Origin of the sequence: Eisenibacter elegans DSM 3317 (assembly GCF_000430505.1) — a bacterium.
In the GTDB taxonomy this organism is placed as follows: domain Bacteria; phylum Bacteroidota; class Bacteroidia; order Cytophagales; family Microscillaceae; genus Eisenibacter; species Eisenibacter elegans.
Window position 1 is genome coordinate 1 of the sequence record NZ_AUMD01000022.1, and the last position, 57,671, is coordinate 57,671.

The window sequence follows — 57,671 nt, forward strand, 5'->3', positions numbered from 1 at the left end:
CCCCGTTTTTTTTGCCCAAAAACCCTAAACCACTGACTGTCAAGAAGAAAATTGTTGAACACAGACCAAAAACCCCAACATAGGATGTGTTCACAGATAATGAATAGGGAGGTGGGATAGAGACTAGTTTTTGATGAACTTATGTGTGTATTGGCGGCCCTCATATTCCACAAAGGCGATATATGTACCTGATGGCCAATAATTTGTAATGACTTCTTTAGATTTAACAAAGCTAAGCACTGCCATTTGTTTGCCTTGCATATTATAAATGATGACTTTGACCGGACTCTGTGTGGGAGCATCAAAGATAATGAAGTTGGCGGCGGGATTGGGAAATAGGCGGATAGGTTGAAAATCTTCCCCGATGCGGATAATATTAGAAAGTAGGGTTTGGCCACAATAAGTTCGTATACGCAATTGGTAATTGCCAGGCTCAGCAGGCACAAACGTAGTCGCTGTTTGTGTATTCATAGGGACACCCTCTCGTAGCCACTCCCACTGAAGGTCTGTAGGCTGTGGGGGTAAATTGGCTTTGAGTAGGTTGTTTTCTAAACGTATTTGTAAACTATCCGCTGCCAAACCGGAAATCACCAAAGCAAAAGATTGATGGTTACGGGCTAGGCCGTTTTGGTCTTGTAGTGTGCCTTTGTGTGCAATCCGCAGAGTGTAGGTAGTGTTTGGGCTTTGGGAAGAGTATACGATTTGCTCGACAACATCCACCCTGTTGTCGCCAGTCTGTGCGTTTTGCTCTGGTGCAGCAGGGTTGAGTACCCAAGGGCTGGCTACAATGCTCCCATTAGCGTTGAGCAGTCGAAGATCAAGGTCATTGACAAGACGTGGTGTGCGGTTGTTGAAAGAAGTCAGGTTTTCGGGTAAGGGAATGGCTGCGGGATCCGTCCAGACTAAGGTAGCGCGTAAGGCCTGTGTGGATGATGTTTGTAATGTTTGGGTATATGTTTGTCCGTTGGCGAGCGTGTCCATTACCAACAAACTGCCTCTTTGTTGGGTGCAGAGGAATGCTAAGGCGGCTTGTGTGTTGAGCTGCCCCCACCCTACACGATAATTAGGTATTGGCTGTGTGCCTATGGGGCTGGCAGTATGGATGGCGAGGGCTTTGAGGGCAGCAGCCGTGAGGGGTTGGTTGTACCATTGCAAATGCGCCTGTTGTACCAATAACAAACTTCCTGTAACGACAGCGGCAGCCATCGAGGTGCCACCTAGCGTTTGATAGGCTTGATCGTCAGCGGCGGCGGCAGAAAGTATATCCGCCCCCGGGGCGATTAGGTCGGGCTTGATACGGCCATCATCAGTAGGGCCAGTACTACTAAAGTCTGCCAGTTGGTTTCCCTTGTTTGCTCCGACAGCCAGCGGATTTTTAGCCGTTACAAAGTCGTGGAGCAGGTCATATTGGTTGCCAGCGCTGCTGCGGTCATTGCCTACAGCCTGTATGGGCAAATAGAAAGGGCGGTTTTCGCAAAGCATGTCCCAGTCGGCAGCAGCCGCATTGTAATAGCCCAAGCGCCAAGCTTGTGTTCCTGTAGGAAAGATTGCACCATAAGCATGACAGGAGATGAGCATTCCTTGAGCGGCGGCCTGAGCCATTTCGGTTAGGTCTTGTTGGGTATTGTAAGCTTCCAACTGGGCTTGGGGAGCCATTCCTTGAGCAGCAGCATTTACACCTTGGCCAATGATAGTTGTTGCTACGTGTACGGCGTGGTTATTGGCGTTAGGAATCCCCCCGGGGAAAGTAGTTTGGTCCCTTACAAAGACACGCTGACGAAGCTCTTGGTGGGTAGTGCGGATGCTGCCCACCTCCCATATCCCCAAGCGTCCTTGCATTTGCTGTCCGTTGAGGGCAATGGGAGTATTAAAAGCACGGACTTGGCTTGTGCCGATTTCGGCGGCGGCGGCGGCATTGCTGCGGTGGACATAATATATGGGATAACCTGCAGGGGTGACATGATGCAGCATTGCCCACTGCCTAGTTTGGACATCATAACGATACGCAGGATACTTGTTTAGGCTGTGGCTTTCATACGTTTGTCGCCAAGTGAGTCGGGTATTTTGGCCGTAAACCGCACCTATTGAGAGTACCCAACATAAACCTGCTTGTACAAACCGATTTAAAACAATTCGCATACCTAAGCTTTTGAAGGCAAGATAATATATTTTGTAGAGTCTGTACCTTGGTGATTGTGAATATTTTGGTTCCTCAGGATATGCCTATGTGGTTTGGAGTCGTGTTTTGTTGGACAAAGCTAGGCTGGTGCAAGCAGCGAACACGAACACAAGAGTACGAAGGATGCTCGAACAAGCGTTGCGGTAGCTCCCTGTGTTTGCGAAGGCGCTAAAGCTGAAAGCTCGCCCTCGTACCCACATATTGTAGGCTGTGTTCCGCAGATTCGAGAGGCCTGAGAGAGGCTCCAAAAAACACAACCTCCTGTGAAATAAGTTCAAGAAAAATGATGCGTACTGTGAAATCAAAATGGCTTTAGTCGAAAAAGCGGCGTTTGCTGGTATTGTTCCACCCGGCCTGACTAGCATAGTTGACATAATGGATCACGACATCGGCTTGGCTAGCATAATTGACAAAAAACACCTTCACATCGGCCTGGCTGGCATAGTCTACAAAAAACCAACGCCCGTCATTACGTCCGGCTTGGCTGGCATATGATACTTTAAACACCTTCAAATCAGCTTGGCTGGCGTAGTTGGCCACAAATACTTTGACATCGGCTTGGCTGGCATAATTGACAGCAAATATTTTCTGGGCGAAGCCCTGTTGTAGACCAACCAAGGTGAGCAATACAATGACTGAACAAATATGTGTGATGATTTTGCGCATAGCAAAACAGGGTTTTGTGAAAAAATCAAACTCGACAGTCTTGTAAACGATGATTCCCTCCCTTGGGTTACCCCTTGTGCTTTAGCGCTTAAGCAAGAATGATTTGTATTTTTCGACAAAAACACCTTGACTGTTTGTTTTTGTGGCAAATGCTTTCCTATATTTAAGCGTCAAAAGACGGTGAATTATTTTTATGTACCCAACCATCGCCAAATATTATTATTGCAACAAGTCACTCGGTTATTACTGGTGGCGTTGGCAGGCGTATGGTTATCTACTCACCGCACGATTTAGTCGCTAAGTTCCATTAGGGCAAATCACTCTCTCCCTCCCCTTTCACGGTCGCAGATAATCAGGATACGCAACAGACTTGTGTAATTCCTGTGTTGTATCGTAACATTCCCCAAGCACACATTGTTAATTTCCTAAATAATCTGGTTGTATGAACTTAGATCTTACCATTAGTCCACTCCGTCAGTGGGTTGATTTCAAGCAAAGCCCCTTGGTTATTGCCGGCCCTTGTAGTGCCGAATCTGAAGAACAATTGATGCAGACTTGTCAGGCGCTTCAACACCTGAAAGTAGATGTATTGCGTGCCGGCATTTGGAAGCCCCGCACCCGTCCGAATAGCTTTGAGGGCTTTGGTGAAAAAGCCTTGCCTTGGTTGCAAACCGTCCGCAAGGAGTTGAAAATGCCGGTAGCGGTAGAAGTAGCTACGCCCCAACACATCGAACTGGCGCTCAAGTACGATGTCGATATCTTATGGTTAGGGGCACGCACCACTGTCAATCCCTTCAATGTGCAAGAGGTGGCCGATGCGCTGCGTGGGGTCGATGTCCCGGTGATGATCAAAAACCCCGTAAACCCTGACTTGGCATTGTGGATAGGAGCCATCGAACGGATTGCACAGGCCGGCATTACCAAGATTGCGGCCATTCATCGTGGGTTTTCATCTTTCCAGAAAACGAAGTACCGCAATGTGCCTATGTGGCAAATTCCGATTGAGCTGAAAACTTACCTTCCCGAAATCCCGCTTATCTGTGACCCCAGCCATATCGGAGGTGCGAGAGACTTGATTGGCCCGCTATCACAGAAGGCGCTCGACCTCAACTATGACGGACTGATGATAGAAACCCACATCAACCCTGATCAAGCTATGAGCGATGCCCAGCAACAGGTAACGCCTACGCGACTAGAAGAGATTTTGTCGGAGTTGAAAATACGTTTGGTGAAGAGTGATAATGCTATTTTTATCAATCAACTCGAAGAACTACGCGCACAGATTGACAACCTTGACCAAGAATTGGTGGAATTGCTAGGGGCACGCCTCGCGCTGGTAGAAAAAGCCGGAGAGTATAAGAAAGAGAATAACGTTACCATTTTCCAAATGGAGCGTTGGGATGAAATTTTCCGCAGCCGCCAACAATGGGCCGAAAAAATGAATCTCAACAAAGATTTTATTGCCGAAATTTATAAGCTCATCCACGTGGAGTCTATCCGCAAGCAAACCGAGGTGATGAGCCGTACCGAAGCTAAGGCTTGAAGGCTGCGCCCCTCCTACCCTATTCCTAACCCTTCGAAGCTTCTGCTTTGAAGGGTTTGTATTGTCATATGCCTCACGAAGGCTGTTTATCTACTGACAAAAGCCCTCACACCGCTACATTTTTCGATAAATCAGCAGGTGTTTTTCGGTGATAAAGTAGGCGTGTTGGCCATATACCAACAAGTGTTTTACTGTATCTGAAGCCAAGGTTGGTTGTAATGCTTCGCTTTCGGGGCGGCCTTGGTATAGGGGTGTTTTGAAAAGCTGTATACCATCAGTATGGTAACGGAAGGCATCGGCATAGGCCGCCACTGGATTGTGGAGCTGGGGGAGGGTTTGTTGGTAGTTGCCTAGATTATCAAAAATAAGCAAGCCCGCCTCGGTATCTTGTAAGTAGAGTCGGTTTTGATACTCTTGCATCGTGTGTACTTGATAACCCTTAGGGTCGAGCAGGCGGTCGAGCGCTACTTGTAGGGTTACTTCTTGGAAGCGGTAGTCATATTTTTTGAGGCTGAAGTCTATCTCATCGAAAAGCCACAGCTGCCCATCGGCGGCTAGTGTGGCAGCGGCAGCTCTTCGGACTTGGCCTTCATCCAAAAAAGCTTGGGCGATAGGGTTCAGAAAGCGGTCGGTGATGATGAAATACTGCAAGTCTTCATAAAAAAGCAATAGATTGAGCGTGTTTTGTGCTGCTATATGCGAAGGCGCAGAGCTGCGCTGGGAGCGAAATTGTTGTAACAGGCGGCCTTGGGTGTCATATTTGAGGACATTGCCTTGGGTATCGGCTAAGAGTAGGCTGCCTTGTTTGTCGAGGCTGGCAGCAGCAATGGGAGCACTGATACTCAGGCTTTTGATTTGTTGCCAAGTAGTGGTTTGACCTTGCAGGGTCGTGAACCCCACAACCAGCCAAACAAAAAAAGTACAGATGCCGAAGATAATCCTACCAAAAAAGTGTATGAGCGTCTCCCTTATTGTGGAACTACTACCAGCAGCAGTCCTGCTTAGCAAGCCACCTGAATATCGTCCCATATTTCTACAAACTCACTGATAATCATTGCAGTGGCTCCCCAAATCATATTGCCACCGATATCGTAAAAAGGCATTAAAAACTCTCGTTGTTTATAGGTAACGTTTTTGTGGCTGCGGGCGCGGTGTTGGTAGATATGAGCCACACTGACTTCGAAAATCTTCGCAACTTCATCAACACTGGGGGCATAATTAGGTTTTTGGGAAATAGCCGCCACCACAGGGTAGACCATAAAGTTGCTAGGTGGAATATAGACTTGGCTCAATTGACCCAGTACTTGGCTGCGCTCGATGCTCACCCCAATTTCCTCAGCCGTTTCGCGTAAGGCTGTGGCAATAAGGTCTTCATCCACCTCCTCTTGCTTGCCTCCAGGGAAGGCCACCTGGCCACTGTGTACGCCCTTGTACTCTGGGCGGACAATGAGGGGAAACTTGAGCGTTTGCAGACTATGGTCGGGGTACAACAACAACAGTACACATCCAATGCGAGGCTCTAGCTCCGGCACAAGCTCTCCTCCATTGGGGAATCGCTCTGGAGGGGCCATTTTTTTGTGGGCATCAATGCCCGGAAGCGGCTGACTAAGGCGTTTTTTGAGTTGAGCACAAATGGCATCAAAGTCCATGCGAAGAGATGTGTGGTGAAAAATTAGCTCCTAACCGTTTTTGAGCGTTGAGTTGGTGTCTGACAAATATACGCAGGAAAATGAATTTGTACAATGATTTTGATTATATCAATACTGGTTAAACAAAATAGTGCAAATTTTATTACTGCTAAAGAAGGCTTTTAATGTTGTAGCGTCTACTACTTTAAAGTCAAGTCTAAAACACGAAAAATCAAGGGTTTGTTTAAGCCCTTGTTGAAGATTTTCTTCATCGATGCCAAAACGCTGCTTTTTGGTTGTTATGCCGTTAAAAATGCTTGCTATAGCCCTCCTACGATTAAAACCGTGGGCTGAACATAAGGTCTACGCTTTTTGCCTAGTATCAGCACAAAAATCAACTGTTTTAAGTGCCGAGCTGAGAATTTATACCAAGATTCACAATATTTGAGGATGCATAGAGTTTGGTTTTCTTGATTCCCAAGGATTTTCAGCAGACACATTTCCCAAACCATTTTTGATTGGAGACAAAAGCCCAAACAGCGTTATCCTGTTTGGGCTTTTTATAAAAATTTGGCAAGGCATTTCGCCTATTTTTCTAAGCGTTTTTGGCTGTTTTTTGGTTTTTAGCCCCAATTTTAGACAAGTCCAATACGATTGGCGAAGCCACAAACACTGAAGAGTATGTACCCACGCTTACACCTACCAAGAGGGCAAACGAGAAGCCTCGCAATACTTCACCACCAAAGAGGAACAAGATGAGGACTACCAACAAGGTAGTGCCGGAGGTCATCAGGGTACGGCTCAAGGTGGCGTTGATGGCAGTGTTGAGGTTTTGTTTGAATTCGACACGGCTCATTTCACCGGCAAACTCACGGATACGGTCAAACACAACCACGGTATCGTTGATGGAGTAGCCGATAACGGTCAACATCGCCGCAATAAACACTTGGTCTACTTCATAAGAAATACCCAAGACGCGTGCGAAAGCAAAGAAAGCAAAGACCACAAAAACGTCGTGGAACAAGGCCACTACTGCACCAAGGCCATACTGCCACTTGCGGAAGCGAATCAGGATATAGAAAAACAACACAGCAAGTGAGAAAATCACGGCCAAACGGGCGGTATCTTTGATGTCTTCGGCAATAGAAGCACCTACTTTAGAAGAACTGATAATTTCGGGGTTTTTGTCCTTGAAAGGAGTAAGCCCTTCGAAGATAGCCGTTTCTACCAATTTATCCCCTTCGTTGCTTTCGTCCTCTACGAGGTAGCTGGTCGTGATTTTGAGTTGATTGTTAGCGCCAAAGGTTTTTACTTCCATACCACCGGTAAGCGACTTGCTAAGCGCTGTGCGGGCTTCAGCCACCAATACAGGCTCGTCGAAGCGTACAACATAAGAGCGTCCACCTTTGAAATCAACCCCTAAGTTGAGACCGCCTTGGGCGATAATCAAGCCTAAACCTGCTACAATAATCACACTAGAGATTACATAGGCTACACGGCGTTTGCTGACGAAATCGAAGTTGGTGTCGCGCAACAAGTTGCGAGAGATGGGCGACTCAAAGCTGAGCTTGCGCGCTACGGCATTGCCCTTGGTAGCCTTTTTCATATAGGCTTCGATGATGAGGCGGGTGATGAAGATTGCACTGAAAAGTGAGCAGGCAATACCAATCATCAGGGTTACGGCAAAACCTTTGACTCCTCCCGTTCCGAAGCTGTATAGGATAACCCCTGTGAGGAAGGTAGTAGCGTTGGCATCAATGATTGAGCTGTAGGCTTTTTCGTAGCCAAGCTTAACGGCCATTGCCAGCGGCTTGTCGCCCCAAAGTTCTTCACGCACACGCTCGTAAATCAGTACGTTGGCATCGACCGACATACCGATGGTCAATACAATACCGGCAATACCGGCTAGGGTCAGTACTGCCCCAAATTGGGCCAAAATACCAATGATAAAGAAGATATTGACCAACAAAGCCAAGACAGCAAAAATACCGGCACGTTGGTAGTATAGCGACATAAACACTACCACTAGGCTAAGGCCAAGCGCCAAAGAGAATACTCCTTGTTGGATAGACTCGCGTCCGAGCGAAGGCCCTACAATAGCTTCTTCTACGATGCGTACAGGCGCAGGCATTTTACCAGCCTTGAGGATGTTGGCCAAGTCATTAGCTTCTTCGAGGGTGAAGTTACCAGAGATAGAAGAGTTGCCACCGGGAATCTCGTTTTGTACCACAGGTGCAGAGTACACATAGTCGTCAAGTACAATGGCAATGCGTCGGCGGATGTTGTTGGCTGTCAGTTTGCGCCATTTCTTGGCTCCCTCTGCGTTCATCTGCATTGAGATATTGGGGCGTGATTTTTCGTCAAAATCTTGGCGCGCATCACGGATTACGTCTCCTTCTAAAGGTGCTTTTCCACCTTTACCTGTTTTGATTGGATACAGCACTAAAATGCCTCCTTCTTTTTCAGTCTTCACAGCCCACAAGAAGCGGACATTGCTGGGGAATATGGCAGCTTTTTGTGCTTGCTCAATCAGACGGTTCGCACGGGCAGTATCTTTTACTTGTACCCCAAGCCCTTCATAAGTAGGGATGAAAATTTGGTTGAAAAGATTGCTCTGCACTTGAAGGCTATCCAATGCTGTTTGGGCTTCATTGGTATCTGTAGCAGCAGTGGCAGCACTATCTGTTTTGGTAGAATCAATACCGGCCAATAGTGCGTCGGCGGCGTTTTTGGTGCTGTCAGTACCTACCAACAAGCCGTCTGCAGCTGTCTTTTCTTCCTTTTTCTCTGCTACTTTGGCAGGTTTCTCCTGAGCTTCTACTTTGGCCAAGTATGACACAAAGCCTTGCAGATATGGGGCAAGCTCTTGCATCTCCCATACTTCCCAAAACTCTAGCTTGGCTACGCCTGAAATCAGTTTGCGCACACGCTCAGGGTTATCTACTCCGGGTAGTTCGATAGAGATACGGCCTGTACCGGGGATACGCTGGATATTGGGGTTGGCTACGCCAAATTTATCAATACGGTTGCGCAAGATGTTGAAAGAGCGGCTGATGGCGTCTTCCAATTCTTCTTCGATTACCTTGCGGATATCGCTTACCGAAGACTTCGAGTTGATGCGGTCGCGGGTAAGCGTATTGGTAAACACACGGGCGATTTGCTTGCCTTCGGGGTCGGCCTCTTGGAAGGCATCAAAGAAAAGCGTTACAAAACGCTTCGAGGTTTGGCGTTGCATCTCTTCCGCTTTTTTCAAAGATTGCAAAAAGAGAGGATTCTGGCTGTTGCCGGCCAATACTTTCAAAATCTCGATAGGCGAAATTTCAAGGGTTACGTGCATCCCACCCTGAAGGTCAAGGCCAAGGGCTAGTTCCTTTTCGCGAACGTCTTTGTAGGTATATTCTATCCCAACAAGGTTGTATACCGGCTCTGTCCACACAGAATCAAGGTAGGCTTGGCGCTTGGCAAAGTCTACTGTACCATTGGCTTCGGTCGCAAACTTGGTTGCATCGCTTTGTACCTTGCGCGACACAAAGGTAAAAGAGAGGTAGAACAAGCACAAAAGGCTTATGACTACGGCTAGCAGGATAATTCCACTTTTGTTTTTCATAAGAGAAGTCTAAAATAAAATATAAATGATGATAGAGATAATATGCGCCACACACAACTATAGGTTGTGTATAACACCTAGCCCTTGTAGTGAACACATTAAGTGCGGATACACCAAGGGGGTAGACCTATACCTATTTGTGGGTTACACCATAGGTATGGACTTGTACTTCGTGACAGCCTAGGCTCGAACACAAAGCACTGTTAGAAAATTTTAGGGAGCGTTGATAGGCCGGATACAATGAAAAATCACCGCCCAAAACTTGGCCGCACAATAGCGAGCCGGATAGCTGACCCACGCCGGGGTGTTATACAGCATTGGGAATACCTGTGGCAAGATAGTGTAATATGCCTGACTGACTTGGAGGGATCCGCTCGCAGGCACTGCCTCTACGGTAGCCTGTACCTTCGTAGGATGCTCCTGTGTGGCATCAGTATCAGTTTTATTATCTGCTTTTGGGCAAGAAGGAACACTGTTTTGGGAGGTATGAAGTGCCAACTGCTCTTGGCTCAACAGCACTTGAGACGCTGCCGGATATGTTGCGAAGCGCATCAGGCAGGCCAATAACCACACCGCACATAAGAGGAGTGTATGGGTACGAAAAATGCTATGTTGACGAGTTTGTTTCATAGATTGAGGCGCAAAATTACCAAATTAGTTTTGTCAAGCAAGCTTTCTGACTAATTTTTGCAAAGTCTCTATTAGCGCGCCACAACCCCGATCCTTCGATTGGGTATCACCCACGGGCTGCCCCGTGGGTTTTAAGTAATATTCAGGCGTATGGCTATCGTTCAAACTGTAGGCGCATTCCTTGGCGGCTTTCGTCGAATTGGCCGTTTTGGTAGGCGATATGCCCCGATACAATCGTATGGGTGATGGTATGACTAAAGGTCTGTCCTACCCACGGCGACCAAGCGCATTTGTAGGCGATTTGGCTTTGGTCAAAGAGATAAGGTTTGGCTGGGTCTACCAATACCAAATCTGCCCAATATCCTTCGCGCAAAAAGCCCCGTTCCGCCAACTGAAAGCACACTGCAGGAGCGTGACACATCTTTTCGACCAACTGGATGAGGCTCAATTTGCCATTGCGGGCGTGTTCGAGCATTTGCAGCAGGCTAGTCTGTACTTGGGGTACTCCGGCAGGAGCCTTGCTATAAGGTTGTTGCTTTTCGTCCCAAGTATGGGGGGCGTGGTCAGTGGCGATGATATCTAAGTGATTGTCTAGCAAACCCTTCCAAAGCCCCTCGCGGTGCTCTGGGGCTTTGATGGCCGGGTTACACTTGATTTGGTTGCCAAGAATTGCATAATCCTCGCTACTGTAGGTCAAATGATGCACACATACTTCTGAAGTAATTCGCTTCTGTGCCAAGGGGGTTTGGTTGTCAAAAAGCCCCACTTCGTCGGCAGTGGAGATGTGTAGGATATGCAGACGTGTGTTGTGTTTACGGGCAAGGTCAATGGCCAATCGGCTGGACAAAATACAGGCTTCTACGTTCCGAATCAAGGGGTGATGTTCGGGGCGGAGCGCATCGCCATAACGTTCTTGAAAAACAGCTGCTTGGGCACGTACAGTAGCCTCGTCTTCGCAGTGGGTAGCGATGAGCATAGGAGCTTGGGCAAAAATCTGCTCCAACACCTGAGCATTGTCTACGAGCATATTGCCGGTAGAAGAGCCCATAAAAATCTTGATACCACACACATTATTGATGTCTGTACGGAGCACCTCTTCCAAATTATCGTTAGATGCTCCCATAAAAAAGGAGTAGTTGGCCAAGGAGGTTTGTGCTCCTATTTGGTATTTTTCTTCAAGCAAACTTTGGGTAAGCGTGTTGGGAACGGTATTGGGCATTTCCATAAAACTAGTCGTGCCACCAGCTACCGCAGCGCGGGCTTCGTGATAGATGTCGGCCTTGGCTGTCAACCCTGGCTCGCGGAAGTGTACTTGGTCATCAATCACACCGGGCAGCAGATACTGCCCTTCGGCGGCAATTTCGGTAACCGCCTGCGAAGGCTGAATATTGGTGGCTATCTTTTCGATACGCCCCTGACGCACCCATAGGTCGGCTGTATATTGTTGCCCCTCATTGATGAGTTGCGCTTCTTTGATAAGGAGGTCTTTCATAAGGTTCTAAAGTTTAGAACACAAAGCTACGCTTTTTCACCCGCATCTATTGAAAGCTCCCGCCACAAAACCTACCGACTAATTCGGTACAGACTTCAGCATTCGCCCACACCAATGGACATTTTTGACTTTCGCCGTTGTTATGCTCATTTTGATAACAAGATGTATGAGATTTGGAGATTCTTGACACATATTTAACCACAAAGGGCGCAAAGTATTTGTAAGTAAGGCCAAGAAGCCCAAATATGAAGCCTTTGTGAACTTGTCGAAAGTCTCTATGTGATTACGCAGCTTGTTGAATCAAAGCCAAATTAGTAGCTGTCCATTGGCTTAAAAGCATTCGCCGAAAATACCTGCTCGTGCGCAAATCTGCTGATTTGCTAAAAAGGCACATCGCCGTCTTCGGGTGGAGGCGGGATAGCCGGAGGGATGTTGTTGGTATTGGAGGGCAGACCATCAGGCTGATTGACCTTGCTGCCCAATACCGTCGGAGAGGAGGAAGGTGTCAGTGTACCTGAGCTGAGGGTACTGCCAAAGCTGACCGGCCCGCCGCCGCTGCGGAAGCCTAGGTTTTCAAATTTGGTAAATTTACCCACAAAGCGCAGCGGGATAGTATCTAAGGAGCCGTTACGGTGTTTGGCCACAATCACCTCGCCGATATCCTTGGTGCTGTTACCGCTTTCGTCTTGGGTGATGTCATAGTATTCGGGACGATAAAGGAAGATGACCATATCTGCATCTTGCTCGATACTGCCCGACTCGCGCAAATCCGAGAGCATCGGGCGTTTGTCGCCACCACGTGTTTCGACAGCACGGCTGAGCTGCGAAAGCGCGATTACGGGCACATTCAGCTCCTTGGCCAGCTGTTTGAGAGATCGGGAAATGTAAGCAATTTCTTGTTCACGGTTACCGGCAGTTTTGGTACCTCCGGCGGTCATTAGCTGGAGGTAGTCTACGATAATCATCTGAATATCGTGTTGGGACTTGAGGCGGCGCGCCTTGGCGCGTAGCTCCAATACCGACAGGGCCGGCGTATCGTCTATAAAAATTTTGGCTTGATTGAGGCGTTGGATGCGCGTATGGAGCTGCTGCCACTCGTGGTTTGCCAAAAGTCCTTTTTTGATTTTATCACTTTCTAGCTCCGCCTCTGCAGAGAGTAAGCGGTTGGTGAGCTGTACAGTAGACATCTCCAGCGAGAAAAAAGCTACCGGGCGCTGAAACTCTACCGCTGCATTGCGGGCGACCGACAGTGAGAAGGCCGTTTTACCCATTGCAGGGCGTGCCGCAAGGATAATCAAGTCAGAGGGTTGCCAGCCTGCCGTCAGGCGGTCAAGCTCGGTAAAGCCTGAGGGCACGCCTGTGAGGCCATCGGCAATGTCTTTACGATTTTCGAGGTCTTCGATGGCCTTGCGCAGCGCCGACTGGATATCGGTATAGCTCTTCTGAACATTGTTCTCGGCAATATCAAAGAGCTGCTGTTGGGCATAATCGAGCAAGTCAAATACGTCGCTGCTGTCTTCAAAAGCATTTTTTTGTACTTCGCTCGATACCTTGATTAGGTCACGTTTGATGGATTGCTCCATCACAATACGGGCGTGAAACTCGATGTTGGAGGCTGAGTTTACGGCGGCTGTCAGGCGGGTGATTTGCGCCACACCCCCTACTACATCCAACTTGCTTTCTTTGCGAAGTTGTTGTACAACGGTGAGCATATCGATGGGTTGTGACTCTTGGAAAAGTGTCAGGATTGCACGATAAATCTCTTGGTGTACGGGTTTGTAGAAACTCTCTACTTGGAGTAGGTCGACTACGACATGTATGGCATCTTTTTCAATCATCAAAGCCCCCAAAATAGCCTCTTCCACCTCATTGGCTTGAGGCGGCAGCTTCCCCAACTGGTTGTTGAGGTAGGCCATATTGGCCGTGTTTTTGGGTTTGATGGTGTTTTTCGGATCGGCCATAAGTATCGTACAATTGAGCAAGGCAATAGTTTACAAAGGTACGGCTTTTAGCGCACTCTACGAAGTGAGTAGGAGCGGTGTCTGTCGAAAGCCACTGCAACCCTCAAAAAATCAAGGGGTTAAAAAAAATACTTTACCCACAAAGTTTGTGAGTAAAGTCTGAGGTACCGTTACGTTCGTTGTGTGTTACAAAGATGAGGCCTCGGAGGGCAGCCTATATGCCCTCTGTTTTTTTATGCCAAGATTTACTTGACTTGAGGGTACAGTAGGTTTGATTTTGTTGATACTCAACCTCGTTTTGGTCAGGTATGACAAAGTTTATCTTCACAATACTTACTTCTTTGTGGTCGCATTGGGTATTTTAACCTTGTCGGTGGGTTTGAGCCCCGACAGCACCTCAACAAACAACCCGTCAGAAATGCCGGTTTTGATTAGGCGGCGCTCAAATACTTGGTTTTTGACCTCTACCTCTACAAAGGTACTGCCCTTCTCAATGATGAGCACATTCTCGCTGATAGCCAGCGTTTTTTCGCGTTTGTCGAGCACAATTTCCGCAGTAGCGCTGTACCCGGCCCGCAGGTAATCGCCTTCTTGGAGCACAAGGCGGGCGCGGATATCAAACTTGATGGCGCCCTCCTCTTGTACACCCTTGGGCGAAATATACTCCAATACAGCCTTAAAAACCTTGCCTTCGATAGCCCCGATGGTCAGCATCAATTCCATCCCTTCTTTGATTTTGCCTACTTCCGATTCGTCTATCTTGCCTTCAAACACCAAGCTCTGCATATCGGCTACAGAGGCGATGGTTGTGCCTTCGTTGAAGTTGCTACGCTCTATCACAGAGCTGCCGGCCTTTACGGGCACATCCAACACCACGCCCGTTACAGTAGAGTATACAGAGTTGAGCGCCCCGCCGGAGCGTTGGATAGCCCCCGTTTGGACTAGCTCAAGGTTTTTGCGGGCGGCGGCCATATTTTCTTGCTGTACTTTGAAGTCAAGCAAAAAACGGTTGTACTCTTGCTCCGAGATGACCTGTTGCTCGAAGAGCTTCTTCTGTCGCGCCAATTCGATTTCGGCATTGCGAAAATTGATTGAAGCGGCCTCCATATTGGTGCGGGCGCTGTTGATGCTGATTTGGTCGCTGTTGATGCCCGTAAGGTTGGGTACTAGGCGGATAGAGGCCACTAGCTGCCCCTCGCGGACGGTCTGCCCAGCCTCGATAAGCAGGTCTTGGATGACTCCCGACACCTGCGGCTTGATTTGAATCTCCCTGCGGGGCACAATCGCTCCTGTGGCGACGGTCTTTTTGATGATGGTCGTATCCTTAGGGCTGACTGTCTGGTAGATTACGGGGTCTTTCTTGGATTTGCCATAAAAATATACGCCCAACCAACCTGATAATAAGATGAAGACAAGGCCGAAGCTGCCAAAAATTACTTTTTTCATAACGATAGTCTGTTTTGCTGTTGTGTTTCTCTATTTTTTATTCGGTTTTTTTGAAATAAGGCGGCACTACTCATCTCTGAGCGCCACAATGGGTTGGATGGCGGCGGCCTTTGCCGCAGGCACAAAGCCCGCCAAGGCTCCCGCCAGAATGAGCACCACGGTGGCCGTCAGGGCTACGCCCATATCTACTTCGGGGTTGGCAAAAAAGCCTAGGTCAGCGCCGCTGCTGCTCAAGGCATAGTTGATCAACTCTACCAAGCCTACTCCTGCCATCAGGCCAATATACCCGGCCACAGTCGTAATGACGACCGACTCTTGGATAATGAGGCTGATGATAGACCAAGGGGTAGCGCCAAGCGCCTTACGGATACCAATCTCCTTGGTGCGCTCCCGCACTACGATGAGCATAATATTGCCCACACCAATCACCCCGGCGATGATGGTAAAAATGCTGACAAACCAACTAAAGCCGCGTATGCCCGTAAATAACCCTTGAATTTGCTGGTACTCAAGCTCTACGTTGGCGCTCCCAAAGGCCTTCACATCGTCGGGGGCTACGTGGTGATGCTGCGCCAGCAAGGTCTTGACTTTCTGTTCGACGACGGCGGCAGGGATGCCTGTTTGTGGTACAAAAGCAAACCAAAAAATTCGATTTCCTTGGTTGTATGCCTGCTGCATCGTGGTCAGGGGCATATAAATGGTCTGCTCCTCGCGCATTTTGTTTTCGCCCTTGGCGCTGCTCTTGAACACTCCCACAACTTTGAAGGAGATGCCCGCAATCTTGATATAGCTCCCTAGAGCCTCCTCTCCAGGTTCGAAGAGTAGTTCGCGCACCCGCTCTCCAATGACGATGACCTTGCGGCGCTCGGCCAAATCGCGGGCATTGATAAAACGTCCTTCGGGAATTTCCATCGCCTGCACCTGAATAAAGTCGGGATGGTCGCCGTAGACTTCAAAAGACGCGGTCTTTTTCATCCGACTGATTTCAAAACTGCCTTGCAACATATTTCGTGGTGCCAACACAGCCACTTCGGGTACTTGGTTGCGGATGGCGGCCACATCGTCGTTGGTAAATCGGATAAAGCGCCCTGCTTTGAAGCCTTGGTACTCTTTACCGGTACGTTGCGACCATAAGAATACCGTATTTTTGGCAATGTTGAAGCTTTGCATTACTCCGTTTTCGAGGCCTTTGCCGGCTCCCATCAGCAAGATGAGCATAAAGATTCCCCAAAACACCCCAAAGGCCGTCAGCGCCGTGCGGAGCTTATGCCTTCGGACGGTGGCGTAGATTTCGTTCCATTTATCGAGGTCAAACATAAAGTGTAGGGGTTAGGCGTGAATATTGGCCACCGCTTCTTTGCCATGGCTTTCGATGACTCCATCACGCAGGCGGATGACGCGCTGCGTTTGGGCGGCAATTTCGTTTTCGTGCGTTACAATCACCACGGTCATTCCCTGTTGGTGTACTTCTTTGAAAATATCCATTACCTCTTGGGTAGTTTGGGAATCGAGTGCGCCGGTAGGCTCATCGGCCAAAATCACCTTGGGCTGACTGATAAGCGCCCTTGCAATGGCGACGCGCTGCTTTTGCCCACCCGACATCTCGCTTGGGACGTGGTGTGCCCAATCGCGCAGCCCCACACGCTCCAAATATTCGAGGGCGAGCTGGTTGCGTTTGCGACGGCTTACTTTCTGGTAATAAAGCGGTAGGGCTACGTTTTCCATCGCATTTTTGAAAGAAAGTAGGTTAAATGATTGGAACACAAAGCCCAAAAACTGATTGCGGTAGTAGGCCGCTTTCTTGGCACTGAGGTTTTTCATCAGGGTTTTGTTGAGGTGGTATTCGCCTTGGTCGTAGTCATCAAGGATGCCCAAGATGTTGAGCATTGTAGATTTGCCCGAGCCCGAAGGCCCCATAATCGAGACAAGTTCCCCTTCTTCGATGGTCATATCGATGCCCTTGAGCACGTGGAAGCTTTGTGCCCCCATTTGGTAGTTTTTGTGAATATTGCGGAATGTAATCATCGGGGTAGTATAGTTTATGTGTAGTGAGTAGGTACTTAAAAAAACGGTTGGTAATGCCTCAATCTGCCCGTAGCGCCTCTATTGGCTTCACATTGGCAGCGTGAAGGGCGGGTACTAGTCCGGCCAAGGCTCCGGCAATGACCAAGAGACTAATCGCTCCCAGCGCGACATCAAGGTTTACCTCGGGGTTGTGGAAAAAGGGCATCTCTGCGCCGGTGCTATCTATAAGCCAGCGCATCAGGTCGATGATGCCTACGCCGGCCAGCATTCCGAAGTAGCCCGAAAGCCCAGTGATGAGAACAGACTCCATCAAGATTAGGCTGACGACCGACCAAGGGGTAGCGCCGATGGCCTTGCGCACACCTATCTCACGGGTGCGCTCCTTCACGACGATGAGCATAATATTGCTCACCCCGACAATCCCGGCCATCAGTGTGCCAATACCGACTATCCATACAAAGGTGCGGATACCCCAAAACAAGCCCTGTAGCTGCTGGTACTGCTCTTCGTTATTGTTGATACCGACAGCCTGTTTGTCGGCCACATCGAAGTTGTGTCGTTGAGCGAGCACTGCCCGTATCTCTTCGGCTACTTGCTCAGAAGCATAGCCCTCGCGGATGCCCACCCCGAGCAGTTCTATCTTGTTATTGGGGTTAAATACACGCTGGTAGGTCGTGTAGGGGATATAGACGCGCTCCTCGCGCCGCCCGTCGCCCCCTTGGAGGGTGAAAATCCCCACCACCTTGAAGTATACCCCCTTGATGTCGATATACTGGCCGATGGCTTCGGTACTGTCTCCAAAAATAACGCTGCGGGTGCGTTCCCCAATCACGGCTACCTTTCGGTATTCGCTCAGGTCTTGGCTGTGCAGGCTGCGTCCTTTGACAAAGCGTTCCCCATTGATTGCAAAAAAGAAGGGGTTGGCACCATAGACCTGAAAGGCTGCGTTGCGGTCTTTGTAGTTGATGGTATATTCCCCCGACAAGCGGTTGCGCACCCCCACATAGGCTACCCCGGGTACATCGCGCTCCAAGGCCACCATATCTTGGCTGCTGAAGTAAATGCTGCGTCCGGGCTTGAGGCCTTTGTAGGGCATAGAGGTACGACCATCCCAAAGCCAAACACTTTTGACGTTTTCGTCTCCAAAATCTTTTTCGATGCCGTTTTGCATTCCTTTGCCGGCACCCATCAACAAGACGAGCATAAAAATACCCCAAGCAACGCCAAGTGCCGTCAGGGCAGTGCGCATTTTGTTTTTGTTAATGGTATAGAGGATTTCCTGCCATTTGTCGAGATCAAACATAGGGTCTTTGAGAAATAAGGGCTGTGAAAAATAATGTATAGTTCAATATCTCTTCAAAGACAGTATCAGACAACTAAAGGTTGCAACAGAAAGCTTAAAGAAAGTGAAAAGTTGTTGGAAGATGCAGAAGCAAGCCCTCTATGCAACCTACAAACCTGCTGTAGGACTTGTGATTGTTCTTTGGCACACAAACACGTAATGGCTTTTCTATAAGTATTTCATCCTTCGGGATACTCAGTAATTGACAGGATTAGCCCCCACTTGTTTGAATTTTGGGAAAACATCACCTTATACACCCAATCAAAATTGATTTGGGAGAGTTAAATGTTGAAAATCAAGTAAATAAAATTCTGTCAATCCTCAAATCAAGTACATCTTGTATAAAAATGGCGGCTGCCTAACCTATGCAGCCGCCGTAGATTCGGCAGGAATCGAACCTGCAATCCCCAGATCCTGAGTCCAGTGTCTTTACCAGTTTGACCACGAATCTGTCAAAAATCTTTCCCGGCAAAACCGCACCCACTTATCACTTCAGCTACCTCTTGCTCTACCACTGAGCTACGCCCCTAGGTGTTTATTGGAAAATAGGTAGAGGCGGGTGGATTCGAACCACCGACCTAAGGCAAAAAGCGTGTGCGCTCCATCGGTAAGATGCTAATACTAAAACTACAGAGCGATAGACTATGGCTGAAACACCCGCCGTACCCCTACAGGGACAGCCAAGTGGTTTTTTAGGCTCAGACTAAGGTTAAGACTAGCTCTGCTCTTCAAGCTATAAGCCCGCAGGGGGCTTACAGCAAGTCCTTGTGGATGAAGTCAAACAGTTGCTTGCCCACATTCACCTTTACTACTTCGACATTGTTGGCCTTGGCGCGGGCTACTTTTACAGCCTCTAGGAGCTGCTCAATGCGCTTGACCATCTCGCTTTTTTGCATTGGTGTAAGCTTGCCGGAATAGTAAGTAGTTTCGTATTTACCCACCTGAAAATCAAGGTTTACCAGCTCTGTCTGTGCCGGATGCTTTTCGGTGGCCTCATATTTTACAATCACCTTGGGGCGTTTGATACTGCGGAACTTGACCTCCTCATCGGTTTTAAAAAAGCCCTGCTGTGTGTCAAAATGCCACTTTCGGGTGGTATCGAGCAGCGGAATATTTTTATAAAGGTCGAGTATTTTGTTGAGCTGCGATTCGAGCGCCAGCAAAGTAGTAGCCGAAAAAGCACCAAACTTCACTCCATTTACTTCCAGCTCAGCCTTAGCTACATTGGCCGCATTGGTTTCTTCTTTCGAGATGGTGGCATCGAGGGCAGTGATGATGCTCTGTTGCGTCTCTTCGAGTTGCTGCTTGACAGTCTTGACCATCTCCTTCGTCTCGTCCGGAATCAGCTCAGAATCTTCTTCCATCGACACATACTTCTTGACCAAGCCGTCGAAATAAGAGTCATTTTTGGTGAATATTTTCTTAGCTTCGCCAACGGCCTCGTTGGCCTTATTGCGGCGGTCTTGCTCTACGGCGAGGAGTTCGTGTAGTTTGTTGGCCATAGAAAAATAGGTTTGGTTAGTGAGCAGTTAGGCCCTTATATACGGAAAGTGGCAGCAGTTGGTTATGGATTCTGGCCGAGTTTTATGAAAGGTGCAATCGGTTTTAGCAACAGGCTGTGATGGGTCATGAATGGATTGAGCACAAGCAAAAAAGTCATCCCAAAAAAATCGGGATGACTTTTACTCACGAGGAGCTTGTACATCAAAAACGTGGTTTTTAGAAGTCCATACCTTCATCCATAGGTCCTCCGCTTCTGCGGCGGCGGTCTTGGTCTCTGCTAGCCTTGCCAAACTGGTAAGAGAAGCTCAAGATGACCCGTTGGGTGTTGCGTTTGAATACCCGTGATTGCTCAAAGGTATCGCCAAAAGTACGGAAGCCAAACTCTAGGGTGTTGAACACATCTGTTACTACTAGGCCAAGGGTTCCTTTCTTTTGCATAATCTTGGTTTGTAGGCCTAGGTCTACAAAATAGCGCTCGATGATTTCGCCTTGTGCGATGGCAAATGGTGAGCTATAGTTACCAATAAACTGTAGTCGGAAGTCCTTGGGCAGGGTGAAATTACTAATCAGTCGGGCGTTCCACGAAAGCGTGCTTTGCACCACATCGATGGCATCTACTCCAGTAGCATTGACTTGGTTTTGGAACAAAGAGTAATTGGCATTCATATCCCACCAATCGGCTACCTGCCAAGTACCGACCATCTCTACCCCGGCGGTGTAGGCTGTTCCGGCGTTGAGAGGGCGGAAAGTAGACACGCCAAATTCGTCTACCGTTACGACGCGCTGAATGGCGTTTTCGCGGAATCGGAAGAAGAGCGAGGGGCTGAAAGTGAATTTCTTGCCTATCCAGTTGTAAGTCAACTCTGTAGAATGAATAATTTCGGGGTCGAGGTCGGGGTTACCCGTACGGATATTGAGTGAGTCCGTAATATCGACAAAGGGGTTGAGCCACCAGAAGCCGGGGCGGTTGATGCGTGTAGCGTGGTTGAGGCGGATGGTTTGTGTTTGGGCAATCTGATATCCGATGCGCAAATTGGGGAAGAAATTGAAATATTCTTTGCGAAAGCGGTTATTGTCTGCGTTGGAAAGCCCCTCTACAAAAGTCTGCTCTGCACGGAGGCCTAGGTTGTAGTCCCATTTTTCACTCAGTCTGCCTTTGAAAATAAGGTAGAGGGCGTGTACCTGTTCGTCATAATTGAACCGGTTGGCTACCACAGGGTCCCACACTTGGTCATTGCGGCGGAAATTATCGATACCGGTATTGGTACGGAGATTTCGGATAATGGCTTTGTATCCTGTTTCGAGTGTATGGTTTTTGGCCAAAGGCTGGGTATAGTCGATTTGCGCCGTAGAGAGCGTATAGGGGTCTTGGTTAAGGGTACGTTGCAAGAATGGGTCTTGATTGAGCTGTGCCCCTTCGGCATCTAATAAAAAGGTAGAGATGTCGGTGTTTTCGGTACGGTCGCGCCCTGTCTGGCTGTATGAAGCGCTTAGTTCACGCCCTTTTTGGGTAAAGCGATGGCGGAAAGTGAAGGCAAACTCATACATTGTGCGGTTGTCAATCTCGCGGTTAGTACGCAGATTTTGCTCTGTCAGCGCTTGGTTGGCATCTAGGAAGCGGCTACGCAGCGACTCGTCGTCGTCTCGGTAGTTGAGTGTATATAGCCCCTCAAAGCCAATCCGTGTGCGAGGGGTGAGGTCGTAATCAATGCCTCCCAAAAAGTTATGGCTATAGTCGGTATTGTTAAACTCATTGCGTTGGCTGATGCCGAAGTTGTTTTCGCCAAAAATGCGGCGGTCGGTAGTAGCGAAACCTAGGCGACGGTCGAAGCGGCCATCGTACCCTACAAATACATTGACCTTGTTGCGTTTCATATTGAGGCGTACAGAGCCGCTGTAGAGGTCTTGTGTGCCAGCACTAAGGTTTACGCTGCCATTATTACCGTCGTTCTTGGCTTTTTTGAGGCGGATATTGATGACCCCACCCTCGCCCTCTGCATCATATTTGGCGCTGGCTGTGGGAGATATTTCGATGGTTTCGACAGCACTGGCAGGGATTTGTGCCAAATTGCTCTGCCCCCCAATGCCTCCGGCCAGGCCGGAGTTGCGGCCATCAATTAGTACGTTGACGCTAGTGCCACGCAAGGTTACATTGCCGTCTGCATCAACGACCACGCCGGGCACATTGCGCAACAAATCAAGCACTGTCCCCCCTGCCTGAGCGATGTTGGCATCGGCACGGATGAGTGTCCCCTCAGCAGTATTGATCATCATTTCTTGGCGGGCTTGTACAACCACCTCTTCTAGGCCTACGCTGCTGCTTTTGGCCTGAATAGCGCCCATATCTACCCAATTGCCGCCCTTATATTCTAAAGGAATCTTGGTTTTTTGATAGCCCATCATATTGACCTCTAGGTAATACTGTCCGGGCTTGAGCTGATCTAGTTGAAACTGCCCCTCGATGTTGCTGACAGCCGACTTGACCATAGCAGAGTCCTTGGCTCCATACAAAACCACTACGGCCATTGGCAAGGGCTCTTGGCTCCCCTCTTCAAACAGTTGTCCTTTGACACCCTGCGCGTATACGCCAATATTGCTTAGCCCCAAAAAGCATAAAAACAATATGATGACAGCAGCCTGCTGTGTTGGTTTCTTTTTTGTGTACTGGTGAAAAATACTAAATTGCATACACTTGTTATTCATTGGGTAAATGGAGTCGTTTTATTGCCACAAAATTATACTGCTTAAACAGGTAAACACGCAAATGGATTTGGGTTTTCGCCCAAAGTAACCTTTGACCCCCTAATACGTTTTAATTTCACAACCAACAACAATGTGTATGAGTATCCAGCCTAAAATGTTACATATCTTGCTCTTTTGCCTATTTATTGGCCTTCAGAGCTATGCGCAGGAGAGCCAGTCAGTACAACTAAAAACGACCAGCGGCCAGTTTATCAAGATAAACGACGACGGCAGCCTGACCAGTACCACTGAGCAGGGAACGAGCGCCACACAGCTTGAAATAGTGTTTATCTATGCAGATAAGAATATGGTCGCGCTCAAAACCTCACTCAATAAATACCTCACTGCCGAAGGTGAGGGGAGGGCTCGCGCACACTTTCAGCTGTCGGCCAATGCGGAGGCAGTCGGAGAGTGGCAGACTTTTGAGTTGATAGACCTCGGCAACAAACAGTTTGCCTTCAAAACACACTATGGCACGTATGTACAGGTAGATAATGCTGGTAAAGTCAGTGCCAAGGGTTTTGATACCCAACAAAATGCAAGGTTTGAGCTTGTGGGTTTTTGAAGTATGAAGTATGGCTTTACACTTTTACTCGGACTTTTTGTGGCTAATTATCAAATGATTGTCAACATTGAATGATGTGAATATGAACAACAAGTAAGACTGGTCATTTACTTTTGCCGTCCGAATTTAGGAGTTTGTTTATCCGCTCTTAATCGACACCCAAATGCAGCTCTTTGGCTGCTACATCATTAAAAATGCTCGTCATAGCCCTCCCACGCTTTTAGTCGTGGGCTAAGCCTATCAAAACAGGTGTTCGTTTTAGCGAAACAATTACTACGTAGCGGTACACCAGAAGGCCTTAACATTCGGGAGGCCAACATACTATTGATGGATTAAATCTTACTCACAAACTGAGTATCGCCCAAAAAGAATGTGATAAAGCCCACTATCAGATTGAGTTGCGACGAGCTTCTGACATCATCTATAACGCCGAATATGAGTCCATTCATCAGGGTGGGTATCAACTACTCAAAATCATTAGAAAATGCCGTCTCCTACTCAAAACCAAGGCAGCCAAGGCGAAACCATAGCCATTGATTTTTTGACTCAAAAAGGTTACCGCCTTTTGTCGCGCAATTACCGCTACCGACGTGCAGAGATAGACCTTATTTTTAGCTATCAAGACAAGCTCTTGGTTTTTGTAGAGGTCAAATGGCGCAAAGACAACGGCTACGACCTGCCCGAAGAAACGCTTTCTGATACTCAAATCCAGAATATCTTCCTTGCTGCCGAACACTATCAAGAGGAGCAACAATGGCAAGGCCCTATCCGTTTTGACATTGTGGCGCTACGAAAGCTCCCCCAGCAGCTCGAAATCATCCATTTTGAGGACGCGCTCATCTAATACTTGTATACCACCACCTGCCCTCAAATGATTTATGAAAGCTTATACCGAAGATGGCCTCAGTATTACTATTGCAGACAAAAACGAAATCAAACGTGGTGGGGAGGGCAAAATCCTGACCATCCCCGAAATGCCCGGCCATGTCGCCAAAATCTACCTCGATCCCAACAACAAGCATATGTCCCAAGCGCAAAAAGATGCGCTCAAGGTCTTGGACGCATCTGTGTTTGTGCGTCCGCAGGCATTGATTTATCCTGCCAAAAAATCTTTGGAGATTTTGGGTTTTGTGATGGAGTACCTCTCCAATGACTTTGTACCCTTGGCAGCCTTATTCAACAAAAACTTCTGCGCCAGCTACCAGATTGACCTTCCCAGAAAGCAAAAAATCGCCGAGCAGATGGTCGCAGCCGTGGCCCTCGCACACCGCAACGACATCACTATCGGCGACCTCAGCGGTCTCAACATCCTCGTTACGCCCGACGGTGAGGTGCGTTTTATCGATGTAGACGCATACGAAACACCCATCCATACCCACTCCGGCCTGCTGCTCGACGAAATCCGCGACTATCTCTACCAAGGCCATGTATCGCAAGAAAGCGACTATTTTGCCTTGGCTGTCATCTTGTTCAATCTGTTTACCTACACCCACCCTTTCAAAGGAGTTCATAAACAATACCGCTCTATTGCGGAGCGGATGCTACACAAGATTCCGGTGTTTGCCCAAGACCCCGAGCTGATTACCCCCAAGTGTTTTATGCCTATTGTTGTGCCAGATTTACAGATGCAGTTTGAGCGCATTTTTGTACAAGGGGAGCGTTTCTTACTGTCCCTCAGCAGCCAACCTGCGGTAGTAGCCGCACCATCGATGGCCACTACGCTAGTGTTGAGCCAAGATCGCCTCGTGATGAAGGAATTGTACACCTTAGCCCCCGGTGAGCGCATCGAAGACGCTTATTTTACCGATACTTTGGGCTACCTCAGCACCAACCAGCGCCGCCTCGTATGGGATACCATAGCGCAGGGAAGCCCTCAACGTCGCCACGAAACCAATGCTGACGAATGGGAGGCGATGTATGTTGGCAAGACTAACTGCCTGGCTCGCCGCCACAACCAGCTTTGGATGCCTCAGAGCGGTGGCAAATGGACTCCCATTACCAATTTCCAACTCCACGAAGGAATGCGTACCTGTATGGTAGACTCCGTCTTGGTTTGTGTGGACGAGGAATACTTGCGCTATGTTTTTGTAGATGAATTGCTCCAAACCAATGTACGGGTAGAGCAAGTACCTGTTTTTGGTAAGGGCTTCACACTCCACCCCGGCGGGGTAATGCAACACGTAGGTGGGGTTTCGTATGTGTTTTATCACTCAGGCAAGACACTCTCCAGCTTCAAAGCCGGAGAACGACTCCAGCAGGTCTTTATCAGCGGTACGGTCGGTATTGCGTCCTTTATCCAAACCCTACAACAAGAAACCAGCTTGCGGCACGAGTATTTCAGTATCAATGGTTTGCAGATGCAACTCAGCGGCCAGACCCTCTCCCACCACAAACAAGTAGCTTTCAAGCCTACTCCTCAGGGAGGGTTGGTGTTTGAGCCTGCTGATGACCAGCTCATCATCCGCAGTGCCCAAGACTTCCAAATACTCCAGACGATGGACTGCCGCCTACTGAGCGACCAAACACGTCTTTTTGCCACCCAAAGCGGTATCATCGCCGTAGAGCCGGAGTTTGTTTATGTGCTCAATACCAAATAACAGACCGTGCACGGCCATTGCCTGTGCCTTGTAGGTAACCAAGAATAATAAACAATAGGTGCTTTTATTGCATTTTTTGGAGAAAATTAGCATATTTGAGCTGACTAACCTACATTCTCCATATTAATACCAACGTTTATGAAGCGTTATGACTACATCATTGTCGGGGCTGGCACGGCAGGCTGCATCTTGGCCAACCGCCTAAGCGAAAACCCCAACACACAGGTGCTTTTACTCGAAGCCGGAGGCAAGGACAAACGTAAGGAAATCCATATTCCGGCGGGCTATGGTAAGCTCAACCGCACCGAAGTAGACTGGGCCTACAGCACCGAGCCTCAGGCTCACGTAGACAACCGCCGGATTTACCTCCCCCGTGGCAAAACCCTCGGCGGCTGCAGCTCTACCAATGCGATGATTTACATCCGAGGCAATGCCCAAGACTACGACGACTGGGCCAAGGCTGGCAACCCCGGCTGGCGCTATGAAGAAGTGCTGCCGTATTTTCTCAAATCAGAGCATAACGAGCAGTTTAGCAATGCCTACCACCAACAGGGCGGTCTACTCAATGTAACACACCAGGCCTACCAAAGTCCTCTTTTGGAGAGTTTCTTACAAGCACATCGCGAGCTAGGCTATCCAGTGGTAGAGGATGTCAATGGAGCAGACCAAGAGGGAGCCACTCGGGCGCAGTTTACAGTCAAAAACGGGCAAAGATTCAGCGCCGCAAGGGCCTTCCTCAAGCCGGCGATGAGCCGCCCCAATCTGACTGTCATCACACACGCCCTGAGCGAGCGGATTGTTTTTGATGGCAAACGCGCCATTGGTATCGTATACCTCGACAAGCGCGGTCAGCGCCAAGAGGTACAGGCTTCGCAAGAAATCCTTCTGGCGGCAGGGAGCTTCAACTCGCCTCAGCTGCTGATGCGCTCTGGTGTAGGCAACCCTGCTGAGCTGCGCCCCCACGGCATTGTCAGTATCCACGACCTTCCTGGTGTTGGCCAAAATCTCCAAGACCACTTGCTGGTCGTCGTCGGCTGTTTGTCTAACCAAAAAAACACGCTTAACTCCGCCGAGACCATCGGCAACCTGTTCAAGTACCTGATTTGGAAACGAGGCCCTTTTGCGGCCAGCCCTCTGGAGTCGGTTTCTTTTCTGAAAAGCAATCCTGAGCTTGCCATCCCCGATATGCAGATGCACTGGGCTCCGGTGCAGGCCGGCACATCGGATTATGACCCCAGCATAGACTTCTATAACCCCGATACCTATCCTAAGATTGACGGCTTTTCTATCTTGCCCACCTTGCTCAAGCCCAAAAGCCGTGGCTATGTGGGTTTGCGCTCAGCTAACCCCTTGGATGCACCGCTGATTCAGCCCAACTTCCTCAGTGCAGAAGAGGATATGGAAACCTTGCTCGCAGCCACCAAAGTTGCGCAACGCCTACTGCTCTCCAATGCATTTGCCCATACCCGAAAAGAGATGCACTATCCGCCACTACCACACAACGACGACAAACTGCGTACACACATCCGCAAAACCCTCGAAACGGTATACCATCCTGTGGGTACTTGTAAGATGGGTACTGACGAAATGGCCGTAGTCGATGCCGAGCTGCGCGTACACGGTTTGGAAGGTCTTCGGGTTGTGGATGCGTCAATTATGCCCGAAATCACCAATGGCAACACCAATGCTCCTGTAATGATGATTGCCGAAAAGGCCGCTGATATGATTCTGGGTAAGGTTTCTAGCCTCAAAACCACTGCTGCCTACGGGAATTAGATAAGGAACCACGCCACTGGGCATTTTCAAGCTCCACAGCTCAAACTGTGGGTTAAGTGTTATTTTACCCCCAAATGAGACCCCAACTTATCTCGGAGCTCCGGCTTCGAGATACTTTTCCAAAAATCTCCGAAAGCCTACTGTTTTATTTCAAAAACCCACGTTGAAGTTTGGAGTGTTGTTCCAACCTAGGGCTGAGCCAGAGATACAACAACCAAGTCAGGCCAGTACCTAGTACAGCGCCGGCATAGGTGTCTTCAAAAAAATGCTGTGCTAGGTATACCCGCGAAATAGACGCTAGCAAGGCTATTACAAATAGCAGCCCTCCTACCCAGGGTTTTTTACTAAAAATAGCCAATAACAAGCATACCGAAAAAGCGGTGGTAGAGTGCCCCGATGGGAAGCTATTGTAGGCGTGGACTTCTACCCCGGGCACATAATGAATCCATTGGTCTGTCCCAAAAAAAGCCTTAGGACGGAGAGCATCCGGAAACACAAAGCGTTTGAGCAACTGAGCTGCCAACGAGTTTAGAGCCAACGCAATCACCAGTATCAGCCCACGCCCATAATGAAACGCTAAAAATATAAGCGCGACAAGGCCATAAAAAATTCCATCACCTATCCAGGTCGCATATTTAAAAAATATATCTAATAGTGGCGTATGTGCTCCATTCAGCCACAAAACCATCTCTCCTTTGAGGGCATTGCCCAGCCATATCCCACCAGAGATGAGGTACACGAGCAAAAATGTAAAAAACAAATAGTTTTGGATGAGCGTTTGGCGGAGGGTTTGAAGCATAATCGATTTGACTTGAGGACAATGTGTGTTACTGTGGCAAAACTACAAAAAAAGCGCTAGGAATAAAGGTCCTAGCGCTTTTCGGAAGCAGCGACACTAGGCCGTCCCATAGTGTTACTGCTTTTTGGTGGATTTAGCTCAGCCCTTCTACCTCGCCATCGACGATGTCGATGTGTAAGGCTTGTGGATTCTTGGGTAACCCCGGCATACGCATGATATCCCCACAAACGGCGACAATAAAGCCTGCCCCACTGTTGATGACGAGGGAGGCTACAGGCAGCTCAAAATCAGTCGCTACGCCCAAAGCTGCGGCATCGGCGGAGAAGGAGTACTGTGTTTTGGCAATGCAGACGGGCAGGTGGTCGAGGCCGAGCTGGCTGATGCGCTTGAGCATCTGCTGGGCTTTGGGGGCAAAGCTGACCGAGCGGGCGCCGTATACTTGCGTGGCTACTTTGTTGATTTTGGTGGCGATGTCGTCGCTATCGGCATAGCTGAAGCGTATGGGGTCAGCGGATTGTTGGGCGATGGTGTCTACCACGGCCTGCGCCAAGGCTTCGGCTCCGGCACCTCCGTGGGTAAAACTGTTGTTGCGGGCAAAGCGTACTCCTTGACGCGCTACGTGTTGCTGTACCATTTGCATCTCGGCTTCTGTGTCGAAGTGGTATTGGTTGAACGCCACTACGACCGACTGCCCGAAAGCCTTCATATTTTGAATGTGTTTGTCGAGGTTGGCCAAGCCTCTTTGTAGGCCTTCGGGGTGAGGCTGCTTAATGTCGGCTTCGGGTACGCCGCCGTGCAGTTTGAGGGCTTGCGAGGTAACCACAATCACCGTGGCCTTGGGGGCGATACCCGCCGTACGGCATTTGATATTGAAGAATTTTTCAGCCCCCAAATCAGCGCCAAAGCCTGCTTCTGTTACTACATAATCGGCATAGCTGAGCGCCATCTTGGTGGCCAGTACAGAGTTGCAGCCGTGGGCGATGTTGGCAAAAGGTCCTCCGTGGACGATGGCGGGAGTGTTTTCGGTAGTCTGCACGAGGTTGGGCTGGAGTGCGTCTTTGAGCAGTACGGTAACAGCGCCGGCAAAGCCAAGGTCGCCCACAAACACCGGGGTATTGTCTGCCCGATAGCCCAAGAGAATGCGGGAGATGCGCGCCTTCAAATCGTCGAGGTCGGTGGCGAGACAAAGGATGGCCATAATCTCCGAAGCGGGCGTGATGTCAAAACCTGTTTCGGTAGGGATGCCGTGTGCACCACCGCCCAAGCCCGTAACGATGTTGCGCAGGGAGCGATCGTTTACATCCAGGACTCGCTTCCAGAGTACTTGTTTGAGCTGCTCGGGTGTACCTCGGTGTTGGTATTGATAATTGTCGAGCAGGGCGGCAATCATATTGTTGGCCGCTGTGATGGCGTGAAAATCTCCGGTGAAGTGTAAGTTGATGTTTTCCATCGGCAGTACCTGTGCATACCCTCCTCCAGCGGCGCCGCCCTTCATTCCGAAGCAAGGGCCTAGTGAAGGCTCACGCAGCGCCACGATGGCTTTTTTGCCCAAGCGAGCCAGTCCCAAGCCCAGGCCTACCGAAGTGGTAGTCTTGCCGATACCAGCCTTGGTAGGTGTAATGGCCGTTACAAGGATAAGATGCGCTTTTTGGGCGGCCTGCGGCCTTAATGCCTCCAGCGGTACTTTGGCCATATAGCGCCCATAGGGGATGAGCGTGTCTTCTCCGAGCCCCAACTGAGCTCCAATGGTTTGGATATTTTGCAGTGGCGTTTCGCGTGCGATTTGAATGTCTGATTTCATATCGAGAGTTTGTATGTATTGTGTTGTAAGTATTGCAGAGCCGCATCTCTACTGAAGGCTCCAAGGTACAATATTTTCGGCAACATCCGTATTTTAAGCCTGCTTCATAACCTTTTTCGCACACGCGGGGTTACACTCCCAGTACTACTAAACCACTCATTATCAGAAATATGTCGAGTATCGAAAAAACCTACCAATGGCTGCTCTCGGAGCATACCAAACACCGAAGCGAGGCAATCATCCTGGTGATTGCCATCGTTAGTTTTTTGCTCCATTTGGCGTTGATTTACCTCTTGGAGTTTGGCATTGTCAAACTATCCCACGTACCAGCACTATTGCGCAGCCCCATAGCCGCTATCTATACTCCGTTTTCGTTTATCTTGGTGTATGAAGTATACTTGTTGGTGTATTACCTGCCCAAATCTATCACGGTGTATATCGGCAAACAATACGAAATCATCACCCTTATCATCATCCGGCGTTTGTTCAAGGATTTGGCGGGGCTGAAGCTCTCCACCGATTGGTTTGCTGTAAAGGAGGATTTACAGTTTACTTATGATTTGCTTACCGCCCTTGTCTTGTTTTATGCTATTTACCTCTTCCACGCTAATATTGCCAGTAAACCTGCTGATATTCAAAAAGTAATCCCTACACCGGTAGCGCGGTTCATCTGGTTCAAGCAGTTGGTTGCCGTTTGTTTAGTACCGGTTTTGGTTGCTATGGCGGTGTATGCCTTTGTCAACTGGGCGATGGGTGTGTGGGTATCAAGCCAAGACCTAGATACTTCGTTCAAGAACCTGAATAGTATCTTCTTCGAAGAGTTTTTTACGCTGCTGATTATTGTGGATGTGCTGTTGTTGCTTTTCTCTTTCTTCTACACCAACACTTTTCATAAGGTAATTCGCAACTCCGGCTTTATCATTTCTACTATTTTGCTGCGGATATCGTTTTCGGTAGAGGGGCTGATAAACAACCTGTTGATTGTCTCGGCGATTCTTTTTGGGTTGCTGATGGTCGTCATTCATAATCAATATGAGCGCCTGCATCAAAAAAACACTGCGCTGATGGATGTTTCTTGAAGGTAACATAATATATATTCCACAGCTGCTAACGGCTAATAAGGAATCATTTTTGCGCATCAAAATCATCATTAGCCATAGTTTAAATAACTTATGAACCACTCCTCCCTCACACTCTGTCTCGTTGAAGCACATACACTCCCAGCGGCTGTTCGCCAAGAGTGGCGTGGTGTAATGGTATACGATATGTATCACTACCAAGCCCATACAGCGTACTGGCTATTAGGGTTGAGTGTTTTTTTGGACTCTTGGTGTTGGTGTTTGTCGGTTGGTCGGAGTATGAGGACATCATGGCCAATAAAATGCGTCTGGGGAGTTTGTTGGTCGTGATGGGGGGGCTGATAGGGTTGGCCGGGCTTTCGTGGTGGGGTTATCGGTACTTTGATACCCCTCAGACAAGCGATAAGGCAACAACACCGCCAAGAAGGACGCACAACAGAGGCTAAGTTGGTATATCTAGACGCGTTTGTGCGGGATGGCCGCCACAAAAGTACGACTACCTACACGGGTTATTATCACCTGAAAGAAGGAACTTGCTTGATTAAAGCGCCTCTACACGGGCCGTACAAAAAATACCGAAACACCACTGGTCAAGGTAGACCCGTCCGCAATACTCCCGCCTACAACAGGAGGCTAGGTACTCTGCGAAGCTACACTGGCGTAAGCAGCTTCAGGACAGCGTTCAGTAGCCCCCGCGCAAGGAGCTACTGATGATGCTCTAAAGGTTCTAATCAAAATGGCTGGAGCTTTGCCCAACTGACATTTTTACTCAGGTGTTGTTGCATTATCTGCCTCCAAACTTCGCTGCAATAGCAGATAGCCAATCACACCGGCAACAAGGGAGGCCAGCAAAATACCTACCTTGGCTTGTAAGATGTATGCTTCATTGCTAAAGGCCAAGGTAGTGATAAACAGCGACATCGTAAAGCCAATAGCTGCCAGAAAAGATGTAGCAACGATACTGACAAAGCTGATTTCTTCGGGCAATACTACAAGTTTGGTCTTGATACCCAAATATACTGCTCCCGAAATCCCAATAACCTTTCCCAACAATAGACCCAAGATAATTCCCAAGGTAACAGGGCTAGCCAAGGTGCTCAGGACATCGCCCGAAAAAGACACTCCCGCATTGGCAAAGGCAAAAATAGGCATTACCACGAACGCTACCAATGGGTGCATCCCGTGTTCGAGCTTTTGGAGAGGAGGAATAACACCCTTGGTAACATACTGAATCTTGTCTAGGTTTTTTTGCTCTTCATAGCTCAATAAGCCTTGATGGGCTTCATCGTCAAATTTTTTGTCAAAGGTGTGCAACAAAAACCTGATTTTGCGCACATACAGTGGCTTAGAAATTTTGACATTAGCCGGAATGGTAAAGGCTGCCAATACGGCTGCAATGGTGGCGTGTACGCCCGAAAGCAGGAAGGCTGTCCACAGGCCAACAATCCCCAAAGCGCCATAAAACACCGCATTGCGTACGCCCAACACATTGCCCAAAATCATAAGGCTAAGGAAAACAGCGCCGATACCAAGGCTGAACAACGAGATTTTGGAAGTATAGAAGAGCGCAATCACGAGTACTGCGCCCAAGTCGTCGATGATGGCCAAGGCAGTCAGGAATACCTTGAGCGAAAGAGGCACTCTATCGCCCAACAAATACAGCACTCCCAGCGCAAAGGCAATATCGGTAGCCATAGGGATACCCCAACCATTGGCTGCTTCGATACTCGCATCTTGGTTGAGTGTCCAGTAAATCAGGGCTGGCAACAAAAACCCACCCAAACCCGCCACTACCGGCAAGATGGCCTTGCGTGGGTCAGCCAGCTCACCGGCAATGATTTCGCGCTTCAGTTCCAAGCCCACCACAAAGAAAAACATCGACATCAGCCCATCGTTAATCCAAAGCTGCAAAGGCTTGTTGATTTCAAAACTACCTATTCCTATCCTGAACTTTGTCTGCCAAAGTTGCTCAAACTCAAGCGACCAAGGTGAGTTAGAGAGTATCAATGCCAGCGCTGCCGAAATAAACAATACGATGCCGCTCGATGTAGATTGGCTCATAAAATTACCTACCGGCTTGAGTACCCATTTCTCTACAGGAGTAGTTTCTAGTTGATTCATTATACTTCAAGAATAGTTTTAAAATTGAAAAATGCACCTTCTCTATCCCAAAGATAGGGCATATAAGGTGGCCTTCAAAATAAAACCAGTCAAAGCCAAAGATTGTTTGGTATTCGCAGCCCCTGTTTTAGACTGCTACCTCGGCCTTGATAGCCGGATGTGGGTCGTAGCTCTCAAGGCTGAAATCGTGGTAGTCGAAGGCGAAAAGGTCTTCAATGTCAGGGTTGAGGCGCATTGTAGGCAAGAGCCTAGGACTGCGGCTCAGTTGGAGCTGGGCTTGGGCTAGGTGATTGGTGTAGAGGTGTGTGTCGCCGCCTGTCCATATAAATTCGCCCGGAGCCAAGCCACAGACCTGCGCCACCATCAGGGTCAGGAGCGCGTAGGAGGCAATGTTGAAGGGCACTCCCAAGAATACATCGGCACTGCGCTGGTAGAGTTGGCAGGAGAGCTTGCCCTCGGCCACATAAAACTGAAACAAGGCGTGGCAGGGGGGCAGCTTCATCGCGCTTACTTCGCCTACATTCCAAGCGCTAACAATCATCCGGCGGGAGTCGGGTGTTTGTTTGATTTGGCGCAAGACCTCGGCAATTTGGTCTATCTTACGCCCATCGGCGGCAGCCCACGAGCGCCACTGCGCCCCATAGACAGGGCCAAGCTCGCCCTGCTCATCGGCCCACTCGTCCCAAATGGATACCCCGTTTTCTTGCAGATAGCGCACATTGGTGTCGCCTTTCAGAAACCAGAGCAGCTCATAAATGATTGATTTGAGGTGTACCCGCTTGGTGGTCAGCAAAGGAAAGCCTAGGCTGAGGTCATGGCGCATTTGGTAGCCAAAGGTGCTGTAGGTACCGATGCCGGTGCGGTCGCCCTTGGGCGTTCCCTTGTCGAGTAGGTGCTGTAAGAGCGCTAGGTATTGGGTTTCGATATTATAAAGCATACGCGTGGGGATAGTCAGTCAAAAGTAATCGCTCCGCAAAAGTAGGGATTGTTGTGGTTTTTGTGGAGAAAATATTGTGGGGATTTTGGGGAAGGTTGTGCCAAACACTTCAGAAACCCCATAGCTCAATCTGTAAGCCAACGCCACAAAAGCGCCATTTTTATATCAAAAAAGCACTCTAGGTTACCCGAAGCGCCATCTTTGGAGCTACTACGTTGAAAGTGGCCGATGGGTCATCAATGATTCTAATGTCTTTCCCACTTCGGACTAGGCAGGGAGATGCCAGATAAAAACAATATCATTCTTTTAGTTTTTTGATATTTTTATTCGTTGATAATGACTTTGTCTGACTGATAGCGGTTTGATTGAGTTTTGTTAATCTTTCGGATTGTGGCAAGCCCATTTTAATAAATTCCGCATTCAGACTCTCTAAATTGGCTAAGACCAAAAGCTGCTCTATAGTGGCATAGTCTCTAATATTTCCATCTGATTCTGGGTTTTCTTCTCGCCATTGTTTAGCGGTCTTTCCAAATAGGGCAACATTCAATACATCGGCTTCGCTAGCATAAATAATACTAGTTTGCTCTTTATTTAATTTTTTTGGAACAATACTTTCTTTGATAGCATCGGTATGAATGCGGTAATTGATTTTAGTCAAGGTTCGGTTGAGATCCCAGTTGAGCTTGAGACGTTCGTTTTCTTCGTCGTTGAGCCGTCTAAACTCTTTGATGAGATAAACCTTAAACTCAGGACTAATCCACATTCCGAATTCAAAAGCAATATCAGCGTGTGCATATGTGCCGCCGTATCTGCCTGCAGTAGCCTTTAACCCTATAGATGAGTATTTTTTAATAGCATATTTTATTATAATGAAACACTGAAAATCGCTAATTTATTTAATAATACTTAATCTTGAAAAGGGTAAAACCGCATAGATATAATCCAAAATATCTACCGGAGCAAAGGTGTTGGCCTTGGCTTGTTTGTCGGGGGTGAAGGTTAGACCGATGCGTGCGGCTAGTTGTTGTACAGTGGCAGGGCTAAGGTTGGGGCGTGGTCGCGTGTCGTCTTCAAAAAGCCCTTGGGCAACAGGAGGGGCAAAAGCGGCCAAACGCCGTTCGAGCTGCTCTGCACGAGAGTGCGAAGGATGCTAGCGCAATCGATGCCCGACCCGAAGGGCAAGCCCAAAAAATCGTCCAACTTTTGTAGTGTTAGGACACCGCCGGGGTTTCGCCGGAAGTGGTCAGTTGGAGCTTGACCAACTGGCTGTAGAGGCCTTCTGGCAGGTCTACCAACTCTTGGTGGCTGCCGGCTTCGGCGATGCGTCCGTCGTTGATGACATAGATGGTATCTACTTGGCGGATGGTCGAGAGGCGGTGGGCGATGATGAGGGTGGTGCGGTTTCGCATCAGGTTTTCGAGGGCCTCTTGCACGAGTTTTTCGGAGGCCGAATCGAGGGCGCTCGTGGCTTCGTCGAGGATGAGGATGGCCGGGTTCTTGAGCAGGGCTCGGGCGATGGCGATGCGTTGGCGTTGGCCACCGGAGAGCTTTACGCCACGCTCCCCTACGAGGGTCTCCAGTCCTTCGGGGAAGGTACTGATAAACTCCCAGGCATTGGCCTGACGGGCGGCAGCGATGATTTCCTCTTCGCTGGCTTCGGGCTTGCCATAGGCGATGTTCTCGCGGATGCTACCGCCAAAGAGGAGTACTTCCTGCGGTACAATGCCGATGTTGTGGCGCAAGTGGCTGATGTCGTATTGGTCGAGGGGGCGGCCATCGACCAGTACCGTCCCTTGGGCGGGGTCATAATAGCGCGAAATGAGCTGCGCAATTGTCGATTTGCCTGCGCCGCTATGCCCTACAAGGGCTATTTTTTTACCGGCTTCTACCCATAGCGACACGCCCTTGAGGACGGTGATGTCGGGACGGGTGGGGTATTGAAACACCACATCGCGCAGCTCTATCTCGCCGCGCAGGGCGGGTTGGGCTTTGGCCGTGTTGACGGCCATAGGCTGCACTTCGGACTGCTCATCGAGGATATCCAGAATGCGCTCCGAAGCCCCTACGGTGCGCTGTACTTGGGCATAAAGCTCACCCATACCACCGACAGCCCCCCCGATAAAGGCGGTATAGATGATAAACGAAGTCAGTTCGCCAACCGTAATCATCTCTTGTGCTACCATCCAAGTGCCATACCACAGCACCAAAACAATAGCCCCAAAGAGGGCAAAAATCACAAACGACACAAAAATACCACGCAGCCGACCTGCTTGTACGGCGCGTAAGAGCACGGTATGGAGGGATTTCTCGTAGCGCCCTAGTTCAAAGCCTTCGTTGGTGAAGGACTTGACGGCTTGGATGGATTGCAGCGTTTCTTCGACTACTACATTGGCTTCGGCCAGTGCGTCTTGGGTCTGTTTGGAGAGCTTGCGGATGTATCGCCCAAAGACCATCGCCGCAATAATGAGCACCGGGAAGGTCGCCACCATCAGCAGGGTCAGGCGGGTAGAAGTCAGCAACAAGACGCTTACCCCTATTACGAGGGTAGCCACCTGTCTGAAAAGCTCGGCCAAGGTAAACGAAAATACATCTTGGAGTTGGCTCACATCGGAAGTAAGGCGGCTGATAAGCTCGCCCACACGGCGCTGCTCAAAAAAGCGCAGGGGCAGGCCAATCATCTTTTCGTACAAGCTCCGGCGGATGTCACGCATGGCACTCTCCGTAACCTTGACAAAAAGCATAATCCTGAAAAAAGAAAACACCGCCTGCAACAACAAAATACCAATCAGCAGCAGCGCTATCTGATTGATAGAGAGATTGATTTTGCCCATTGCCGCATCGAGCAGCTGCCCGGCAAAGTAGGGGAAGGTGAGGGTAGTGAGGGTAGAAAACACCAAGAACACAAGACCCAACGCAAAAGGCCATCGGTAGGGCCACATAAATCGAAATACACGTAGGGCTTTTTGTAAATCCTGGCGGCTGAGTTTGCGGCCCTTGTCAGGATGTTCTTCTGTTTGTTTGGATTGGGTCTGAGGCATAATATCTGTCTAAAAACAAAAAAGCAACGGAACGTTTAGCGTCCTAACTGCCTGTGAGAGAATTTGGTTATGAGAACAGCACGATTACACCGCGCTTTGTGGGGGTATTGACTAAAACCTCACCCGGTCTTTGAGTTGGTCTTTGACTGCATTGGGAGGGTAATTGAGTACCACCACCTTGCCAGCTATCTGCGCCAGCAGGGGTTTGAGTATTTTGTCGGCATTTTGGATGGTCATCTCGGTAATGTTGGCCTGATAGGCCAGCCGGGCTATTTCTTTCTCGGCAGCTTTGAAGGCCTTGTCAATCAGTTGGGCATCATTAAAATAGGTGTTCTTGGTGTCGTAGATTTTGGAGTCCTGATGGTTGATTTTGTAATAACAAAGCTCTGGGGCAGGCATAGTCAAGAAGAGTGTGTCTTGCGTATCGAGCAAGTGCTGGGGCTTTATCTGTGCCAAATCGATACAACCTACGGCCTCCCCGCTGACGATGAGCATCACCTTGCTGTCCGGAAACCAGTTGTACTTGACCTTGTGCTCTACCACATCCTTGAATTTGTACTTCACCAGCTCTACCTTGCCTAGGGCTTCGATTTCTTCCAAAACAGAGCGGTGCGTTGTTACCTCTTCGGTCTTCAATCCGCCAAAAAGTGAGCCTCTGAGTCCTTCCCAGGCCAACCCTCCCACCAATACGGCCACCAATACCAAGGCTACAATGATGATGCTGCGTGTCATAAAATTTCTTTAATTTTGGTCTAACCCTCCGCCTCTGCCAACAGATTGCAAAGGTAGTAAGTTTGAAAGTAAAAACAGCACTGCCTTGGGTTGAGTTTGGGTTAGTGGCTTTAAATTTGGCTCTCCACCCATACTATTAGGTATTTTTGATTTTTGTCGTTGTTGTGCCCGTTGAGCTAGGCTATATCCAATCGACATTTTTCAAATCCTACAATTAAAACTGTGGGCTAAGGCTGTGTCCCCACTGCCATAAATCAAGCCAACTACGCGCTAGGTCATACCCAACCTACACAGGCTGAAGTATACACTACGCCTTACACCTTCTTATAAAAACAGCTAAGGCAAAAAATCTTATGCTTTTTTAACAGATAACCCCTATATTGTGCACGTAACTATCGTCGGATACCCTTATGGAGCATATGATTTATTCGCAGCAAGTTCTCAGAAGCCCCTCGCTTTGGGACAAAATGCTAGGTAAAAAAATCAAGAGCAATGCGGTTATAGAACTAAATAACCTTTTGGCTACCAAAGACTTACTAGACATTAGCCTTGAAGAAGTACAGGCTATTTCGGCCAGTTATGAGGTCAATTTCAGTACCGAATTTCAGGACGAAATCAAGGGTTTCTATCGCCAATACCTCCATAGTTGCCTCGACGACAAGTACCTCTCTCAAGAAGAGTTGCGCGACTTGCGCCACCTCAAGTACATTCTTGGCCTTAATGACAAGACTGTCAACCAAATACACGAAGAACTGGCAGGTCAGATTTATAAAAACGAAGTCGAAAAGCTACTCCAAGACCACCGCATCGACGACCGTGAGCGCGCCTTCATCCAACAACTCCAAAATGACCTCAAGCTCCCCGATGAAATTGCTGAGCGCATCTACAGCACAAGCAGCCGCCAATTGGTAGAACAGTTTATACACGATGCCATCGAAGACAAGCTGCTCTCCCCCGAAGAAGAACAGGAGCTACAAAGCATCGCCCAGAACCTCAATGCCACCATACACCTCAGCAAGGCCAACCGCTCGGCGCTCGAAAAATACAAGCTCTTCTGGCAAATTGAAAATGGCGAAATGCCCGAAATAGACCATCAGTTGCCCCTGCCCAAGAAAGAAAAAGTCTACTTTCAGAGCCGTATCCGCTGGTATGAGGAAAAGAACGTGGGCAACCAAACCATTTTCAACCGCGCAGCCCTACATCTAAAAATCAATAAGGGAGAGTACTGGCGCAATATTGAGCAAAACCCCACCTTCAGCCCCGATGCTGATTGGGAAATGGTAGATGAAGGGATGCTTTACCTGACCAACAAGCGCATTATGTTTGAGGGTAATAGCGAAAAAAGAGTGTTGTTGCTCAGCCGTTTGTTCGATTTTACAGTCTATAACAATGGCCTAACTCTTGACAAAGAACAAGGACACAAGGATGTTTTTGTAGAAATCAGCCACAACGCCGACATTTTCGGGATGTTGTTGGGCAAGTCTATCATTATGCTCTAGCCCTCCTCTTCTTCGGGAGCTGTTTCTTCTAGTGCTATTGTAGGCAGGTGAATGCGGTATCGTACCGCTAAAAGGCGGATTAAAATCACCACGGCAATCGTCAGGCACATATTGAGCGTATTCTCGACTTGGAGCGCATCCAACAACAAAAATAAAACCGCCCCAGCCACACAGGCCGTTGCATATAGTTCTCGATGGAAAATAAGCGGTAAATCATTGCATAGTGTATCGCGCAGTACCCCACCCACTGTGGCCGAAACCATCCCCATAATGATGGCAATAACGGGCGTAACCCCAATCATCAGCGCCTTTTGCATCCCCAAAATAGTAAAAAAGCCAATGCCGATACTGTCAAACAAAAACAAGGTTTTCTTCAGTGGGGCTATGTATTGCTTGTAAATCAAGGTCAACCATACGCCTAGCAAGATTATAGCAAAATACCGGACATCTTCCACCCACACTACCGGATGAATCCCGAGAATGATGTCGCGGGTAGTGCCCCCTCCTACTGCCGTTACAAAGGCCACAAACAAAACACCGAAAGAATCAAGCCGTTGTTTGTTGGCAGCCGAAAGCGTTCCGCTGACCGCAAAAACAAAAGTACCAGCAAGGTCTATAATTTGTAAAAAATTCATATATCAAGATTTTTCTGACATTGACTGGCTTACCAATATGGCTGCCCTAGGCAGATATTGTGGTAATAAAGTTAAAAACTGTTCATATTTACCCCAATCACAACTACTTAGCTCTACATAGCTTTTCTGCTCCTCAGGGAAGGTATGAATAGCCAAATGACTTTCGGCTAACAACCAAATACAGGTATAGCCCTGAGGCTCGAAGTGGTGCTCCATGTGATTCAATACCTGAAAATCAGCCGCCAATAACAGCTTTTCAAACAACGGTTGAAGCGTAGTAGGCGTGGTTTCACTTATCCACCAATGATGATTATAAATAACAGCTTTCATGTATTTTCCAAAATTGAGTCAAGCCAAAACAACAGAAGCTCGACACAGATGTACAAGTTTTGAGGATTTTTTCAAATAAACAAAGATTTTATCTAAAAGCTCTCATCGGCCAACAAAGCTTGGCGCTTTGGTGTTAGGAGAATATCAAGTCAAATTTGGAGTTATGCCCACAAAAGACTAATTTGGTAGCCTATTACACAAAAACTTGTATCCCTCAAAACTCGTATACCAATCCAACAAACTTACACGATAACCTTTTGATAGGAGGGGGTTCTCCCTCTCTCTAACGACAACAAAAAAAACTATGACACACGCTACGCTTACTGACCAATCCATAACGCACAGCACCAAGCAGGACTTATTTGAATCACCTGATTTCTACGACATCGATGACCTGCTCACCGAAGAACACAAGATGATTCGCCAAGCCGTGCGTGATTTTGTGAAAAAAGAAATCTCCCCTATCATCGAAAGCTGCGCACAGCAGGCTATTTTCCCTAAAGACATCGTCCGCAAATTTGGCGACATCGGTGCATTTGGTCCTACTATCCCTACCGAATACAACCCCAACGGCGGGCTAGATTACATCTCTTATGGCCTGATGATGCAAGAAATAGAGCGTGGCGACTCCGGAATGCGTTCTACGGCCTCTGTGCAGGGTTCGTTGGTGATGTTCCCCATCTATCAATATGGTAGCGAGGCGCAACGCCAAAAATATTTGCCCAAGCTCGCCTCGGGTGAATATTTGGGCTGCTTTGGCCTCACTGAGCCAGACCATGGCTCCAACCCCGGCGGGATGACAACCAACTTCCGCGATGCCGGGGACCACTATCTCCTCAATGGTAGCAAGATGTGGATTTCTAACTCCCCCTATGCTGACGTGGCCGTAGTCTGGGCCAAAAACGAAGCAGGGCGCATCCACGGCCTGATTGTAGAACGAGGGATGGAGGGTTTTAGCGCCCCCGAAATACACCAAAAATGGTCGCTGCGTGCCAGTATCACCGGCGAACTGGTTTTTGACAATGTCAAAGTCCCTAAAGAAAATCTACTCCCGGGTATCTCGGGCTTACGTGGGCCGCTTAGCTGCCTCGACAGCGCCCGCTATGGCATTGCTTGGGGCGCACTGGGCGCAGCGATGGACTGCTATGATACCGCCCGGCGTTATGCTGCCGAAAGGGAGCAGTTTGGCAAACCTATCGCCGGCTTCCAGCTGATTCAGAAAAAGCTGGCCGAAATGCTGACCGAAATTACCAAGGCGCAGCTGGTCTGCTGGCGCTTGGGCAAGCTCAAAAACGAAGGTAAAGCTACTACCGCCCAAATCTCCTTGGCCAAACGAAATAATGTCGAAATCGCACTCCACATTGCACGGGAGGCTCGACAAATATTAGGCGGAATGGGCATCACAGGCGAATACCCCATTATGCGCCATATGATGAACTTAGAGTCTGTAGTTACTTACGAAGGCACACACGACATCCACTTGCTCATACTCGGGCACGATATCACCGGTATACAAGCATTTCGGTAAGCCTCCGGCTTGTGCTCAATAAGAGCACAAGCCCTTCCCTGTGAACGCTAGCTTGGCAGACATTCTCTATTTTCATTTTTGGATACACCTATGGCCGATATTTCGCCTCATTCTGCTGCTGAAAAACATATAGCTGATTTGCTAGATTTGGCAAAAGAGCTAGAAACTGCGCTCATCGTTGCTACTCAAGCAGAACCTGAACACCCTGCTGAAGCCCCGCAACAACACATACAGGACTGGATTAGAAAATGTCGTATCCTGTCTTATGACAGTTTTATTGCCGACCCTATGGGGAATGAACCACTGATAGAACAAGAACACTACCTTCAGGGGCTCATTGAAAGTAGTGCGGACATGATTTGTATGCTCGACAAATACATGCACGTGCGCGCATTCAACAGTCTATACCAAGCCTACATCGTCAAGCGCTATGGTGTAACCCTACAGGTAGGCCAAAACTTGTTTGAACAATTTGCCCACAAACCCGATAAGGTACTTGATTGGCTGCCTGTTTATGAGCGAACACTGCGCGGAGAGTCTTTCAAAATAGAAAAACAAGTGCAACTGGACAACGAACAGAAGTTTTTTGAAATCCAATTCAACCCCGTCCGCAATACCCAGCAAGAAGTCATCGGGCTGTCATATTTTATCAAAGATGTCAGCAAGGAAAAAAAGATAGAGCAACAGCTTACTATGCAAAACGAAGAGCTGCTTTTGGTAAATGAGGAGCTGGATAGGTTTGTATACAGTGTGTCGCACGACATCAAAGCGCCCCTCTCTTCTGTTCAGGGCATTGTACAACTAATGCGCCTAGAAAAAGACACCAGCCAATTTCCCCAATATCTTGCCCTGATAGACAAATCGCTCAAGCGCCTAGATTTTTTTATCAAAGACATCACCTACCACTCCCGCAACGCCCGCCTGATGGTCGTGCGCCAGCCTATCCACTGGGAAGAGCTGATTGCAGAGGTGTTTGAAAATCTGGCGTTTATGGAGCACGAGTCCCACAACAACGAGGTAGCCCCCAAGATTCATATCAACCAAACGGTCGATTTCTTCTCCGACAGACACCGACTCTATGTCATCTTCAACAACTTGGTCTCCAATGCTATACGCTATGCGCACCCCGAGCGTACCGACCCATATGTGTCTGTAGAGATAGAGGTCAATGAGCTAGAGGCGCGCGTAAAAGTAAGCGACAACGGCCAAGGAATCTCCCAAGAGCATTTGGACAAGATATTCGACATGTTTTACCGCGCCAGTGAAAACAAAAGTGGCTCAGGATTGGGGCTTTATATTGTACGAGAGACCATCAAGAAGCTCTCCGGCGACATCAAGGTAGACTCTGTGGTTGGCGAAGGTACTACCTTTGAGCTTCGTATTCCCAACATTGTACAGTAGACCCTGTCTTATCCTTTTAGTTTCAGCGGCAATCCCGAAACCATCAATGTAGCCGTGTTGGCACGCTTGGCCAGGTATTGATTCATCCAGCCCTGAAGGTCTGTAAAAGCTCTCCCCACAGGGGTGTCAGCGTGTAATCCCATTCCTAGCTCATTGCTGATGCAGAAAAGCGTAAAAGATTGCTGTGCCAAGCGCTCAAATTCTTCTTTGGCAAAGTCCAAGCTAGGCGCTACTGCCGATTGGTGGGCTACAAAAATATTGGTCAGCCACAGTGTGATACAATCCAAGACAACCACACGCCCCTGCAGGTCGAGCTTACTCAAATGCATCTGTTCTTCGATATTTTCCCAACGCTGGTCACGATCAGATTGATGCCGTTTGATACGTTGATTAAACTCTTCGTCCCAATTTTTGGCTGTCGCCAAATACACTGGTCTTTCGGTGAGGCTTATGGCTTGATTTTGGGCATAGCTGCTCTTGCCCGAGCGCTGTCCGCCGCTGATGTAGTGTAATATCATAAGCCCCAAAACACTGTATGACCGCTAATAAGTTCACTACTTGGTGTGCTTTGTTTGGAGTACTAGGGCTTTTCTGTTGGCTGTGCGTGTGTGTTTCGGTACCAGTTGGCCAAGGTCTTGGCAAGGTTTTCTGTAGGGCTTCCTGTCTGATTGCTCAACACACATACGGCAAATCCTTCGGCCTTGGCATAATACACATAGGCACTGAATCCTGCTGTATTGCCTTGATGCCAAGCCACTTGTGTGTTTTCCTGCCAGTACCAGCCCGCTCCATAGTTGTTTTGTGGTAGATGTGTTGGTACAGTTTCGGCCAGCATTTCCTCCAACAATCTCCCCTCTTGCATCAGCCCCTGCAACCACCGACTATAGTCTAGGGCTGAGGTATACACACAACCATCTCCTTTGAGCCTACTGGAGAGGCTTTGGTCAAACACCTGAGCTCCATAGTATCCATAGACCCTTCGGCTTTGGGGCTGTGTTGTAGCGCCCACACTACTGTGCTGCATTTGCCAAGGCTCAAAAAACCGTAGTTGGAGGTATTGCTCAAACGGCATTTGCGCGATGCGCTCTACCCAAATACTCAACAATACATAGGCGGTGTTGTTGTAACGAAACCGCCCCCTAGGATGTGCGGCTTGGAGGCTTGAAGGCTGGCTTAATGATGCCAACACTTGTGCTTCATACAAGACCAGCCCTTGTGGGGCTATGGCTTCATAATCGGGCAAGCCGGCGGTGTGTTGAAGGAGCTCGCGCAGTGTCCGGTCTTGCCAGGCCGGTAGCAACTCTGGCAGGGCTTCGCCTATGGTTGTCTCGAGGCTGCCCTGACCTTCAGCAATAAGCGCATACACGGCAGCTGCTGTAAACTGTTTGCTTAGAGAAGCAATTCGGAAGGTGCTGCTGTCGTGGATACTTGCCCCTGTGGTATGGTGAAACAGGATTGTGTCGGTGGTAAATATCACTGCTGCCAAACCCGGAGGGTATTTTTCTACAAATGTAGTACAATGTTGGATGGCTTTCTCGGTGGCATTAGGCTGGGCATTGCAGGCCATCAGCCAACCAAACTGACAGAGCAAGCACCAATAACAAGGCCAGTTAGTTTTCAAACATCGCATCGATTTCGGCCTTTTTCTGCGTATAGTCTCGATAAGCATAGCCAAAGAAGATCAGGGTTGGGATAATCACCAACCCCCCACACACCAAATACATTGTCTGCAAAGAAGTGATAGAAACAACGTAGCTCAGCAGGATGGCTCCTAGGCCGATGCCTATATCTACTCCTGAGAAGAAAGTAGAATTGGCGGCACCTCGGCGTTGTGGTACTACAATACTGACTGTCATAGTGATCACAGTGGGCAAGATGGTCCCCATACCGGCTCCTGTAATGAAGGAAGCCACCAAGAAGGTAGTCCCGGTAGTTGTCAGAGCCAACCACCAAACGCCTATTGTCAATAGTGCAAAAGCACACCCTAAGAGGCTATGTGGCCCGTAGCGGTCGAGCCATTTGCCTGCTATAGGCCGGACAATAGTCAGGCCGCTGGCATAAGCAATAAAAAACCAATTGCCGGCTTGTTCGAGGCCGCGCTCTTGTGCAAAAAGAGAGATAAAAGTCAGGATGCCACCATAAATCATTGACGAAAACAAGCCAATAGACGCAATAGATAGGCAGCGCGGCTCTACAATATCGCTCCATTGAATGCCCTTGGCAGTACGCCCTACTTTCTCGATAACGGGATATTGCACCATCCAAGAGAGTAAGATGCTCAAGCTCATCACCACAATTTCGACGGCAAAGAGCGTCTGAAAGTTGGTCAGCTTAATCAGCCAAAGACCGGCAGTAGGTCCTAAGGCCATCCCTAGGGTAAAAGACATTCCGAAATAGCCAATTCCCTCTCCCCTACGAGCCGGCGGCACTATATCCGAAACAATGGTGCTACCGCCGGTCGTCAATATCCCCCATCCAAACCCGTGCAGCAGCCTGATACCCAGCAAAATGGTCATTGTATAGCTCAGGTAATACAGTGGCATTACAGAGAGAAACATCCAAAGACCGGCAAAATACACAATCTTCCTGCCGATAGTATCGAGCAGAATACCCGAAACGGGGCGTACCATCAGGGCGGCCAAGGTGAAAAAGCCCATAATATAGCCCAGCTGTGATTCGGGAGCGCCTAGTTGGCCTTGGGCATACTGCGGCAGCGTAGGGATGAGCATAAAAGACCCTCCGGCCATTAGGAAATTGGTTAGCGAAAGCAGCACAAAGTCCTTGGTCCAGAGGGGCGGTTGGGGGGGGGCAGTAGTAGGGTTAGTTGTCATCTATCAGGGGGTGAGAAGCAGGTATGGTACTTGTTGTATGACAACTGCCCATACCTGCTATTGGTCAATTGTCGGCGGGTACGTCCTCGTTGTCCATAACGACCCATTGTTGGGCATCTTCAAGAGAGCCAAAAGTCCGTACATTGAAGTTGGTCAGTTTGCGCGCAGCGCCTACCAAATATTCGCCCCCTATGCGGGTGAATAGTGATTTGGCCAATACTACGCCTGCGCGACATTCTGGGATGCTTTTTTGTACTTTGGGCAGCCATTTAGCTACAAGCCAAGCTCTAGCGGCCATACTTGACTTGACCATGTCGCCTTGCTGTATAACAAACCGCTTGGAACCTAGTTTGATTCCCTCTTGTAAGAAAACTTCAAAAATGTGCTTATATTCTTCTAGCTCTATTGTGCCGCTGAGCATCAAGTACATCACTTCAGCCTCTTGGTCAAATAGAATTTCTGCGTTGGGGAGGGTTTGTAACTTTTCCATAAAACAAAGGTTCATTTGAGAGTAATCATCGCTATTACTAAACGCTAATTTCATCTAAAGATAATACAAAAAAGCCCGATGTACAATAATGCCTTGGCAAAAGCGGCCAAACCGGCTCAAAAACGTATCTTTGCACCCTAAATTTAGCACTATGTATATTGTAGACAAAGCCTATATCACGGATGATATAGCCGACGAGATGTTTGTTTGTGATTTGGACAAATGCTTGGGCGCTTGTTGTGTTGAGGGGGAGCTGGGTGCTCCTTTGGAGGTTGAAGAGCTCGCCGTCATCCAACAATTGCTTGAGGATATTCGCCCCTACCTAACCCCCGAAGCCCTTGCTCAGATTGCCCGCGAAGGGTGGTATCATCAGGAGCCTAACGGCGACTATTCGACGGCCTCCTTGCCCACCGGAGCTTGTGTGTTTGCTTTTCGTGATGGGGCAGGCGTGCTCAAGTGTGGTATCGAGCAAGCCCATCGAGAAGGGAAAATAGCCTATCCCAAGCCTATTTCTTGTCATTTGTATCCGTTGCGCATCACTCGTTATGATGAGTTTGAGGCTGTCAACTATCATCAGTGGCATATTTGCGCTGCAGCTTGTTTAAAAGGCAAGGCCGCCGGGGTACCTCTGTACCAGTTTTTGAAAACACCGCTTATTCGTAAGTATGGGGAAGAGTGGTACAACACGCTCGTCGCTCAAATCAGTGAACGGATGCCCGACCCCCAAGACCACTGAGTCGGACGTGTTTTGTTTCACACTAAAGTACGACTTTGCAGGCAGGGCGATGCGATTGAAAATGCTTTACTTCCTGAGCCGAAAGATGTTTTTGTAGTGCTATATGCAAGAGCTTTAATTGGGGCAACTCATAGAGCGGCTCTAACGAACGCACCTGTGTACCCCAAAGGTGTAGCTCCTCTAGGTTTGTCCAAGAGGTTGCGGGAGTGAGGTCTGCTATACCTGTCATGCCTATTTTCAAGACCTTCAGCCGCTGTAGCCCCTCTAGGGCATAGAGGTGTTTCACCGAAGTAAAGGCACAGCTTAGGGTACGTAGCTGGCTTAATTCTGCCAAAGGGCTCAGGTCGGCTACGGGAGTATGGTCAAGTATGAGGGTGCGTAAATCTGTCAGCTCGGCTAGCTCTTCTATACCACTGATACGGGTATTACCGATATTGAGCCATTGCAATTGTTTGAGCACAGCGATAGGTGCTAACGACTCAAGGGCTGTGCGCGACACATCCAAGCTGCGTAGTGCTGTATTGGCGGCTAGCGGTCTGAGGCTTTGGAGTGGGTTAGAGTGTGCCAATAAGACCTCTAAGCTAGGCAAATCAGCTATTGGGTCGAGATGTGTGAGGTGTGAAGATTGAACAAAGCACTCCTTCAGGGCTAAAATCTCGGCCAACAGTGCTTCTGTAACCATACGCCTGTTGGGGTAAAAAGTCTGCTGATACAATGTTTGATAAAGCAACATAGGCGGAGCATAATAATTTTGTTTGCTCTGTAATACGGCTGTCAGCTGTTGTGAAGTAATGTTGCGGTTGATTTCACGATTGAGCAAAAGCAATTGTTGCCAATGAGCATCCAAGCTTTGCCACCAGTATAAGTGTGTGGAAGCGTCCGAAATATCCATCAATGTGATTGGGTATGTTTTTTGAAGCGGTAGCAATCGTTTATTTACTTGTTATTGAACGTCAAAACTCTGTAGGGGTTACCCTTATCATATATGATGCCTATTTCTGCTTGTAAATTGTCGGCACAAAGCTCAGGTTGGTTGGTGGGCGGCGGCTCCCCCATTGTTGCGGCTTGGGAGGCGCTTTTTGCCGATAGCCAATTGCCTTGGCAATGCATACAACTCCCCCACTATCAAGGCGCAACCTCCTTACCTACTGTCCATCAATTGCCTAACCTTGACGACACTACGTTGAGGGGCTTTTGCCAAGGCCAAGAGGCAGGCAGCCTTACCTTGATAGATTTGCCCTTGTTGGCTTTTAGCCCTGCTCCAGCCGAAAAACAAGCCCTTGCCCCAGAAGTGCAGGTGCTCTGGGCGCTACTCAAACACTTTGTGCCTTGGGTTGCCGCCAAAAACGGGCAGATTTGGCTCACCACACACACGCCTTCGCCCTTAGAAGAAGACGTGCGGCGCTTACGTCAACAGGCGCTCGTAGGCCTTATGCGCAATATCGCACCAGAGGCGGCTAAGCTGGGGGTACGCCTCAACTGGCTCTGCCCACCCTCCTCACAAGCCCTCGACGAAGCACAAATTGCTGCTTGGCAGGAACTGCTATGCACACTCGCTAACGATGCCAATATCAGCGGCGGAGAACATAGTCTTTAGTACTTGTCGAAAAATGTGATTATTGCTTTATATATTATCATAATTTATTTTACAAAAATAGTCCCTCCCTTGCCTGACAGTATCTACTTAGGTCAGATTAGGAAATCACCCCGCTGGATATTTTGGGTTTTTGTCTTGGTTGTGCTCATTTTGCCCCGAGTTTTTGACGTACATTTAACCTGGAACTCCGGCTCCGAGAGAAGCTGAGACCTCGTTCTGGAGGTAAAATGAGATTTAGCCTACAGTTTTAACTGTGGGATTTGAAAAATATCCAGTGGCGTGGAAATCTCTTGAGCCAATTGGCAGGTCGAACATCTAGCCAAAACAAAAAAGCTAGGTCGTTTGTGATGTTCGGCAAAATGTGTAGACTTGTAATTGTCTTCTCTCATCGAATATTTCCCTGCCTATGCTGTCATATCAAATACAAATTCCCCAACCCGCCACACACGAGATTGTCGTTACGCTACGCCTGAAGCATCCGGCTACTACCCAAGGCACTCTCTTGGCAATGGCCACTTGGACACCGGGTTCGTATCTCCAACGCGAGTACGCGCAGTTTGTAAGTCAGGTAAGGGCAGTTGATGCCCACGGAAAGGCATTGAAGATACAGAAAACAGCCAAAAACCGATGGTATTTGGCACACAGCGCCGAGGATGGCATCGTATCGGTCAGCTATAAGGTCTATGCGTACCGTTGGACAGTTCGGAATGCCTATTTGGATGAGCAACAGTTATTTTTTGTACCCGGTGCAGTGCTGATGTTCTGCCCCGATCAGCTAGCTTGGCCTATCCATTTAGAGCTTCATCTACCCAGCGGCTGGGCTGCCCATGTGCCCCTGCCAAGCCTACCGACCGCATCTCAGGAGGGCGAAGAACGGGGAACTGCTGCCAACTGGACTGACAACACACAGCCCTGTGTCTATCAAGCCCCTGATTGGGATACGATGGCCGATAGTCCCATCTGGGCGACAAAAGGGCTGAAGAACTTTGATTTTGAAGCTTCCGGATTGATACACCGCGTGGCATATTGGGGCAAAAAACAATTGGATGAGCAACGGCTCAGTCAAGATTTGCAAGCCATTGTAGAGGCCTGTATGGCTATTTTTGAAGAACATACCCACCCTTGCCAAGGTTATCTAGACAATACCTACTACTTTCAGGTATACTTTTCGGCCAAGGGATTTGGCGGCTTAGAGCACCTCAACTCGACCACCTTGCAGTTCCCCAAGGCACTCTATGCTACGCCCCAAGGATATATCGAGTTTTTAGAGTTGGCCGCTCACGAGTATTTCCATCTTTGGAATGTCAAGCGCTTACGCCCTTTGCAAAGCTTTGATTATGAGCGCGAAAACTACACCTCTCTGCTGTGGGTGGCCGAGGGGTTTACGGTTTATTACGAAGCCCTTATCTTGCACCGTGCCGGGCTGATTGATGCCCAAAAGTGCTTCCGTGTAATGGCTGCCCTGCTCGAAAAAGTCGAAAATCTGCCTGGTAACCAAGTGCAGCCAGTGGCCGAGGCCAGCTGGGATACTTGGATCAAGTTTTATCGCCCACACGAACACAGCGATAGCCTGACCATCTCTTATTACCACAAAGGCGCGCTGGTCGCCTGGGCCTTAGATGCCGAAATCATACACCTCTCCCAAGGGCGCTATACCACTGACGACCTGCTGCGGCAGCTCTACCGGCGTTGTTATCAACAAGCCGACCGAGCCTATACCGATGCAGATATCTGCGCCGTATTGGCGAATTTGACCGGCCAGCCCGCTGCTTACTTCGAAGAGTGGTTGGCACGTTATGTGTATGATACCACCACAATACCCTATACGGCAATGGCCGAAAAGCTAGGCCTACAATTGCTCGAAAAAGCCAAAAACCCTGATAAGACCTACGCCGGATGGCAGGTCAATGGCCAAGGAGTCATTACCCAAGTACGGCAAGGCAGCCCCGCACAGCGCGCCGGACTACAGGTAGACGATGTGTTGTTGAGCTTGAACGAGCAGCCCGTCAAACAATGGGACAAGGCACTGGAAAATTACCCTGTCGAAGTACCAATAAGTGTGCAATTCCGGCGTGATGGCTACCTCCAAACCCGTAACCTAACCCCAAAAGCAGACCCCACACGTGCTTGGGAAATAGCCCCCTTACAAGCTCCCAACCCCCAACAAAGCCTTGCGCTGAAGGCTTGGCTACGCCAATAAATCGTAAAAATGTACGTCCCAAAATGGGGCCTTACTCATTAGGATTTGTAGAGATTATGCGCTACCTTCGTTCCCCTTTCTGTAAACCGTCCTCATAAAATAAAAGCAATGTATCAAGACAAGAAAAAATACGGACGTGGACGCGAGTCGCATAGAGCAGGCACTACCGACATCAACGCCGCTATTGCCGAGCTATTGGATGTCTACAAACTAAAGGGGAAGTTTCTCGAAACACAGGTGCTCAATGCCTGGGATGAGGTGCTGGGGCAAACTGTCGCCAAACAAACCAAGCGCCTCTACATCCGAGACCAAGTGTTGTATGCCGAAATCATTTCGCCTTCGCTCAGACAAGAGCTTTTTTTGCATAAATCTCAAATTATCAGCCGCCTCAACACCCACGCCGGAGCAGAGGTTGTCCAGCAATTGGTATTGAGCTAGAGAGCCAACAAAGGCCATCACTTCTGGTGTCGCGCTATAACTTTTATAGGTTTGATCTTGTTGTATGTGAGTACTATTTTCAAACCTATTCCCCTAACATTTATGGCAATTGTACGCAAAGCCACTGCCGTATGGCAAGGCACAGGCCTCGAAGGCAAGGGCACACTCAGCGCCCCAAGCAAATTTTTTGACAATACGCCTTATGGCTACAAGCCCCGCTTTCAGAACGAAGACGGAACCCTAGGCTCTAACCCCGAAGAACTCATTGCGGCCTCACACGCAGGCTGTTTTGCGATGGCGCTTAGCTTCGCCATTGTAGGCGCAGGCTTTACTGCTGACGAGCTAAAGGTAGATGCCAAGGTCGTTTTGGAACCTACTGACGACGGTTTCGGCATTACCGGTATCACGCTTACGCTACAAGGAAAAGTCAGCGGTATGGGCGAAGCGCAGTTTATGGAGTTGGCCGAAAAAGCCAAACAAACCTGCCCTATTTCCAAAGCACTTAGCAGTGTACCCATTCATCTAGAGGCAAGCTTTGTGAGCTAAATTATTTTGCCCCTGTAGTTTTGTATTGCTTCTGATATAGGCTCTCCAAGTTATGAAAACTTGGAGAGCCTATGCTATAAATTTTTGTTGCAAAATGGGTTTTGGTGATTTTGGCGCTGAAGCCATTAAGGAGGCATTCAAAAAAGCAGCTTCATTAATCGACCCTGTAGGGGGTGTGTGCTCAACGCCCTAAGGTGTTATAAACATTTCATCCCAATACATACACCTCCATTTTACCCTCTTTGGAAATGGGCAGGTTATTTATTGGATAATCCCTAACGGTATCGCCCCTACGGGGCTTTTTTAGCAACGTAGGGGCGGTAACATCGGTAGAGGGAAATTTTCCAATACCCTGATAGTCAGCCTATTTTTTTAACAAAGAAAACACATACAATAGTTCGCGAGCTATTTGGCGGCAGCGCTCGTCATACATACGGGCTTCGTCAGGCGTGCCATCAAAGGCTTTAGGATCCTCGTAAGGGGTGGCAAAGCGTTTGAGCGCGCCGGGCACAAAGGGGCAGGCTTCGTCGGCTTGGGTGCAGGTCATTACCGCACAAAAACCTTGGGTGGGGTTGGGGGTATCACCAAATTTTTTGGAAAAAGCCACGACCGGGGCGACCTCTGCGGCATAACGGATGTGGTACAGCGGGTTGTCACCCGTGCTTTGTGCGGTGATCTCCATCCCCACACGTGCTAAGGCGGCAATCGTACGCGGATTGCAAGCGGTGGCCTCTGTGCCGCCGGAATAGGTCTCTACCCCTTCGATACCATAGTGGTAGGCGGCTACGGCTGCCCACACTTGCCCAAAATGGCTGCGGCGCGAATTATGTGTGCAGATAAAGACCATCTTCACAGGTGCTTGGGCGGCTACTTGCTCGCGTACAAAAACGGCCATTTGTGCCAATACGGCCTTGCGCTCGGAAGTAATTTGGTCAAACTCTTGGCTGCGTTCGGCCACATAGGCCGCTACCGCAGGATGTAAAGAGGAAGATGAATCCATCGGTGAGGGGGTTTGAGGGGTTGTAAAAAACATCAGCGCCTGCAAAAACCAATGCAGGCCGCCAACAACAAAGGTGGTGATAAAGGTAGACATAATCTTATGGGCTATTGATAAGTATGTCGCAAACATACGACACAGTTAGACTCATACCAAATTCAACAGGTTATGTTTGGGTGAATTTTGGCGTATTCTCTGTGCCAGATTGTAGACACAAATAGCCTCAATTCCTTACTTTTGTGCATCAACAGGCTTTCGCACTTATGCTGGCATACATTCATCCCGATACGGGAGCTGCTCTCACCCTTCGCCCCGAAGGATTTTATACCGACCAAGGACAATGCTTGCCCTTTCGCTCGGGGGTATACCATATCGCCCAAGATGAAGGCTATACCGAGAGCTTCGGTTTTCAGTGGAATCGCTTTGAGCGTACCCAAATCGATCGGTTTTCGAAAAACAATCAGAGTGAAGCCCGCTTTTTTACCGTTACGGGCTGGCCGCGAGGGGGGCTAGCTGATGAGCAAATCTTGGAAGTAGGTGCAGGCGCAGGGCGCTTTACCCAAGTGGTATTGGCACATACCCAAGCTACGTTACATAGTGTAGACTATTCCCGTGCGCTGGAGGCCAACTACCGCAACAATGCCATTTATGGAGAACGGCTGCGCCTTTTTCAGGCCAGCATCTATGCCCTGCCTTTTGCCCCGCAGCAATTTGATAAAGTATTTTGCTTTGGCGTGCTTCAACATACCCCCGATGTAGGCCGTTCGGTGGCCTGTCTGGCGGCGATGGTCAAACCCGGCGGTGAGCTGGTGGTCGATTTTTACCCTATCCGTGGCTGGTGGACCAAGCTACACGCCAAGTACTTGCTCCGCCCTTGGGCCAAGCGCCTTTCACACGAAAAGCTCCTCAACCGCATCGAGCGCCACGCCCCTTGGATGATACGCCTCTCTCAGACCCTCCACCGAATAGGCTTAGGGATGCTGACACGGTTTGTACCCATTTGTGATTTGCGCACCCTCCCCGCCGAGCTTAGCCGCGAGCAACTGCTAGAGTGGGTAATCCTAGATACCTTCGATATGTTTTCGCCCCAATACGACCAGCCCCAGCGCATCGAGACCGTTGCCCGATGGATGACCGAGGCCGGGCTAGAGGTCGTGCAGGCTGAGTTTGTAAGCTACACCCCGGGAGGGCGCGTGGCCGTAGTCAGAGGGCAGCGGAGAAAGGCTTGAGGTTGCCTAAACGACTTTTTGGGGCTAGCGCCCGCACAGGGCAAACCTTTGGCTTGAGATAGGGCTTATCAATCTTCAAAATATAGCTCTTTGAAGTACCGGCTTGTCCATCTATAAAGCCTTGATAGACATCATAGCCCAACAACAGCATCGCAAACAAAGTAGCGTGGCCCTGTTGTAGGCTCAAAATCAACAACGGGAAAGGCAGCAAGATTGCCAAGTAGTAGACCGATAGATTTTTCATAAGCAATTAGAGGTATGATTGGTAGTCTTTAAAGCCATCGCTTGTGGGCAGAAAATAAAAAAGCGAATCCGAAAAATCGAAATTGATGGCATTGTGGTATGCCGTGGTCATTAGGCGTAAGGAGCTTTTGGGGATAGTTTGGTGAGCATATTGTTGGACAAAAACTGCCCCTCGTGAAAGGTGAAGCGCTCTTGATTGAAGAAAGATGGCGCTTCCAGCCGATTGTTGAGCATGGGTTCGGGCATCACGAAACCTTTGTTACTCATTTGCAGGCTGTTGTAGGTTTCGAGGTCGTAGCTCTGCAAGTCTGCTCCGGTATTATTGACTTCTCCTATGGCAAAGAGTTTGAGTTTTTTGAGGTACGACAGCAGCGCTGTTCGGGCTTGGTATCTGTAGGCGTTGCCTGCGCCAGCCTCTATGTTACCGAATAAAGGTGCTTTGACATCCTCTTTCAGCTTGAGGTTGAGAGCTACCTCCTCTGACTGCCGGACACCGTGTAAAAGCCTGCTGCCGGTAAAACGCTTGAGTACTTCCACTTCTTCCAGCCAATATTTTCCAATCAATCAGTACGGCATCCTCATAAATCGAGGGATTGCCCTTACTGCAAAAATCGCGGACAATAAGCCTAGGGTTGTTGGCCTGCCTAACGACTAAGTGGCCTATGGTGTAGGTGTATACTCTTTGAGTTGTAATAAACATATCATAAACTCCCCCGAAACCTGATGTTTTTTTCTTCCAGTTTCCACTCTGCCTCGTGGTATTGCTTGGATAAATACTTTGCTGAAAGTTAAAATACAACTTGGTCGTAAAAACAAGATTGTCTTCCCCGAGTTGGGCTTTGTAAGTAGCTAGGGCATTGATGTTTTGTACTGTTGCCAAAACATTGGTGTACACTATTAGTAAAGTAGTAAAGCACAAAGGATTGACTTACTCATTGTGATGTATAGTTTTTACATAAAACACCTGACCATAAAAAGAGTCTGACATTGACAGACATCATTCAAACTCAGTCCTAGGTCGCTGTGCAGGGAGGTTGTTATTCGTAATAATTAAATCTGGGAACTCCGCCTGAAGTTTGGCGATGTTTGCCCTGTTTTTGTTATAAAACTCTGCATACGCCTTATCTAAGCACTGTAATACCTCTTCGCGGCTTTTGATATCTGATTTGCTGAAATCCACACTTTTGTCCTCAGACTCCGCCAATAACTTGACAGATGTCAAGATAATGTTCACTTCTTTTTGCGCATCTTCTACTGCTACAATAAGCCCCGGTAGTCCGTTAAACTTCCAAGGTCCGGCTGCGCTAGGGATATCCAATGTATACCAAGCTGTATATTTTCTGCCTCTGAAAACAGTGTGTGCTGATTTGCAATTCAACCCTTCTAACATTTTATTTTCATTGCCAAGAACCCAGTTTTGGCGTACAATATCAGGGTATACAACTGGTTGATTCTGTCTGCAAAACTCCCTGATCATCATATTGCCTGTATTGAGACTGGTACTGACAAGGTATCCTTGGGCATCAGTATAGACAATTTGCAACTTTGATATGTTATCGTCTAGCACCCACTTACTGCGCTCGTTTGCCTTATAGTTAAACAAGGAGTTGTTTTGATTGAAATATAAACTAGCTTCAAAATCAAAGTCATCTTCAGCCAACTTTATTTTGTATTCAGCATAACCAACTACTTGTGCCCAAAGCGCGGTATTAATTAGATAAAGCGACAATAATAATGTTATTATTTTTATAGTTAATGTATTATATTTTATATTAACAAAGAGTTAGTGTTATTTATTTTAATAAAATAATCACCAACTCTTTTAAGCAAATAAACCTAACTTATTAATCTTGAGAAAGCTCTTTGTAGCGAGCCAGGGCCTTCATTACTTTTTCACAGTTTCGAAGTTGTTGTGCTTTTCACACGCTCATCAATAGGGGAATACACAACCCAAACTTTCCTTTGGCTAACAAATGATTATCCATCGCGATAAAACAAAGATATTGGGGGGCTGCTGACTAAACAAGTCAATGGCTGACTAATTTAGTCAAAAAAACAACGACTGTTTTTAACAAACATCTAATAGACTTGTTATATTTTCTATAATGTTACTTATAGTAATATTTCAACTACTACTTTCCTGTGTATCAACTACCATCACTTCACAAACCTTTTCCTCACTATGAAAAAAATCGGTACTAAACTACGTGTCTTGAGGGTACTCCACGGCTACTCGCAAGAATATGTGGCTCATCACCTCGCAATGAGCCAAAAATCCTACTCCCGCTTAGAAACAGATGAGCGTATGCCAACCAGCTACCTCGCCGGGCTCTTATCTCGGCTATACCATTTACCAGAAGGACAGCTGAGGCGCTTTTTGGAATTAAAAGATCAAATCTTGTTGGCTAGGCTTTTGACTGAGGGGCATATCGCCCCCCTCCATACACACCACCTATAGTATCATCAAAAAAACCCCCTATCCTTGGCCTAATCTGCCTTGGGTAGGGGATTGCCAGTATATACAGTGTGCTAATCCTCTAGGTCGAGAGTATCGAGATAGGCCAAGAAGACCTCGTCATCTGCCTGTACGATGCTGAAAAGATGTGCATAATGCTCCTTGAGTGTTTGTACAAACAAGTTATGTGGAAAATCCACAAAGGGGTGAAATTGCGCCAAGATTTCCACTTGCTGTTGGTCGGCAGGCAAGTCTTGGAGCGCATAGGTATCGTCCATTCCAAAGGGCACTTGCCGGAGCTGATACT

51 protein-coding genes and 1 tRNA gene (1 of these 52 running past the window's edge) are annotated in these 57,671 nt (G+C 48.5%); 16 read left to right on the forward strand and 36 right to left on the reverse strand.

Annotation, left to right across the window (positions count from 1 at the left end; all coding sequences use genetic code 11):
* Nucleotides 1–123: 123 nt before the first annotated feature.
* Complete coding sequence (locus tag G499_RS0109895) at nucleotides 124–1,971, reverse strand: S8 family peptidase (RefSeq protein WP_026999810.1); 1,848 nt, start codon at nucleotides 1,969–1,971, stop codon at nucleotides 124–126.
* A 520-nt stretch (nucleotides 1,972–2,491) separates the two neighbouring features.
* Complete coding sequence (locus tag G499_RS0109900) at nucleotides 2,492–2,845, reverse strand: 7(1) septoil knot domain-containing protein (RefSeq protein WP_026999811.1); 354 nt, start codon at nucleotides 2,843–2,845, stop codon at nucleotides 2,492–2,494.
* A 442-nt stretch (nucleotides 2,846–3,287) separates the two neighbouring features.
* Here G499_RS0109900 and G499_RS0109905 point away from each other — a divergent pair, with 442 nt between their 5' ends.
* Nucleotides 3,288–4,388, forward strand: coding sequence for a bifunctional 3-deoxy-7-phosphoheptulonate synthase/chorismate mutase type II (locus tag G499_RS0109905; RefSeq protein ID WP_026999812.1), 1,101 nt, complete (start codon nucleotides 3,288–3,290; stop codon nucleotides 4,386–4,388).
* 114 nt (nucleotides 4,389–4,502) lie between these two features.
* On the opposite strand, the gene G499_RS21130 is transcribed toward G499_RS0109905, so the two are convergent.
* The 13 genes from G499_RS21130 to G499_RS0109980 all read right to left on the reverse strand — a co-directional run bounded on the left by G499_RS21130 (nucleotide 4,503) and on the right by G499_RS0109980 (nucleotide 22,710).
* A complete protein-coding gene (locus tag G499_RS21130; protein WP_154658399.1) occupies nucleotides 4,503–5,288 on the reverse strand; it encodes a hypothetical protein in 786 nt (261 codons plus the stop codon).
* Between the two features lie 101 nt (nucleotides 5,289–5,389).
* A complete protein-coding gene (locus G499_RS0109915) occupies nucleotides 5,390–6,037 on the reverse strand; it encodes an NUDIX hydrolase (RefSeq protein ID WP_026999813.1) in 648 nt (215 codons plus the stop codon).
* A gap of 574 nt (nucleotides 6,038–6,611) precedes the next feature.
* Nucleotides 6,612–9,623 carry a protein translocase subunit SecDF gene (secDF, locus tag G499_RS0109925; RefSeq protein ID WP_026999815.1) on the reverse strand — a complete coding sequence of 1,004 codons (3,012 nt, stop codon included), beginning with the start codon at nucleotides 9,621–9,623 and terminating at the stop codon, nucleotides 6,612–6,614.
* A 213-nt stretch (nucleotides 9,624–9,836) separates the two neighbouring features.
* Entirely contained in the window at nucleotides 9,837–10,253 is a 417-nt protein-coding gene (locus G499_RS0109930; RefSeq protein ID WP_026999816.1) for a hypothetical protein, read from the reverse strand.
* A 154-nt stretch (nucleotides 10,254–10,407) separates the two neighbouring features.
* Entirely contained in the window at nucleotides 10,408–11,745 is a 1,338-nt protein-coding gene (locus G499_RS0109935) for a dihydroorotase (protein ID WP_026999817.1), read from the reverse strand.
* A gap of 380 nt (nucleotides 11,746–12,125) precedes the next feature.
* The gene (gene dnaB, locus G499_RS19500; RefSeq protein ID WP_081413743.1) at nucleotides 12,126–13,706 is read right to left on the reverse strand and encodes a replicative DNA helicase; all 1,581 of its coding nucleotides are present in this window, start codon (nucleotides 13,704–13,706) and stop codon (nucleotides 12,126–12,128) included.
* Between the two features lie 333 nt (nucleotides 13,707–14,039).
* Nucleotides 14,040–15,152, reverse strand: a complete 1,113-nt coding sequence (locus tag G499_RS0109945; protein WP_026999818.1) for an efflux RND transporter periplasmic adaptor subunit — start codon at nucleotides 15,150–15,152, stop codon at nucleotides 14,040–14,042.
* A 66-nt stretch (nucleotides 15,153–15,218) separates the two neighbouring features.
* Nucleotides 15,219–16,469, reverse strand: coding sequence for an ABC transporter permease (locus G499_RS0109950; protein WP_026999819.1), 1,251 nt, complete (start codon nucleotides 16,467–16,469; stop codon nucleotides 15,219–15,221).
* A gap of 12 nt (nucleotides 16,470–16,481) precedes the next feature.
* The gene (locus G499_RS0109955; protein ID WP_026999820.1) at nucleotides 16,482–17,177 is read right to left on the reverse strand and encodes an ABC transporter ATP-binding protein; all 696 of its coding nucleotides are present in this window, start codon (nucleotides 17,175–17,177) and stop codon (nucleotides 16,482–16,484) included.
* Nucleotides 17,178–17,235: 58 nt separating this feature from the next.
* Nucleotides 17,236–18,480, reverse strand: coding sequence for an ABC transporter permease (locus tag G499_RS0109960; protein ID WP_026999821.1), 1,245 nt, complete (start codon nucleotides 18,478–18,480; stop codon nucleotides 17,236–17,238).
* A 416-nt stretch (nucleotides 18,481–18,896) separates the two neighbouring features.
* Nucleotides 18,897–18,970, reverse strand: a tRNA-Leu gene (locus G499_RS0109965).
* Between the two features lie 301 nt (nucleotides 18,971–19,271).
* Complete coding sequence (locus G499_RS0109970) at nucleotides 19,272–20,021, reverse strand: DUF7873 family protein (RefSeq protein ID WP_026999822.1); 750 nt, start codon at nucleotides 20,019–20,021, stop codon at nucleotides 19,272–19,274.
* Nucleotides 20,022–20,238: 217 nt separating this feature from the next.
* On the reverse strand, nucleotides 20,239–22,710 hold the full coding sequence (locus G499_RS0109980) for a TonB-dependent receptor (RefSeq protein WP_026999823.1): 2,472 nt from the start codon (nucleotides 22,708–22,710) through the stop codon (nucleotides 20,239–20,241).
* Between the two features lie 151 nt (nucleotides 22,711–22,861).
* Here G499_RS0109980 and G499_RS0109985 point away from each other — a divergent pair, with 151 nt between their 5' ends.
* The 4 genes from G499_RS0109985 (at nucleotide 22,862) to G499_RS0110000 (ending at nucleotide 27,702) form a co-directional block, all read left to right on the forward strand.
* Nucleotides 22,862–23,329, forward strand: coding sequence for a fascin domain-containing protein (locus tag G499_RS0109985; RefSeq protein ID WP_026999824.1), 468 nt, complete (start codon nucleotides 22,862–22,864; stop codon nucleotides 23,327–23,329).
* 484 nt (nucleotides 23,330–23,813) lie between these two features.
* Nucleotides 23,814–24,173, forward strand: coding sequence for a YraN family protein (locus G499_RS0109990; protein WP_026999825.1), 360 nt, complete (start codon nucleotides 23,814–23,816; stop codon nucleotides 24,171–24,173).
* Between the two features lie 34 nt (nucleotides 24,174–24,207).
* Nucleotides 24,208–25,926 carry a hypothetical protein gene (locus G499_RS0109995; protein ID WP_026999826.1) on the forward strand — a complete coding sequence of 573 codons (1,719 nt, stop codon included), beginning with the start codon at nucleotides 24,208–24,210 and terminating at the stop codon, nucleotides 25,924–25,926.
* A 138-nt stretch (nucleotides 25,927–26,064) separates the two neighbouring features.
* Nucleotides 26,065–27,702 carry a GMC family oxidoreductase gene (locus tag G499_RS0110000; protein WP_035727198.1) on the forward strand — a complete coding sequence of 546 codons (1,638 nt, stop codon included), beginning with the start codon at nucleotides 26,065–26,067 and terminating at the stop codon, nucleotides 27,700–27,702.
* Between the two features lie 145 nt (nucleotides 27,703–27,847).
* Here G499_RS0110000 and G499_RS19505 read toward each other — a convergent pair whose 3' ends face one another.
* Together G499_RS19505 and G499_RS0110010 are read right to left on the reverse strand one after the other, a co-directional pair.
* Complete coding sequence (locus G499_RS19505; RefSeq protein ID WP_051296142.1) at nucleotides 27,848–28,501, reverse strand: phosphatase PAP2 family protein; 654 nt, start codon at nucleotides 28,499–28,501, stop codon at nucleotides 27,848–27,850.
* Nucleotides 28,502–28,634: 133 nt separating this feature from the next.
* Nucleotides 28,635–30,302, reverse strand: coding sequence for a formate--tetrahydrofolate ligase (locus G499_RS0110010; protein WP_026999828.1), 1,668 nt, complete (start codon nucleotides 30,300–30,302; stop codon nucleotides 28,635–28,637).
* Between the two features lie 170 nt (nucleotides 30,303–30,472).
* Between G499_RS0110010 and G499_RS0110015 the strand changes: the two genes are divergently transcribed.
* Nucleotides 30,473–31,381 (forward strand): hypothetical protein, encoded by a 909-nt coding sequence (locus tag G499_RS0110015; protein WP_026999829.1) that lies wholly within the window; start codon nucleotides 30,473–30,475, stop codon nucleotides 31,379–31,381.
* A gap of 194 nt (nucleotides 31,382–31,575) precedes the next feature.
* Here the strand turns inward: G499_RS0110015 and G499_RS21810 are convergent, their stop codons facing one another.
* The 7 genes from G499_RS21810 to G499_RS0110045 all read right to left on the reverse strand — a co-directional run bounded on the left by G499_RS21810 (nucleotide 31,576) and on the right by G499_RS0110045 (nucleotide 38,209).
* On the reverse strand, nucleotides 31,576–31,815 hold the full coding sequence (locus tag G499_RS21810) for a hypothetical protein (protein WP_154658400.1): 240 nt from the start codon (nucleotides 31,813–31,815) through the stop codon (nucleotides 31,576–31,578).
* A 331-nt stretch (nucleotides 31,816–32,146) separates the two neighbouring features.
* Nucleotides 32,147–33,502, reverse strand: coding sequence for a Na+/H+ antiporter NhaA (nhaA, locus tag G499_RS0110020; RefSeq protein WP_026999830.1), 1,356 nt, complete (start codon nucleotides 33,500–33,502; stop codon nucleotides 32,147–32,149).
* 127 nt (nucleotides 33,503–33,629) lie between these two features.
* The gene (locus G499_RS0110025; RefSeq protein WP_026999831.1) at nucleotides 33,630–34,439 is read right to left on the reverse strand and encodes a thymidylate synthase; all 810 of its coding nucleotides are present in this window, start codon (nucleotides 34,437–34,439) and stop codon (nucleotides 33,630–33,632) included.
* A gap of 298 nt (nucleotides 34,440–34,737) precedes the next feature.
* The gene (locus G499_RS19510) at nucleotides 34,738–35,331 is read right to left on the reverse strand and encodes a KilA-N domain-containing protein (RefSeq protein ID WP_081413746.1); all 594 of its coding nucleotides are present in this window, start codon (nucleotides 35,329–35,331) and stop codon (nucleotides 34,738–34,740) included.
* On the reverse strand, nucleotides 35,332–35,550 hold the full coding sequence (locus G499_RS21135) for a hypothetical protein (RefSeq protein ID WP_026999832.1): 219 nt from the start codon (nucleotides 35,548–35,550) through the stop codon (nucleotides 35,332–35,334).
* Between the two features lie 100 nt (nucleotides 35,551–35,650).
* On the reverse strand, nucleotides 35,651–37,477 hold the full coding sequence (locus G499_RS0110040) for an ABC transporter ATP-binding protein (RefSeq protein WP_026999833.1): 1,827 nt from the start codon (nucleotides 37,475–37,477) through the stop codon (nucleotides 35,651–35,653).
* Nucleotides 37,478–37,588: 111 nt separating this feature from the next.
* Complete coding sequence (locus G499_RS0110045; protein WP_026999834.1) at nucleotides 37,589–38,209, reverse strand: DUF4230 domain-containing protein; 621 nt, start codon at nucleotides 38,207–38,209, stop codon at nucleotides 37,589–37,591.
* Nucleotides 38,210–38,619: 410 nt separating this feature from the next.
* On the opposite strand from G499_RS0110045, the gene G499_RS0110050 reads away from it, so the two are divergent.
* Complete coding sequence (locus tag G499_RS0110050) at nucleotides 38,620–39,708, forward strand: hypothetical protein (RefSeq protein WP_026999835.1); 1,089 nt, start codon at nucleotides 38,620–38,622, stop codon at nucleotides 39,706–39,708.
* Here the strand turns inward: G499_RS0110050 and G499_RS0110055 are convergent.
* Complete coding sequence (locus tag G499_RS0110055) at nucleotides 39,705–40,343, reverse strand: trimeric intracellular cation channel family protein (RefSeq protein WP_026999836.1); 639 nt, start codon at nucleotides 40,341–40,343, stop codon at nucleotides 39,705–39,707. The genes G499_RS0110050 and G499_RS0110055 overlap by 4 nt on opposite strands.
* A gap of 3 nt (nucleotides 40,344–40,346) precedes the next feature.
* Nucleotides 40,347–40,673, reverse strand: a complete 327-nt coding sequence (locus tag G499_RS19515) for an S-adenosylmethionine decarboxylase family protein (RefSeq protein ID WP_051296145.1) — start codon at nucleotides 40,671–40,673, stop codon at nucleotides 40,347–40,349.
* A 304-nt stretch (nucleotides 40,674–40,977) separates the two neighbouring features.
* Between G499_RS19515 and G499_RS0110065 the strand changes: the two genes are divergently transcribed.
* Entirely contained in the window at nucleotides 40,978–42,201 is a 1,224-nt protein-coding gene (locus G499_RS0110065; protein WP_035727201.1) for an acyl-CoA dehydrogenase family protein, read from the forward strand.
* 90 nt (nucleotides 42,202–42,291) lie between these two features.
* The gene (locus tag G499_RS21140; protein WP_051296146.1) at nucleotides 42,292–43,602 is read left to right on the forward strand and encodes a PAS domain-containing sensor histidine kinase; all 1,311 of its coding nucleotides are present in this window, start codon (nucleotides 42,292–42,294) and stop codon (nucleotides 43,600–43,602) included.
* A gap of 8 nt (nucleotides 43,603–43,610) precedes the next feature.
* Here the strand turns inward: G499_RS21140 and G499_RS0110075 are convergent, their stop codons facing one another.
* The 4 genes from G499_RS0110075 to G499_RS0110090 form a co-directional block, all read right to left on the reverse strand.
* On the reverse strand, nucleotides 43,611–44,120 hold the full coding sequence (locus G499_RS0110075) for a bifunctional adenosylcobinamide kinase/adenosylcobinamide-phosphate guanylyltransferase (protein ID WP_342663932.1): 510 nt from the start codon (nucleotides 44,118–44,120) through the stop codon (nucleotides 43,611–43,613).
* A gap of 62 nt (nucleotides 44,121–44,182) precedes the next feature.
* Complete coding sequence (locus G499_RS0110080) at nucleotides 44,183–45,223, reverse strand: serine hydrolase domain-containing protein (protein ID WP_161627730.1); 1,041 nt, start codon at nucleotides 45,221–45,223, stop codon at nucleotides 44,183–44,185.
* Nucleotides 45,213–46,433, reverse strand: a complete 1,221-nt coding sequence (locus G499_RS0110085) for an MFS transporter (RefSeq protein WP_026999840.1) — start codon at nucleotides 46,431–46,433, stop codon at nucleotides 45,213–45,215. The genes G499_RS0110080 and G499_RS0110085 overlap by 11 nt, the downstream gene beginning before the upstream one ends.
* A gap of 64 nt (nucleotides 46,434–46,497) precedes the next feature.
* Entirely contained in the window at nucleotides 46,498–46,923 is a 426-nt protein-coding gene (locus tag G499_RS0110090; protein ID WP_026999841.1) for a hypothetical protein, read from the reverse strand.
* A gap of 151 nt (nucleotides 46,924–47,074) precedes the next feature.
* Between G499_RS0110090 and G499_RS0110095 the strand changes: the two genes are divergently transcribed.
* Entirely contained in the window at nucleotides 47,075–47,659 is a 585-nt protein-coding gene (locus G499_RS0110095; RefSeq protein WP_035727222.1) for a DUF3109 family protein, read from the forward strand.
* 22 nt (nucleotides 47,660–47,681) lie between these two features.
* Here G499_RS0110095 and G499_RS0110100 read toward each other — a convergent pair whose 3' ends face one another.
* Nucleotides 47,682–48,551, reverse strand: coding sequence for a leucine-rich repeat domain-containing protein (locus G499_RS0110100; protein ID WP_026999843.1), 870 nt, complete (start codon nucleotides 48,549–48,551; stop codon nucleotides 47,682–47,684).
* Nucleotides 48,552–48,644: 93 nt separating this feature from the next.
* Here G499_RS0110100 and G499_RS0110105 point away from each other — a divergent pair, with 93 nt between their 5' ends.
* The 4 genes from G499_RS0110105 to G499_RS0110120 all read left to right on the forward strand — a co-directional run bounded on the left by G499_RS0110105 (nucleotide 48,645) and on the right by G499_RS0110120 (nucleotide 52,440).
* Entirely contained in the window at nucleotides 48,645–49,256 is a 612-nt protein-coding gene (locus tag G499_RS0110105) for a hypothetical protein (RefSeq protein WP_026999844.1), read from the forward strand.
* A 406-nt stretch (nucleotides 49,257–49,662) separates the two neighbouring features.
* A complete protein-coding gene (locus G499_RS0110110) occupies nucleotides 49,663–51,456 on the forward strand; it encodes a M61 family metallopeptidase (protein WP_026999845.1) in 1,794 nt (597 codons plus the stop codon).
* A 108-nt stretch (nucleotides 51,457–51,564) separates the two neighbouring features.
* On the forward strand, nucleotides 51,565–51,894 hold the full coding sequence (locus G499_RS0110115; RefSeq protein ID WP_051296147.1) for a DciA family protein: 330 nt from the start codon (nucleotides 51,565–51,567) through the stop codon (nucleotides 51,892–51,894).
* A gap of 102 nt (nucleotides 51,895–51,996) precedes the next feature.
* On the forward strand, nucleotides 51,997–52,440 hold the full coding sequence (locus G499_RS0110120) for an OsmC family protein (protein WP_342663933.1): 444 nt from the start codon (nucleotides 51,997–51,999) through the stop codon (nucleotides 52,438–52,440).
* A 364-nt stretch (nucleotides 52,441–52,804) separates the two neighbouring features.
* On the opposite strand, the gene G499_RS0110125 is transcribed toward G499_RS0110120, so the two are convergent.
* On the reverse strand, nucleotides 52,805–53,533 hold the full coding sequence (locus G499_RS0110125) for a low molecular weight phosphatase family protein (RefSeq protein WP_245576726.1): 729 nt from the start codon (nucleotides 53,531–53,533) through the stop codon (nucleotides 52,805–52,807).
* 167 nt (nucleotides 53,534–53,700) lie between these two features.
* Between G499_RS0110125 and G499_RS19525 the strand changes: the two genes are divergently transcribed.
* On the forward strand, nucleotides 53,701–54,666 hold the full coding sequence (locus G499_RS19525; RefSeq protein ID WP_051296154.1) for a class I SAM-dependent methyltransferase: 966 nt from the start codon (nucleotides 53,701–53,703) through the stop codon (nucleotides 54,664–54,666).
* Here G499_RS19525 and G499_RS0110135 read toward each other — a convergent pair.
* From G499_RS0110135 to G499_RS21145, 3 genes are all read right to left on the reverse strand, one after another.
* Nucleotides 54,641–54,910, reverse strand: a complete 270-nt coding sequence (locus G499_RS0110135; RefSeq protein WP_026999849.1) for a hypothetical protein — start codon at nucleotides 54,908–54,910, stop codon at nucleotides 54,641–54,643. The two genes, G499_RS19525 and G499_RS0110135, sit on opposite strands and share 26 nt — an antisense overlap.
* Nucleotides 54,911–55,020: 110 nt before the next feature.
* Entirely contained in the window at nucleotides 55,021–55,473 is a 453-nt protein-coding gene (locus G499_RS0110145; protein ID WP_026999850.1) for a hypothetical protein, read from the reverse strand.
* A 433-nt stretch (nucleotides 55,474–55,906) separates the two neighbouring features.
* Nucleotides 55,907–56,638: a GLPGLI family protein gene (locus G499_RS21145; RefSeq protein ID WP_026999851.1), complete on the reverse strand. Its 732-nt coding sequence runs from the start codon at nucleotides 56,636–56,638 to the stop codon at nucleotides 55,907–55,909.
* Between the two features lie 453 nt (nucleotides 56,639–57,091).
* Here G499_RS21145 and G499_RS19535 point away from each other — a divergent pair, with 453 nt between their 5' ends.
* Complete coding sequence (locus tag G499_RS19535) at nucleotides 57,092–57,367, forward strand: helix-turn-helix transcriptional regulator (RefSeq protein WP_035727205.1); 276 nt, start codon at nucleotides 57,092–57,094, stop codon at nucleotides 57,365–57,367.
* A gap of 71 nt (nucleotides 57,368–57,438) precedes the next feature.
* On the opposite strand, the gene G499_RS21150 is transcribed toward G499_RS19535, so the two are convergent.
* On the reverse strand, nucleotides 57,439–57,671 hold the final stretch of the coding sequence (locus G499_RS21150; protein WP_051296148.1) for a transglutaminase-like domain-containing protein. The gene runs 472 nt beyond the window's last position; 233 of the gene's 705 nt are visible here — the last part of the coding sequence; the start codon falls outside the window, past its right edge; the stop codon is at nucleotides 57,439–57,441.

What these genes read in the sequence shown, in the direction of transcription:
- G499_RS19505 (WP_051296142.1), bottom strand. Translation starts at nt 28,501, where the DNA reads ATGCTTCAAACCCTCCGCCAAACGCTCATCCAAAACTATTTGTTTTTT.
- G499_RS0109900 (WP_026999811.1), bottom strand. Translation starts at nt 2,845, where the DNA reads ATGCGCAAAATCATCACACATATTTGTTCAGTCATTGTATTGCTCACC.
- nhaA (WP_026999830.1), bottom strand. Translation starts at nt 33,502, where the DNA reads ATGAATCAACTAGAAACTACTCCTGTAGAGAAATGGGTACTCAAGCCG.
- G499_RS0110055 (WP_026999836.1), bottom strand. Translation starts at nt 40,343, where the DNA reads ATGAATTTTTTACAAATTATAGACCTTGCTGGTACTTTTGTTTTTGCG.
- G499_RS0110050 (WP_026999835.1), top strand. Translation starts at nt 38,620, where the DNA reads ATGGAGCATATGATTTATTCGCAGCAAGTTCTCAGAAGCCCCTCGCTT.
- G499_RS0110015 (WP_026999829.1), top strand. Translation starts at nt 30,473, where the DNA reads ATGTCGAGTATCGAAAAAACCTACCAATGGCTGCTCTCGGAGCATACC.
- G499_RS0109995 (WP_026999826.1), top strand. Translation starts at nt 24,208, where the DNA reads ATGAAAGCTTATACCGAAGATGGCCTCAGTATTACTATTGCAGACAAA.
- secDF (WP_026999815.1), bottom strand. Translation starts at nt 9,623, where the DNA reads ATGAAAAACAAAAGTGGAATTATCCTGCTAGCCGTAGTCATAAGCCTT.
- G499_RS0109915 (WP_026999813.1), bottom strand. Translation starts at nt 6,037, where the DNA reads ATGGACTTTGATGCCATTTGTGCTCAACTCAAAAAACGCCTTAGTCAG.
- G499_RS0110075 (WP_342663932.1), bottom strand. Translation starts at nt 44,120, where the DNA reads ATGATATTACACTACATCAGCGGCGGACAGCGCTCGGGCAAGAGCAGC.
- G499_RS0109960 (WP_026999821.1), bottom strand. Translation starts at nt 18,480, where the DNA reads ATGTTTGATCTCGACAAATGGCAGGAAATCCTCTATACCATTAACAAA.
- G499_RS0109950 (WP_026999819.1), bottom strand. Translation starts at nt 16,469, where the DNA reads ATGTTTGACCTCGATAAATGGAACGAAATCTACGCCACCGTCCGAAGG.
- G499_RS19525 (WP_051296154.1), top strand. Translation starts at nt 53,701, where the DNA reads ATGCTGGCATACATTCATCCCGATACGGGAGCTGCTCTCACCCTTCGC.
- G499_RS0109980 (WP_026999823.1), bottom strand. Translation starts at nt 22,710, where the DNA reads ATGCAATTTAGTATTTTTCACCAGTACACAAAAAAGAAACCAACACAG.
- G499_RS0109930 (WP_026999816.1), bottom strand. Translation starts at nt 10,253, where the DNA reads ATGAAACAAACTCGTCAACATAGCATTTTTCGTACCCATACACTCCTC.
- G499_RS0110125 (WP_245576726.1), bottom strand. Translation starts at nt 53,533, where the DNA reads ATGTCTACCTTTATCACCACCTTTGTTGTTGGCGGCCTGCATTGGTTT.
- G499_RS0110040 (WP_026999833.1), bottom strand. Translation starts at nt 37,477, where the DNA reads ATGCCTCAGACCCAATCCAAACAAACAGAAGAACATCCTGACAAGGGC.
- G499_RS0110090 (WP_026999841.1), bottom strand. Translation starts at nt 46,923, where the DNA reads ATGGAAAAGTTACAAACCCTCCCCAACGCAGAAATTCTATTTGACCAA.
- G499_RS0109985 (WP_026999824.1), top strand. Translation starts at nt 22,862, where the DNA reads ATGAGTATCCAGCCTAAAATGTTACATATCTTGCTCTTTTGCCTATTT.
- G499_RS0110105 (WP_026999844.1), top strand. Translation starts at nt 48,645, where the DNA reads ATGATGCCTATTTCTGCTTGTAAATTGTCGGCACAAAGCTCAGGTTGG.
- G499_RS19535 (WP_035727205.1), top strand. Translation starts at nt 57,092, where the DNA reads ATGAAAAAAATCGGTACTAAACTACGTGTCTTGAGGGTACTCCACGGC.
- G499_RS0109895 (WP_026999810.1), bottom strand. Translation starts at nt 1,971, where the DNA reads ATGCTGCATCATGTCACCCCTGCAGGTTATCCCATATATTATGTCCAC.
- G499_RS0110095 (WP_035727222.1), top strand. Translation starts at nt 47,075, where the DNA reads ATGTATATTGTAGACAAAGCCTATATCACGGATGATATAGCCGACGAG.
- G499_RS0109935 (WP_026999817.1), bottom strand. Translation starts at nt 11,745, where the DNA reads ATGAAAGACCTCCTTATCAAAGAAGCGCAACTCATCAATGAGGGGCAA.
- G499_RS0110120 (WP_342663933.1), top strand. Translation starts at nt 51,997, where the DNA reads ATGGCAATTGTACGCAAAGCCACTGCCGTATGGCAAGGCACAGGCCTC.
- G499_RS0110100 (WP_026999843.1), bottom strand. Translation starts at nt 48,551, where the DNA reads ATGGATATTTCGGACGCTTCCACACACTTATACTGGTGGCAAAGCTTG.
- G499_RS0109990 (WP_026999825.1), top strand. Translation starts at nt 23,814, where the DNA reads ATGCCGTCTCCTACTCAAAACCAAGGCAGCCAAGGCGAAACCATAGCC.
- G499_RS0110110 (WP_026999845.1), top strand. Translation starts at nt 49,663, where the DNA reads ATGCTGTCATATCAAATACAAATTCCCCAACCCGCCACACACGAGATT.
- G499_RS0110045 (WP_026999834.1), bottom strand. Translation starts at nt 38,209, where the DNA reads ATGACACGCAGCATCATCATTGTAGCCTTGGTATTGGTGGCCGTATTG.
- G499_RS0109955 (WP_026999820.1), bottom strand. Translation starts at nt 17,177, where the DNA reads ATGATTACATTCCGCAATATTCACAAAAACTACCAAATGGGGGCACAA.
- G499_RS0109905 (WP_026999812.1), top strand. Translation starts at nt 3,288, where the DNA reads ATGAACTTAGATCTTACCATTAGTCCACTCCGTCAGTGGGTTGATTTC.
- G499_RS21140 (WP_051296146.1), top strand. Translation starts at nt 42,292, where the DNA reads ATGGCCGATATTTCGCCTCATTCTGCTGCTGAAAAACATATAGCTGAT.
- G499_RS0109970 (WP_026999822.1), bottom strand. Translation starts at nt 20,021, where the DNA reads ATGGCCAACAAACTACACGAACTCCTCGCCGTAGAGCAAGACCGCCGC.
- G499_RS0110025 (WP_026999831.1), bottom strand. Translation starts at nt 34,439, where the DNA reads ATGCTTTATAATATCGAAACCCAATACCTAGCGCTCTTACAGCACCTA.
- G499_RS0110000 (WP_035727198.1), top strand. Translation starts at nt 26,065, where the DNA reads ATGAAGCGTTATGACTACATCATTGTCGGGGCTGGCACGGCAGGCTGC.
- G499_RS0109945 (WP_026999818.1), bottom strand. Translation starts at nt 15,152, where the DNA reads ATGAAAAAAGTAATTTTTGGCAGCTTCGGCCTTGTCTTCATCTTATTA.
- dnaB (WP_081413743.1), bottom strand. Translation starts at nt 13,706, where the DNA reads ATGGCCGATCCGAAAAACACCATCAAACCCAAAAACACGGCCAATATG.
- G499_RS0110135 (WP_026999849.1), bottom strand. Translation starts at nt 54,910, where the DNA reads ATGAAAAATCTATCGGTCTACTACTTGGCAATCTTGCTGCCTTTCCCG.
- G499_RS0110085 (WP_026999840.1), bottom strand. Translation starts at nt 46,433, where the DNA reads ATGACAACTAACCCTACTACTGCCCCCCCCCAACCGCCCCTCTGGACC.
- G499_RS0110065 (WP_035727201.1), top strand. Translation starts at nt 40,978, where the DNA reads ATGACACACGCTACGCTTACTGACCAATCCATAACGCACAGCACCAAG.
- G499_RS0110115 (WP_051296147.1), top strand. Translation starts at nt 51,565, where the DNA reads ATGTATCAAGACAAGAAAAAATACGGACGTGGACGCGAGTCGCATAGA.
- G499_RS19515 (WP_051296145.1), bottom strand. Translation starts at nt 40,673, where the DNA reads ATGAAAGCTGTTATTTATAATCATCATTGGTGGATAAGTGAAACCACG.
- G499_RS0110010 (WP_026999828.1), bottom strand. Translation starts at nt 30,302, where the DNA reads ATGAAATCAGACATTCAAATCGCACGCGAAACGCCACTGCAAAATATC.